The organism is Dorea sp. AF24-7LB (assembly GCF_003478575.1).
In the GTDB taxonomy this organism is placed as follows: domain Bacteria; phylum Bacillota; class Clostridia; order Lachnospirales; family Lachnospiraceae; genus Dorea_D; species Dorea_D hominis.
In genome coordinates, this window is sequence record NZ_QUFR01000005.1 from 114,958 (window position 1) to 172,628 (window position 57,671).

At 40.3% G+C, this 57,671-nt stretch carries 38 protein-coding genes, 2 pseudogenes and 1 riboswitch (2 of these 41 only partly in view); all 40 genes and pseudogenes read left to right on the forward strand.

Annotation, left to right across the window (positions count from 1 at the left end):
• Window positions 1-106: the 3' end of an NUDIX hydrolase gene (locus DWY31_RS07080; protein ID WP_118519890.1), read on the forward strand. Its footprint begins 395 nt before the window's first position; the window shows 106 of its 501 coding nt (coding positions 396-501); its start codon lies off the left edge, out of view; its stop codon occupies window positions 104-106.
• A 238-nt stretch (window positions 107-344) separates the two neighbouring features.
• A riboswitch (glycine riboswitch) is annotated at window positions 345-455 on the forward strand.
• Between the two features lie 80 nt (window positions 456-535).
• Entirely contained in the window at window positions 536-1,783 is a 1,248-nt protein-coding gene (glyA, locus tag DWY31_RS07085) for a serine hydroxymethyltransferase (protein ID WP_118519891.1), read from the forward strand.
• 341 nt (window positions 1,784-2,124) lie between these two features.
• A complete protein-coding gene (locus tag DWY31_RS14155; RefSeq protein ID WP_021860916.1) occupies window positions 2,125-2,430 on the forward strand; it encodes a hypothetical protein in 306 nt (101 codons plus the stop codon).
• A gap of 140 nt (window positions 2,431-2,570) precedes the next feature.
• Complete coding sequence (locus DWY31_RS14160; RefSeq protein WP_021860915.1) at window positions 2,571-2,765, forward strand: hypothetical protein; 195 nt, start codon at window positions 2,571-2,573, stop codon at window positions 2,763-2,765.
• 126 nt (window positions 2,766-2,891) lie between these two features.
• On the forward strand, window positions 2,892-4,442 hold the full coding sequence (locus tag DWY31_RS07095) for a glycosyltransferase family protein (protein ID WP_118519892.1): 1,551 nt from the start codon (window positions 2,892-2,894) through the stop codon (window positions 4,440-4,442).
• Complete coding sequence (locus DWY31_RS07100) at window positions 4,439-6,658, forward strand: glycosyltransferase family 2 protein (protein WP_158575494.1); 2,220 nt, start codon at window positions 4,439-4,441, stop codon at window positions 6,656-6,658. Before DWY31_RS07095 ends, DWY31_RS07100 begins: the two co-directional genes overlap by 4 nt.
• Before the next feature lie 19 nt (window positions 6,659-6,677).
• Window positions 6,678-7,823 carry a glycosyltransferase family 2 protein gene (locus DWY31_RS07105; protein WP_118519894.1) on the forward strand — a complete coding sequence of 382 codons (1,146 nt, stop codon included), beginning with the start codon at window positions 6,678-6,680 and terminating at the stop codon, window positions 7,821-7,823.
• Between the two features lies 1 nt (window position 7,824).
• Complete coding sequence (locus DWY31_RS07110) at window positions 7,825-8,802, forward strand: glycosyltransferase family 2 protein (RefSeq protein ID WP_118519895.1); 978 nt, start codon at window positions 7,825-7,827, stop codon at window positions 8,800-8,802.
• Window positions 8,783-9,994, forward strand: a complete 1,212-nt coding sequence (locus tag DWY31_RS07115; protein WP_118519896.1) for a glycosyltransferase — start codon at window positions 8,783-8,785, stop codon at window positions 9,992-9,994. The genes DWY31_RS07110 and DWY31_RS07115 overlap by 20 nt, the downstream gene beginning before the upstream one ends.
• A 156-nt stretch (window positions 9,995-10,150) precedes the next feature.
• Window positions 10,151-11,485 (forward strand): hypothetical protein, encoded by a 1,335-nt coding sequence (locus DWY31_RS07120; protein ID WP_118519897.1) that lies wholly within the window; start codon window positions 10,151-10,153, stop codon window positions 11,483-11,485.
• Between the two features lie 33 nt (window positions 11,486-11,518).
• Entirely contained in the window at window positions 11,519-12,514 is a 996-nt protein-coding gene (locus tag DWY31_RS07125; protein ID WP_118519898.1) for an Ig-like domain-containing protein, read from the forward strand.
• A 104-nt stretch (window positions 12,515-12,618) separates the two neighbouring features.
• A complete protein-coding gene (locus DWY31_RS07130) occupies window positions 12,619-13,332 on the forward strand; it encodes a TVP38/TMEM64 family protein (protein WP_118519899.1) in 714 nt (237 codons plus the stop codon).
• Window positions 13,316-14,659 (forward strand): TIGR04283 family arsenosugar biosynthesis glycosyltransferase, encoded by a 1,344-nt coding sequence (locus DWY31_RS07135; protein WP_243060476.1) that lies wholly within the window; start codon window positions 13,316-13,318, stop codon window positions 14,657-14,659. Before DWY31_RS07130 ends, DWY31_RS07135 begins: the two co-directional genes overlap by 17 nt.
• Window positions 14,660-14,684: 25 nt before the next feature.
• On the forward strand, window positions 14,685-15,710 hold the full coding sequence (locus DWY31_RS07140; protein WP_118519900.1) for a phosphotransferase family protein: 1,026 nt from the start codon (window positions 14,685-14,687) through the stop codon (window positions 15,708-15,710).
• A gap of 41 nt (window positions 15,711-15,751) precedes the next feature.
• Window positions 15,752-16,999 (forward strand): ABC transporter substrate-binding protein, encoded by a 1,248-nt coding sequence (locus DWY31_RS07145; RefSeq protein WP_118519901.1) that lies wholly within the window; start codon window positions 15,752-15,754, stop codon window positions 16,997-16,999.
• Between the two features lie 39 nt (window positions 17,000-17,038).
• Complete coding sequence (locus DWY31_RS07150; protein WP_118519902.1) at window positions 17,039-17,935, forward strand: ABC transporter permease; 897 nt, start codon at window positions 17,039-17,041, stop codon at window positions 17,933-17,935.
• Window positions 17,922-18,734 carry an ABC transporter permease gene (locus DWY31_RS07155; protein ID WP_118519903.1) on the forward strand — a complete coding sequence of 271 codons (813 nt, stop codon included), beginning with the start codon at window positions 17,922-17,924 and terminating at the stop codon, window positions 18,732-18,734. The genes DWY31_RS07150 and DWY31_RS07155 overlap by 14 nt, the downstream gene beginning before the upstream one ends.
• A gap of 55 nt (window positions 18,735-18,789) precedes the next feature.
• On the forward strand, window positions 18,790-19,821 hold the full coding sequence (locus DWY31_RS07160; protein ID WP_118519904.1) for an ABC transporter ATP-binding protein: 1,032 nt from the start codon (window positions 18,790-18,792) through the stop codon (window positions 19,819-19,821).
• Between the two features lie 6 nt (window positions 19,822-19,827).
• On the forward strand, window positions 19,828-20,709 hold the full coding sequence (locus DWY31_RS07165; protein WP_118519905.1) for a nucleoside hydrolase: 882 nt from the start codon (window positions 19,828-19,830) through the stop codon (window positions 20,707-20,709).
• Between the two features lie 35 nt (window positions 20,710-20,744).
• Complete coding sequence (locus tag DWY31_RS07170; RefSeq protein ID WP_118519906.1) at window positions 20,745-25,916, forward strand: leucine-rich repeat domain-containing protein; 5,172 nt, start codon at window positions 20,745-20,747, stop codon at window positions 25,914-25,916.
• 148 nt (window positions 25,917-26,064) lie between these two features.
• Complete coding sequence (locus DWY31_RS07175) at window positions 26,065-28,341, forward strand: rhodanese-like domain-containing protein (RefSeq protein WP_118519907.1); 2,277 nt, start codon at window positions 26,065-26,067, stop codon at window positions 28,339-28,341.
• A gap of 478 nt (window positions 28,342-28,819) precedes the next feature.
• Window positions 28,820-29,101, forward strand: a pseudogene (locus tag DWY31_RS14500) (group II intron reverse transcriptase/maturase); the annotation flags it as partial.
• Window positions 29,075-29,608: pseudogene (locus DWY31_RS14505) on the forward strand (transposase); the annotation flags it as partial. The pseudogenes DWY31_RS14500 and DWY31_RS14505, both read left to right, overlap by 27 nt.
• Window positions 29,609-29,911: 303 nt before the next feature.
• The gene (locus tag DWY31_RS07190) at window positions 29,912-33,646 is read left to right on the forward strand and encodes a fibronectin type III domain-containing protein (RefSeq protein WP_118519908.1); all 3,735 of its coding nucleotides are present in this window, start codon (window positions 29,912-29,914) and stop codon (window positions 33,644-33,646) included.
• Window positions 33,647-34,069: 423 nt separating this feature from the next.
• Complete coding sequence (locus DWY31_RS07195; RefSeq protein WP_118519909.1) at window positions 34,070-36,787, forward strand: leucine-rich repeat domain-containing protein; 2,718 nt, start codon at window positions 34,070-34,072, stop codon at window positions 36,785-36,787.
• Window positions 36,788-36,875: 88 nt separating this feature from the next.
• Complete coding sequence (locus DWY31_RS14265) at window positions 36,876-37,004, forward strand: hypothetical protein (RefSeq protein ID WP_264291374.1); 129 nt, start codon at window positions 36,876-36,878, stop codon at window positions 37,002-37,004.
• A 479-nt stretch (window positions 37,005-37,483) separates the two neighbouring features.
• A complete protein-coding gene (locus tag DWY31_RS07200) occupies window positions 37,484-39,427 on the forward strand; it encodes a fibronectin type III domain-containing protein (protein ID WP_118519910.1) in 1,944 nt (647 codons plus the stop codon).
• Between the two features lie 79 nt (window positions 39,428-39,506).
• A complete protein-coding gene (locus DWY31_RS07205) occupies window positions 39,507-42,083 on the forward strand; it encodes a leucine-rich repeat domain-containing protein (RefSeq protein WP_118519911.1) in 2,577 nt (858 codons plus the stop codon).
• Between the two features lie 141 nt (window positions 42,084-42,224).
• Complete coding sequence (locus tag DWY31_RS07210; protein WP_118519912.1) at window positions 42,225-42,566, forward strand: hypothetical protein; 342 nt, start codon at window positions 42,225-42,227, stop codon at window positions 42,564-42,566.
• On the forward strand, window positions 42,544-42,717 hold the full coding sequence (locus DWY31_RS07215; RefSeq protein ID WP_243060478.1) for a hypothetical protein: 174 nt from the start codon (window positions 42,544-42,546) through the stop codon (window positions 42,715-42,717). The genes DWY31_RS07210 and DWY31_RS07215 overlap by 23 nt, the downstream gene beginning before the upstream one ends.
• 201 nt (window positions 42,718-42,918) lie before the next feature.
• Window positions 42,919-44,730 (forward strand): Ig-like domain-containing protein, encoded by a 1,812-nt coding sequence (locus tag DWY31_RS07220; RefSeq protein ID WP_021860893.1) that lies wholly within the window; start codon window positions 42,919-42,921, stop codon window positions 44,728-44,730.
• A gap of 19 nt (window positions 44,731-44,749) precedes the next feature.
• Complete coding sequence (locus DWY31_RS07225; RefSeq protein ID WP_118519914.1) at window positions 44,750-46,687, forward strand: FIVAR domain-containing protein; 1,938 nt, start codon at window positions 44,750-44,752, stop codon at window positions 46,685-46,687.
• A gap of 183 nt (window positions 46,688-46,870) precedes the next feature.
• On the forward strand, window positions 46,871-49,567 hold the full coding sequence (locus tag DWY31_RS07230) for a fibronectin type III domain-containing protein (protein ID WP_158575495.1): 2,697 nt from the start codon (window positions 46,871-46,873) through the stop codon (window positions 49,565-49,567).
• Window positions 49,568-49,797: 230 nt separating this feature from the next.
• A complete protein-coding gene (locus DWY31_RS07235) occupies window positions 49,798-53,067 on the forward strand; it encodes a rhodanese-like domain-containing protein (RefSeq protein ID WP_118519916.1) in 3,270 nt (1,089 codons plus the stop codon).
• 373 nt (window positions 53,068-53,440) lie between these two features.
• Window positions 53,441-54,466: a type I glyceraldehyde-3-phosphate dehydrogenase gene (gene gap / locus DWY31_RS07240; RefSeq protein WP_118519917.1), complete on the forward strand. Its 1,026-nt coding sequence runs from the start codon at window positions 53,441-53,443 to the stop codon at window positions 54,464-54,466.
• A 101-nt stretch (window positions 54,467-54,567) separates the two neighbouring features.
• Window positions 54,568-54,765 (forward strand): hypothetical protein, encoded by a 198-nt coding sequence (locus DWY31_RS07245; RefSeq protein ID WP_118519918.1) that lies wholly within the window; start codon window positions 54,568-54,570, stop codon window positions 54,763-54,765.
• A 39-nt stretch (window positions 54,766-54,804) separates the two neighbouring features.
• Window positions 54,805-55,377 carry a 2-oxoacid:acceptor oxidoreductase family protein gene (locus DWY31_RS07250; protein ID WP_021859601.1) on the forward strand — a complete coding sequence of 191 codons (573 nt, stop codon included), beginning with the start codon at window positions 54,805-54,807 and terminating at the stop codon, window positions 55,375-55,377.
• Window positions 55,377-55,679 carry a 4Fe-4S binding protein gene (locus DWY31_RS07255; protein ID WP_021859600.1) on the forward strand — a complete coding sequence of 101 codons (303 nt, stop codon included), beginning with the start codon at window positions 55,377-55,379 and terminating at the stop codon, window positions 55,677-55,679. The genes DWY31_RS07250 and DWY31_RS07255 overlap by 1 nt, the downstream gene beginning before the upstream one ends.
• A 1-nt stretch (window position 55,680) precedes the next feature.
• Window positions 55,681-56,862, forward strand: a complete 1,182-nt coding sequence (gene porA / locus DWY31_RS07260) for a pyruvate ferredoxin oxidoreductase (RefSeq protein WP_118519919.1) — start codon at window positions 55,681-55,683, stop codon at window positions 56,860-56,862.
• A 17-nt stretch (window positions 56,863-56,879) separates the two neighbouring features.
• Window positions 56,880-57,671, forward strand: the 5' portion of a protein-coding gene (locus DWY31_RS07265) for a thiamine pyrophosphate-dependent enzyme (RefSeq protein WP_118519920.1). Its footprint extends 141 nt past the window's final position; only the first 792 of its 933 coding nucleotides appear in the window; the start codon lies at window positions 56,880-56,882; its stop codon lies beyond the right edge, outside the window.

The window sequence follows — 57,671 nt, forward strand, 5'->3', positions numbered from 1 at the left end:
AGAAGAAACAGCGGGATACCGTTTCGCGACAAAGAAAGAAATTGAAGATCTTGCCGGAGAAGGCATTTTCCTGCATTATGACAGTATCAAAGAAGTTTTCAGATAGATTATCTATAAAATTGATAACTCTATAGATAGATATAATAAATGCACAAAAAATTGATAAAAAAATAACTTATTTTGTAATTATTGACGAAAACAAAAGCATTGTGTATACTAAGAGCAGTTGATAAGTCGGCAGATGAATTCGTGAGATACCGTATGGATAAAGAACAGGGGCTAGGCTTTATCCGAAACGGAGCCGAAGGGGTAGGCAGAAACTCTCAGGTAAAAGGAATGGATTCGGACGACACTCTGGAGAACAATATTTTTAATTGTACCGAAGAAGTAAACTGGTAGTTATATGGGGGAAAACCGATCAGCAATCTTTCAGGTAAAAGGACAGAGGCAGACAAAAGATCTTTAGTAAATGAAGCAAAGGTTTTTTGCCTGTTTTTTATTGGGGGAAACAGGCGTATCGAAGGAGGACAATAAGATGAACAGAATTGAAGATGTAACAAATTATATCAAAGAGTACGATGACGAAGTTGGAAAAGCACTGGAGCTGGAACTTGGAAGACAGAGAAGAAATCTCGAACTGATTGCTTCAGAGAATATCGTAAGCCCTGCGGTTATGCTCGCAATGGGAACCGTTCCAACAAACAAATATGCAGAAGGATATCCGGGAAAACGTTACTATGGTGGATGCGAAGACGTAGATATTCTGGAGAATATTGCAATCGAACGTGCGAAAAAGTTATTTGGTGCAGAGCACGCAAATGTACAGCCACATTGCGGAGCAAATGCTAATACAGCAGTTTATCAGGCACTCATCAAACCGGGTGATACAGTTATGGGACTGAACCTGGCACATGGCGGACATCTGACACATGGTTCACCGGTAAACTTATCAGGACTCTTATATAATTTTGTACCTTACAATGTAAATGATGAAGGATTTTTGGATTATGACGAGATTCGTAAGATTGCACATGAATGCAAACCCAAATTAATCGTAGCAGGAGCATCTGCTTATCCAAGAGAGATCAAATTTGATGTTTTCGCTGATATCGCAAAAGAAGTTGGCGCATATCTGATGGTTGATATGGCTCACATTGCAGGACTGGTGGCAGCAGGACTTCACCAGAGCCCGGTTCCGTATGCAGATGTTGTAACAACAACAACACATAAGACACTGCGTGGACCAAGAGGTGGACTGATCCTTTGCAAAGAAGAGCATGCAAAAGCAATTAACAAAGCTATTTTCCCAGGAACACAGGGAGGACCGCTTGAGCACATCATCGCTGCAAAAGCTGTATGTTTCGGAGAGGCTCTGAAACCAGAATTCAAAGAGTATCAGCAGCAGGTTGTTAAGAATGCAAAAGCACTTGCAGATGCTATGGTAGCAGAAGGATTTAACCTTGTAAGTGGTGGAACAGATAACCATCTGATCTTAGTTGATCTTCAGAATATGAACATTACAGGAAAAGAATTACAGAATCGTCTGGATGAAGTATATATTACTGTTAATAAAAATGCAGTACCGAATGATCCTGCAAGCCCGTTTGTAACAAGCGGAGTTCGTATCGGAACACCTGCAGTTACAACTCGTGGACTGAAAGAAGAAGATATGAAGACAATTGCAAAACTGATCAAGATGACAGTTACAGATTTCGATACAAAAGCAGATGAGATCCGTGCAGAAGTTAACAAAATCTGTGAAAAATATCCGCTGTATAAATAAGAGCTGAAAAACTACATAAATGAATGGAATAGATCCCTTACTCAATTATAAACAGAAAAGTCCGGTGCGTTATGGAGAAGCACCGGATTTTTCTGTAGCTTTTTTCGCACCGCTGTGATAAAATACATCTACAACATATGTTGATTCATAAAAATCTAAGAGTACTTAATTTCAAAAAAATCAAAAACCATTATCAAAAGAATATCAAAACATATTCAAAAGGTTCGAGTCGAACAGGAGAATCCAAACTAAATTTACTTTCTAGCATATTAATAGAAAAGGACGGACTGTGTAGATGTAGACGATTTTTCACTAATCCGTTATACTTAAGGAGGAAACATATGATTAAAAACGAAAAAATAAATATGGAAAATGATGCAATGCTTCAGAAGAATCAGGGTGGGAAGAAAGGTCGTACATTGAAAGATCTTAACTTGATGGACGATTTCCTGTTTGATGTTGCAACAGAAGATTTGGAAACATGTAAGACAATTATTGAGTTTGCAACAGGAAAAAGATTAAAAAGCCTGCGCTGGAAAGAAGGACAGAAAGTAATACATAATCTGCCGGGAAAACGAGGAATCCGTATGGACTTTGTTGCAGAAAAATATTCCTTAACACGAACGGAACAAATGCCGAAGAAGTAGAGCCGGAGCTAGTGGATTTTCTGCATTATATTACAGAAAGCAATGATACAGGATTGCGTGAAAACAGTGACCATCGGCTGAAGGACTTGCATCATAAAATTCAACAAATAAAAGCCAGCGATGAGATGGAGGCGAGTTTTATGAAAGCAGAGGAACGCGAAAGACTGATTAGGGAGAAAGGAAGAGAAGAGGGAAGAGAAGAGGGAAGAGAGGAAGGACGAAGACAAGTAGAATTGATAAAATTACTATTAGAAAAGAAACAGTATGATGACGCAAAGCGAGTAACGGAAGATGAAGAGTATTGTGAACAGTTATGTGAAGAATACAACATATAGATAATGCCTATAATAAAAAAAATCAATTAGACGGTCCGGAAAATGTTCTCTATAATTAATAAGATATAGAAAATGGAGATACTGTGTCTAAAATAAGAATCCAGAGGAGAAAGCGGTAAATCAGATATGGAAGATAGAAGAAAACTGGCGAACGGAAAAGAAATATGGGTCATCAAAGCCGGATTCCCGAATAATGCATCGAAGAAGAACTGGTCTGACTATTTTTTTGCCTGTACATTAAAAAAATATCTGAACAGAGCAGGCGTATATACAGTTATAGAATCCAGAGATGAATGGGAAAACGAAGGTGCAGCGGATGTTGTAGTTGCATTGCGGGGACCGGAAGCATATTATCCGGACAGAAGGGATCCGGATACCATTTACATTATGTGGAATTTAAGCCATCCGGACAGAGTTACGGTGGAAGAGTATAATGCCTATGACCTGGTCTGCATTGGTTCCGCAAAAGAAGAGTATCTGGAAGAGATCTGTAGGAAAGTGCAGGTTCCGGTACGTCAGTTGTTAATCTGTGCAGATATGGAGATCTTTCACCCGGCAAGAGTGGAGAAAGAAAAAAAATATGACTGGGTGTTTGTAGGTAATTCCAGAGGAATTAAAAGAAAAAGTGTTGTTTGGGCGCTGGAGCATCATATCCCGCTTAAGATATGGGGAAAAGGATGGGATAAGTTACTGCCGGAGCACGCCGATGCAGTCATGGCAGAGAACATTCCTAATTATATGCTGCCGGAATTGTACTGGGAGACGAAGATTACATTGAACGATCATTATGAAGACATGACGGAACATGGCTTCATGAATACTAGGATACTGGAAGCAATGGCATGTGGAGTTCCTGTTCTTTCCGATTATATAGATATTATAGAAAAATTATTTGGAGATTCGGTACTGTTTTATACTAATGAAGAACAATTTGTAGAACAGGCAAAAAAAATACAGGTTGATTATCCTGCAATCCGGGAACGGGTAGAACAGATGTGGCAGGTGTTGCAAGAAGAATATTCCTTTGAAAGCCGTGTAGAGCAGCTGCTAACATTAAGAGAAGAATTGCAGGGAGAAAATCAAGGGATATTTGATATGTTTTATAAGAAGTTTGAGCAATTACAAAGCGAAGCGGATACATTGGATTATGAGACATGGCATGATAAATATACAACAATAAAGGAAGCGTATATGCAGCTCCCGTGGATGGCGCAGAGGTCTGAAGAGCTTTTGGAAGATAAGAAGCGGATTCAATTTGAATCTTGCTTTCCGGGACTGAAAGAAAGAATAAAGGTTGCTGAAAGACAAAGAAGAGAGAGAACCTGGAAAGAGCAGGAACAGCATCTTCTTGATGAAACGGCTAAAAAAATAAAAGAAAATGACAAATTAAAAGAACGGAATCAATTTCTGGAAGAATGGAAAGACAGATTGGTGCGTGAAAGAACGGAGCTTCAGGAAAAGTTACAGCGGACTTATGAGGAAAAATCGGAGATTAACAGGAAATTGCAACAGACTTATAGTGAGAAATTCGACCGTGGTGTGGAAATTAAAGAATTAAAACAGATCAACAGAGAGCTGAAGAAGAAGATTGACGGAATCAAAGGATGTAAAACATACCGCCTTGCAAGATGCATAGGCTTCCCGGTCAGAATGTGGAGAAAATTGATAAGAGGATGAAAAAAGTAGGAAAAACAGACGTATCGGTGATTATGCCGGTATATAACACAGAACCTTATTTAAGAGAAGCGCTGGATTCGCTTCTTAAACAGACGAATCCGAATATAGAAATCATATGTGTGGATGATGGATCGACGGATGCCTCGGCTTCCATTTTGAAAGAGTATACAGAAAAGGATCCTCGTGTGCAGATACTAAGGCAAGATCATCAAGGCGCCGGAGCAGCACGGAATCTGGGAATGGAGAGTGCGCAAGGCGAATATCTGCTGTTTCTGGATGCAGATGATTTTTTCACAGATACACTTGTGGAAGAGATTGCCAAAAAAGGTAATAAAACAAATGCGGACGTGATTCTTTTTGGAGCAAGGAAGTATGATGATCTGACAGGGAGATCAGAGCACGTACCGCGTTATCTCTGGAGAAAATTACTGCCGGTACAGGAAGTGTTTTCGAGAAAGACCATGGAAGGGGAACTGTTTACACTGACAACACCTGCTCCGTGGAACAAGTCTTTCCGGCGAGAATATATTCAGGAGCAGAAACTTAAGTTTCAGAATCTTCCAAACAGCAATGATGTCTATTTTACATTGACGGCACTTGGAGCAGCGGAGCGTGTGGCGGCTGTGAGAGAAGATCTGGTATATTACAGAGTCAATTATGGTGGAAGCCTGCAGAACAGAAAGGATCAGAACCCGCTTTGTTTTCTTGAAGCGTATGAATCGGTTTATAAAGAGCTGACAAGAAGAGGTATTTATGAAGAACTGGAGATAGGATTCTGCAATATGGTGGCATCCGGCTGTGTTTATAATCTCCGGACACTTCATTCGGAACAGGTGCGCCAGAAAGTGATCGATAAATTATGTTCGGACAGATTTCTGGATATGCATTTGTTGGAGCATGCGGATGAAGAATACGATATGCCTGAAAATATCAATTATCTGCGTGGACTTCCATATGCCAGAGAGGTGAGAAAAGAACGGGAACGCAGACAGAATTATGGAGATATACGTTGCATAAAGGAAGGAAAGTCAACCGCGCATCCGGTAGTTACTGTTGTGATTGCCGCTTATAATGTGGAAAAATATCTGGAAGAGAGTCTGGACAGCATTACAGGACAGACTTTAAAAGAGTTGGAGATTATCTGTATTGATGATGGTTCCACGGATTATACACTGGGAATTTTGAAGCATTATGCAGAAGAAGATGAGAGAATTTCTGTATATACACAGGAAAACTGCGGATTGTCTGTGACAAGAAACAGAGGAATGAAAGCAGCATCCGGAGATTATATTTATTTTATGGACAGTGATGACTGGCTGGAACGGGAGGCACTGGAACAGCTTGCCGGAAGATGTCAGGAACATGATTTGGAAGTTTTATACTACGATGGCTGTGCATTCTTTGAAGAGAAAGACATGGAGGATGTGCACAACGAATTTGACGGATATTACCAGAGAAAGGGCAACTATCCTGCCTGTTGTGATGGGAAAGAAATGTTTCAAAGGATGCAGAAGACAAAAGAGTACCGCACAAATGTAGGCATGCAGTTTTTTAAACGCCGGTATCTTGAGGAACATCATTTTGCTTTTCAGCCGGGTATTTTGCATGAGGATATTGATTTTACATTTATGACAATGCTGATGGCAGAGAGATGTGGATATTGGAAGAAGGAATTCTTCCACCGCAGAGTGCGATCGGGTTCTATTATGACGGCAAAGACCAGTTTTGAACATATTTACGGACTGATGAAGAGCTATGTGGCGATGGAACATTTTCTGGAAATCCATTCCATGCCGGAAGAGATGGCAGATGTCCTTTATGATACAATGCATACTGTATTATGGCGTGCGGCAAAACAATATTCCGAGATGCCGGAGGCACAGAAGTACGCATATGAAGGATTGTGGGGGCTGGATAAGATCCAGTTCCAGACGCTGGTGAGAGAGCATACACGGATCACGGAAAAACTGTTCCGGACATATAAGGAAAAATCCGAGATCAACCGTAAACTTCAGATCACATATGGAGAGAAATTTGACCGTGGAGTGGAGATTAAGAAGCTGAAAAAAGAACTTGCGGAAACCAGAAAAGAGCTTACAAAGACACAGAAAAAGCTGTCGGGCATCCAATATTCGGCTACTTACCGTGTAGCCAGAGTGATTGGATTTCCCATCCGTATGATACGCAAACTTTTCAAAAAAGCGAAGGAACAATAAGAAACGAGGAACTTGGAATATGAAGAAAGTATCGGTGATCATACCGGTTTATAATGTAGAAGAATATCTGGAAGAATGTATGGAGAGCGTGATCCATCAGACACTGAAAGAGATTGAGATTCTCTGCGTTAATGATGGCTCAACGGATCATTCGCTGCAGATTCTGGAGCAGTATGCGAAAAAAGATGACAGGATCCGCATTATTTCACAGAAAAATGGTGGCTATGGGAAAGCGATGAATCAGGGATTGGATGCGGCATCCGGTGAATATATCGGCATTGTCGAGCCGGATGATTATGTTCCGTTAAATATGTATGAAGATTTGTATAGAAAAGCAAAAGAACAGAATCTGGATTTTGTGAAAGCTGATTTTTACCGTTTTGTAACCGCAGAGAATGGAAATAAAGAATTATATTATAATCATCTGAGTTTGAATCCGGAAGATTACAATCATGTGTTTAATCCGAGTGAAACACCGGATGCAATCCGCTTTATTATGAATACATGGAGTGGTATTTACAGAAGAGATTTTCTTGAACAGTATAAAATAAGACATCATGAGACACCAGGAGCATCTTTTCAGGATAATGGCTTCTGGTTTCAGACGTTTATCTATGCGAAACGTGCAATGATTTTAGATACACCTTATTATATGAATCGCAGAGATAATCCGAATTCATCCGTGAATAACCGTGAAAAAGTATATTGTATTAATCAGGAATATGACTATATTAAAGATATTTTAATGCGGGATGAAGTGTTGTGGAATCGTTTCCGCCATGTATACTGGTTTAAAAAATATCACAATTACCTCGGTACACTTTGGCGGATCGCAGAAGAATACCGCTATGAGTATCTGATGCGGTTCAGTGAGGAATTAAAAAGAGGAATTGCATTAGGAGATGTTAATCCGGATACATTTACAAAGAAAACATGGAATAACATTGAACGGATAGTGCAAGATCCGGAGCATTATTATAAAATGTGCGTGTATCCAAGAACCATCAATCAGCAGGTGTTCGAACAGATTACGAAGCTGGAAGAAGAAAATCAGGAACTTCGCCAAGAGATTAAAAAGATCAGGAGTTCCAAAACATTTCGTGTTGGAAAACTTCTCCTTGGAGCACCGAGTCTTTTAAAGAAGAAACTTCGTGGAGGCAGATAAAATGTGCAAAGTATCGGTGATCATTCCGGTTTATAATGGAGAAACATATCTTGCGCAATGTCTGGACAGTATCATCGGACAGACGTTAAAAGAGATTGAGATCATATGTGTAAATGACGGATCGAAAGACCGGACACAGCAGATTCTTGAAAAATATGCGGAAAAAGACAGCCGTATCCAAATAATCAGTCAGGAGAACGGCGGCGCCGGAGCGGCGAGAAATGCAGGACTTCGCATTGCAAGAGGAGAATATTTATCCATTCTGGATGGAGACGATTTCTTTGAACCGGATATGCTGGAAAAAGCATATAAAAAAGCAAAAGAAAGTCGGGCAGAGCTTCTGGTGTTTGGATCAGATCAATACTACGAAACAACCGGCGAGTACAAAAGTGTGACATGGACGATCAGGCGGCATGCACTTCCTCCATACCGCCCGATGAATTACCGACAGTTTACCGATAATGTATTCAAAGTATTTGTCGGATGGACATGGGACAAGCTTTTTCTTCGAAGCTTTGTAGAGGAACAGAGGCTTTATTTCCAGGAACAGCGCACATCAAACGATCTGCTATTTACCTTCCTTGCTATTGTGACCGCAAAGAATATAGAGATTCTGGATGAAGTACTCATCCATCAGCGCAGAGACAATCAGAATTCGCTGTCTAACACAAGAGAACAGTCATGGACCTGCTTTTATGAAGCACTTCTGGAACTTCGAGAGGAGTTGAAAAAAAGAGGACTCTATCATGAACTGGAGCAGGACTATATCAATTATGCATTGCATTTTTCGCTCTGGAATCTGGAGACGTTGAATGGCCCAAAGAAGAAAGAACTGTATCAGATATTAAAGAAAACCTGGTTTCACGAACTGGGAATAGACGGAAAAAAAGCGTTTTATTTTTACCAGAAGGGAGAATACCGCAAGTATCAGAATATTCGAAAGAAAAGCTGGAGAGTTTATGAACAGGAGCAGAGATAAGAACGAAGATAAAAAAATGATACAAGTGAATAATGTCAGAGAAGAGTCGGGAGAGCATGTGCCGAAGGTATCCGTGATCATTCCGTTTCATAATGCGCAGAGTCACCTGGAAGAGATGATGGATTCTGTAGAAGTGCAGACATTACGGGAGATTGAGATTCTGTGCGTCAGTGACGGATCAGAAGATGACTCCATTAAGATTATTCGTGAGCGCATGGAGAATGATCCGAGAATTCATCTGATCGAGCAGGAAAAGCACAATGCCGGAGTTGCAAGAAACAAAGGTTTGGAATGTGCAGTGGGGAAATATGTTGTGTTCTGGGATGCAGATGACCGGTTTCATCCAAAAGCACTGGAGGAATTGTATCACAAATCCGAGCAGGTCCAGGCAGACATCTGTGTCTGTGAAGTGTGTGAATTTCGCGGGGACGGCAAATTATATGAAACAGGCGGATATCTGCAAAAAGATAAATTGCCGGAGAAAGATCCATTTAATAAATATGACATACCGGGGGATATCTTTGGCTTTGCATCGAACATGCTGTGGAATAAAATGCTTCTCAGAGCGTTCATTGTGGAAAATGAGATTACATTCCAGGATATCCGGCAGGGAAATGATACTGCATTTGTCATGCAGGCAATGTATCAGGCAGAGCGGATTACAACGGTCAGTAAAGAGCTCGCTTATTATAGAATGAACAATCCAGGAAGTTTAACGTCACAGGCATCAGAGACATGGAAATGCCCATTTGAATCGTATCGTTATACATGGGAACAGTTGAAAAAGCAAGATGATTTTGCGTTGGTAGAGAAAAGTTTTCGCAATAAGATGATAAGAGGATTGTTTCGGTCTTTGAATATACAGACTTCTTTTGCCGCTTATCAAGAATTGTATGATTTTCTGAAAGAGGAGGGAATGCGTGCGGTTGATCTGGAGGACGTGACAGAAGATATGGTAGAAGAACCATGGATGTATGCGGATCTCATGCGAATGAAGTCGATGTCGGCAGGAGACTTTCTTCTATGTAAAGCAACGGAACGGATGAATGACAGAGACCAGTTAAAATATACGCTTCGCAGGGTGCGCAGGAGACTGGCATTCCTACTGGCTCTTAATGAGAAAATAAAGCGATTAAAGAAGAAAATTAAAGGGAAATCTAAGAAAAGTATCGATGAAGAAGGAAACAGATAGAAAATCTATTGATTAAAACGACAAAAATATAAAATATGGCTTATTTATTGATATAAATGATAAATAAGCCATATTTATTGAATTTATCAATTAGAGAAAAGCCGGAAAATATGATACGCTACATAATAGACTATCAGGTCATTTAGGAGGAAAAACATGAAAAACAACAGATGGAAGAAGGCACTTTCTGTTGCTCTCGTCTGCTGTATGCTGGCTGGAACAGGACAGGGATTCACTGTTCATGCACAGGACGAAGCAGCGCAGGAAGAGGCAGTAGTAACAGCTGTTAAAGCTACGCCAGACACGCTTCCGGAGGACGGAGGGACGATTACGGTTAAAGCAACCGGAACAGGTCTCACATCCGAAAATTGGGGAGTAGAATTTGATGCGACTTTGAAAGAGGGAGGAATGTCTGTATCGAACAAGATACAGCCTACAGTCAAAGAAGTGAAAAAAGACACTGCAATCATCGAAGTTCCGGAGAACCCGATGAGGAATGATATTGACTTAAAGATCAAAGCAGGTGTCAAAAACGGGGAAACAATTGAGGAACAGGCTGAGACAACAGTCTTACTGGAAAAGAAGACAAGAGATATGGTGGAATTTCCAGTAGAGCAGATCGCACAGACAGGTTCCAATGTGATCACAGCAACCTTCAAGGAAGATATCCAGTTTGGATATGCGGATATGGAGAGAGTTAAGAGCAAAATCTATATTGCGAAAATGCACGGTACATTCGAGAAAATCCGTACGGTTTCAGATGAAGATGAAGTGATCATCGAAGGAAATCAGCTTATCGTTCGCTTCAAAGAAGATTTTACGAAAAACGAACTTGGAGTGGATTCCGGTCTTTATGTCGGAGCCGGTGCGTTAAAAAATGACGACAACAAATATAACAAAGAAGTATCATGGTCAATCACTACAAAACCAACGATCAGCCAGATTGATCTTAGTAAAGAGGTTCTTGACTATCAGGGTGGAACAGTAACTGCCACACTCAAAGGTGTACGTGTAGATGAGATTGATATTGAAAAGGATGTAGAAGCGTATTTAACCGGAGCAGGAGAAACAGATGCGGCAGTCGGAACAACGCTTGATGTTGTAAAGACAGAGAATGGTCTGCAGATGACAGTAACTGTACCGGAGAATACGACAGACAATACAATGGCCTATGCGATCAATGTAAAGTATAAGGGCATGTTAGTATACGAAGGAAACAATGGAAACCCGGCGAAGAAGGCGATCATTTCTGTATTGGCAAAAGGAACAGACCCGGCCAAGCAGACATTGGCAACAATGACGATCACCGGTAATAACAAAGACAACACGGGTGATTTCAATAAAGATATTACAGTAAAAGTATCCCCACAGGTCGGAGAATTAAAAACCGTTCTTCGTCTGTATGGAACAAATCTTGATTCCAAAATAGTAAAAGTTCGTGCCATCGATGAGAATGGAATTATCTTCCCGGTGTACGACATTCCGGAATGAGATGGCACCTTACGATTCGTTGCAATCGCAGGAATGAATAAGAACGGAGCAGTTGGTGATGGAAACAGTCAGCTGATCGAAGTCCTTCCGGCAAGATTCGCCGGCACAAGAACAGACGAACCTAAGAAATTTACAATTCAGGTAGCACTGGATGGAAAACATTTCCTGGAAAGTCCGTCCGTAGTATTAAGAGTAGATAATACTGGAATCAGAGAAGAGACAGAATACGCATTTACAGATAAAGAAGACATTCGAACAGTCACTGTAAATTACAAAGAAGAGGGCACAGGAAAAGCCCTTGCAAAACCGGATAAATATGAGGCTTATGCAATCTCAATGGTACAACAGTTTGACATTGCGCCGAAGAGTATCCCGGGATATGAAGTAGTGAAAAGCAAAGCGGGAGAACCGGTCATCAGCCCGGCAGTAAAATGGGATAAAGATCTGATCGGGGATGCCGGCCGCAATTACACATACACATATCGCAGATTAAAACCTGCAACTATAAAAGTGAAAAAAGTTAAAGTTACAGGTTCTTATAAAAAAGTCGCAGCAGGAAAGAAAGTGAAGCTTACCGCAGCGGTTTCACCATCCAATGCGACAAACAAAGCAGTCACATGGAAGAGCAGCAATACAAAAGTTGCAACTATAGATAAATATGGCAATGTGACATTAAAGAAAAATTCAGGTGGTAAGAAAGTTACCATTACAGCAACTGCAAAAGACGGAAGCAAAGTGAAAGCCGGTTATACGATCACTTCTATGAAAGGAATTGTGAAAAAGATCAGCATTTCCGGAGCCAAATCTGTAAAAGCAGGAAAGACTTTAAAATTAAAAGTAAAAGTAACTGCAAGCAAAGGTGCAAACAAAACAGTCAGATGGACAAGCAGTAATACAAAATATGCAACTGTTTCATCTTCCGGTAAAGTAACTGCCAAGAAAGCCGGAAAAGGCAAAAAAGTGAAGATTACAGTAACAGCAACTGACGGAAGTAATAAGAAGAAAACAGTAACAGTAAAGATCAAATAGTGAAAATGATCTGGTAGTCAAGGAAACACAATTACATTCAATAATAAGCAGGGGTTTTGTCCCAACACTAGTTATAAAGTTAAAAGGTATGGAAGAGTAGCGGTATGAACGAAGAGAAGAAAAAAGAAAACCATATAAAATTAATTATTTTTGTCGTAATCATCATAACAATTCTGGTGCTGAACCATATATTCGGATGGTCGAAATATATTGGTAATATCAACAACCTGAAGATGTTAGACGATATGGTAGACAATAACCTGCCGGTGGCACTGGCAATCTATGTAGGGCTTACAATTGTCGGTTGTGTAGTACTGGCATTGCCGGGAATCACATTTGCCATTGCAGCCGGACTTCTCTTCGGACCGGTGCTCGGAACTATTGTATGTTCCGTAGCAACAACAATCGGTGCGATGCTTGCATTTATTGCAGGAAGATTTTTCTTGAAAGACAGTATCAAACCGGCAGCTATGAAGAACAAATATTTGAAAAAATGGTTATTTGATGAATCTGGAAACAACGAGATCTTTATCTTAATGATCACAAGACTGGTGCCTCTGTTCCCATATAATTTACAGAACTTTGCATATGGTGTGACAGATATCAAATTTATGACCTACACCGTATGTTCCCTCCTTTTTATGTTGCCGGGAACGGCAATGTATACAGTAGGAACAGCCGGACTGGCAGATAAAGAGAATCGAATTTTATATATCGGAATTGCAGTCGTACTCGCAGTGGTTGTGCTTGCAATGGGTGCGTTCCTCAAAAAACGTTATGTACAGCCGGAAGAGAGTGAGAATGAACATGAAGAATAAACGGGCGGTGATCGTCTTTACAAGAGTGCCTGTTCCGGGAAAGACTAAGACGCGGCTGATGCCGTATTTTACACCGAAACAGTGTGAGCAGATACATATTTGTCTGCTTAAGGATATTGAGAGAGAATGTGAGCAGGCGGCAGCAGATATTTTTGTCTGTTACACGCCGGAAGATAAGGAGAAGAAGATCCGTAAGATTTTTGGAAAAGAAGCAAAATATTTTCCGCAGAGAGGCGAAGACCTTGGTGTGCGGATGTATGTTGCGATTGAAGATGTCCTGAAGATGGGATATGATTCCTGCATTTTATTTGGTACAGACATCCCGGAACTTCATAGCACAGATATGGAAAATGCATTCCGTATATTAGAGACGAAGGATATTGTATTCGGACCAACGGAAGACGGCGGTTACTATCTGGTTGGAATGAATGAGCCACACAAAGAAGTATTCGAAAAGCAGAGTTATGGACATGCCAGTGTGATGGAAAATACACTGGCAGGACTGAAAAAAGTCGGATTACAGGTCGGATGTATCCGGGAATTAAGTGACATTGACAGAAAAGAAGATGTCATAGCTTTCCGGCAGAAGATGCGGGAGAATTCGAAATTACAGAAAACGCAGACTGGAAAATACCTGATGCGTACAACGAAGATATCAATTATTATACCGATTTACAATGAAGAGACAACGATCCTTGCTATGAAACGGCAGATGGAAGGCCTGAAAGATAAATGTGAAGTTATATTTGTAGATGGTGGAAGTACAGACCGGACATTGGAATTGCTGGGAGATACATTTCCGGTATATCATTCGGACAAAGGAAAGGCAGCACAGATGAATGTCGGTGCAAAGAACAGCCACGGAGATATTTTATGTTTTTTGCACTGTGACAGCGAAATTCCGGTTACACTTGTACCGGAGATCCGGTATGTAATGAAAGACCATCAGGCAGGATGTTTTGGAATCGCATTTCATTCAAAAAATTTCTTTATGTGGACATGCCGCGTGATTTCCAATCACCGGATCAAAGACCGGAAAGTCATGTTCGGAGATCAGGGTATATTCGTGACAAGAGAGCTGTTCTTTGAAGCAGGAATGTTTGCAGAACTGCCGATACTGGAAGATTATCAGTTCTCATTGACTTTAAAAGAAAAAGGTATCCGCTTAGGAATGGCAAGACATCGTATTTACACATCGGACAGACGTTTCCCGGATGGAATCATTCCAAAATTAAAGCTCATGTGGCTGATGAACCGGTTACGCAAGATGTATCGGGATGGTGTTTCGATCGAGAAGATCGCAAGTCTCTATAAGGATGTGCGATAGATGTATTGTAATTTAGGAGATAAATATGGATAGCATTAAAGGATTAAAAGAATATATCCGCCTTCCCTTTTACCGGGAGGTATTGGGGCTTTCGGAGGAAGTGACAGAGAGATATGAGATGTTGGCGCAGGGTGAATATAACCGTAATTATGTATTTACACATCCGGTGACAGGTAAGAAACTGGTGCTCCGCGTGAACTGCGGAAGCCAGATGCAGTTAAGACATCAGATTGAATATGAATTTCACGCATTGAAACTTCTGGAATCTTCAGGAAGAACACCGAAGCCATTTTATGTTGATGGCAGTCTGGAGTATTTGGACCATGGTATTATGGTCATGGAATTTTTGCCTGGAACAACTTTGGATTATCACAAAGGGCTGGGTGGTGCAGCAGAATGTCTTGCAGATATTCACAGTGTGAAGATACCGAAAGAAGGTATGCACACACTGATCACACCGGAGAATCCGCTGGAAGCGATTTTGGATGAGTGTGAGGAAATGGTGAAGACATATATGGAATCATCGCTTGGTGAAGAAGGGAAGAAAGAAAAGATTCGTGAGATGCTGGATACGGGCTGGGAGATTGTAAGAAGCATTCCGAATGAGCCGGTTTACCAGTGCTGCGTCAATACAGAATTGAACAATACGAATTTTCTTGTAGATGAGAAGGGATATACTTATCTCGTAGACTGGGAAAAACCGTTATATGCCGATCCGGCGCAGGACCTCGGACATTTTCTGGCACCGACAACGACATTCTGGAAGACGGATGTGCTGTTAGAAAGAGAGGAGATGTTAGATTTCCTCGATACATATATTAGAGCGGTTGCCGGAAGATTCGATGTCACAGGACTGAAGAAACGTGCCATGCAGTTTACAGGAATCACTTGCCTGCGTGGAATTACATGGTGTGCCATGGCATGGGTACAGTACAGAGAGCCTGGGAAAATGTTATTTAACCAGTCTACGTTTGAGAAATTGAACGCATATCTGGACACAGATTTTCTGGAGAAGATGCATCAGTTTCTGAAAGATACATTTTGTATGTAAATAAAATTTACATAAATATATGATACAAAGGGAGAGACACAATGAAAAAGAAACTTTTGTCAGTGTTGCTTGCAACTACGATGACACTTTCACTTGCAGCATGCAGCAACAACAGCAGCAAAGATTCTTCGGACAAGAAAAATTCGAAAGTGGAAGAGATGTCATTTGATGACATGAAAAAGGAAGCCAAAGGCTCAACCGTAACATTTTATGGATGGGGCGGTGATGAAGTCCTGAATAAATGGCTGGATGATGTATTCGCACCGGACATGAAAGAAAAATACGACATTAAAATGGAACGTGTTCCGATGGACATCGACCAGATTTTAAGCCAGTTATCCGGAGAAATGGAAGGAAACAAAAAAGATGGCGACATCGACATGATATGGATCAATGGAGAGAACTTCAAATCAGCAAAAGAGAAAAACATGCTGTACGGACCATTTACAGACAAGCTTCCTAACTTCTCAAAATATATTGACACCAAGTCTGAAGATGTAAATTATGATTTTGCATATCCGATCAAAGGATACGAAGCACCATACGGAAAAGCACAGTTTGTATTTATGAAAGACAATGCTGTTGCAAAAGAAACTCCAAAGAATGCAGAAGAATTCTTAGAGTTCTGCAAGAAATACAAAGGAAAAGTAACCTATCCAAAACTTCCGGACTTCACAGGAAGCGTATTTGTACGAAATATCATTTATGAAACCTGTGGTGGATACGAGCAGTTCATGGATATGAAAGCAGACAAAGCAACTGTGAAAAAAGCAATTCAGCCAGCACTGGATTACCTGAAGAAATTAAATCCATATCTGTGGAACGGTGGAAAATCATTCCCGGATTCCTCTACAAAGTGTGAGAAGATGTACTCTGACGGCGAACTGGTTATGTATATGACATATGACGCTTATGATGCAGCTGTAGGAATTGACAACGGAACCTATCCGAAGACAACTCAGACATTCCAGTTTGACAAAGGAACAATCGGTAATACGAACTTTATGGCGATCGCAGCAAACTCTGCTAACAAAGCCGGAGCAATGGTAGCAATCAATGAGATGATGTCACCGGAGATCCAGGCAAGCCGTTACAAAGAGATGAAGACTCTTCCGGTTGTATCTTATGACAAACTGTCTGATGACCAGAAGAAAGAATTTGACAATGTTGACTTAGGAAAAGGTGTTATCGCACAGGATGAGCTCCTTTCCAAGAGACTTCCTGAGATGCCTGCACAGCTTGTTCCGGTTATCGAAGAGATCTGGCAGGAAGAAGTAGTCGGCAAATAATTTAGCAAAATAAGATTTAGTAAGTGTGGAAAAGAATACATGTGGAAAAAATTCATACCATATGCGTTGTTGGTTCCGCAGATTATACTTGGAATCATATTTATAGCAGGACTGGCAACCGGAATCACCCAAAGTCTTGGGGTGATTCCGGCTTTTGGTCTTACAGAACCAACATTTAAATATTATAAAGAGATCTTATCCAGACCGGATATTGTAAAATCAATCATTTACAGCTTGTATATTGCAGTCACATCAGCAACTCTGGCAGTTCTGATCGGAGTCGGAATGTGTGCGGTACTTGTTATGAATACAGATACAAAAGGAAAAGGGATGCGGATCATTCAGCTCCCGATCATTGTGCCTCATGTAGTCGTTGCACTGTTTGTAGTGAATATTCTTTCGCAGAATGGTCTGCTTGCCAGACTTTTATGTGCAATGGGATTTATTAAAGAACAGCAGGATTTTGTACAGCTTTTGTACAGTACGAATGGTGTAGGAGTCATTATTGCATATTTGTGGAAAGAGATTCCGTTTGTGATTTATTTTGTCATTGCACTGATGGCCAATATTAATGGAAGTCTTGGAGAAGCAGCGATCAATCTGGGTGCATCCAGATTGAAGGCATTTATGAAAGTTACACTGCCACTTTGCCGAAGAGCGATTGGCAGCAGTTTTCTGATCATTTTTACATTTGCACTGGGCGCTTATGAGCTTCCGCTTTTACTGGGACCGACCTCCCCGGAAGCATTACCGATCCTGGCACATACACAGTACATTCATCCGGATCTTGAAAATCGTCCGTATGCAATGGCGTTGAATGGAATTATTACTATTATTTCCATGATCTGTGCAGTTGCATATTTTCGGCTGATGCAGAAAAATACAGAGATTTTAAATCGTAGAAAGGCTAAGAAAGAGCACAATGAAAAAAAGTAACAGTTATTTAGGCAAAATCCTGCTTGGGATATTTGTATTTCTCATTCTATTTCCGATACTGACGATGATCGTCTGGGTATTTACAGAACGGTGGGCATGGCCGAATCTCCTGCCACAGGTTTTTTCTACTCGTGCATTAGATGAAGTATTTGGAAGAAAAGAAGAATTAATACAGTTGTTTGCATCCAGCATTTTTATTTCTGCTGTTGTAGGTGTGTTGTCAGTAATGATAGGCACAATGACAGCAAGAGCGCTTGTGCTGTATGATTTTGCAGGAAAAGGCTTCTTTTATTTCCTTTCGATGTTACCATTTTTAGTGCCTTCTACTGTATTTGCGATGGGAATCCAAGTATCCTTCATACGCTGGGGACTGAGCAATACCGTTATCGGAGTCGTCGTAGTACATACGATTTGTTCGCTTCCGTATGCAGTACATCTGATGATTGAAGGAACAGAGGCAGTTGGAAATAAACTCGAAGAGCAGGCAAGAGTACTTGGCGCCGGACCATGGAAAGCATTTTTCAAAGTGACATTTCCGATGTTAATGCCTGTGATGTTAGCTTCTATGAGTATGTCTTATATTGTTTCGTTCAGCCAGTATTTCATTACATTGCTGATCGGTGGAGGAAGTGTCAAGACATTCGCGATTGTTATGGTGCCGTATCTGCAAGGCGGCGACCGCAATATCGCAAGTATTTACAGCATGATCTTCCTGGGAATTACTTTGATCGTGTTTGCGATATTTGAAGGAATCAGTAAGTTGTGGACGAAAAATGGAAGCGGAGAATATTACACATAAGAGATCGGGAAATGTGGAAAATAGATAAAGAAGTACAGAAATTGGTGAATAAGAAATGGAATTAAAAATAGAAAATCTGGAAGTAACACTTCAGAAAAATAAGATATTAAATAGAGTGAGCCTGACTGTCAAAAGCGGCGAACTGATTTCCTTATTGGGAGCTTCCGGCTGTGGAAAAAGCACGATGTTAAAGGGCATCGCCGGATTGCTTGATATTGAAAAAGGACGAATCTGTCTGGATGGAAAAGAGATCCACAATATGGCACCGGAGAAACGAGGAACCGTGATTGTGTTCCAGGACTTAAGATTATTCCCACATATGACAGTGGAAAAGAACATAGCATTTCCAATGGAACTTAAGAAAGTCCCGAAGGCAAGACAGAAAGAGATCATAAAGAAACTGTTGGAAGACGTACAGCTTCCGGGATTCGAAAAACGTAAGATCAAAGAAATGTCCGGTGGACAGATGCAGAGAGTGGCGCTTGCAAGAGCCCTTGCATGTGAACCGTCGATCCTTCTTTTAGACGAACCTTTTTCCGGATTGGATGAGAAGCTTCGTCTGGAAATGGGCGCATTAGTTAAAAAATTGCAGAAAGAACGGAAGATCACGACAATTCTCGTCACACATGATAAGAAAGAAGCATTGCAGATGTCAGATCGGATCGCACTTATGGATGGTGGGCAGATTTTACAATATGCTTCACCGGCAGAGATTTTCCTGCATCCGGCAAATCGGCAAGTGGCTGCATATTTTGGAAAAGCTAATTATATTGAAGGAATTGTACAGAAAGAACAGTTTGAAAGCAATTACATTTCCTGTGAAGCAAAAGGATATGCAGATGGAAAGTATGAGCTTCTTGTCCGGCCTTTTGATGTAAAAGTTATAGCGGAGGGTTCTGCTGTGGAGATTAGGGAAATGACGTACTTAGGAGAGACTGTGGATCTTTATTTGCAGGATGAGAAGCAGACATTCTATGCACAGGATATCAGTGCAAGAATCCATGCTGCCGGATTTAAGGAAGGAGCAAGAGCGGGAATAGAATTTGCACCGGAGAGCATCTGCCTGTTTCCGGAAGAAAAGGAGTAAGAGAGAATGAAACATGTAATATTTGACTGTGATAATACACTGGGCGTAAAGGACTGTGATGTCGATGACGGACTGGCACTTCTCTACCTGCTCGGATGTGAAGAAGTAACTGTGCACGGAGTGACTTGCACTTATGGAAACAACAAGCTTCCGGTTGTGTACGCACAGACAGAAAAATTGTTAAAAGATATCGGCCGCACAGATCTGACTGTGAAAAAAGGTGGTGAATCCGCTGAAACAGAGCAAAGTCCGGCAGGAGATTATCTCGCAGAGATGGCAAGAAAATACAAAGGCGAACTTTCTATTCTTGCAACCGGGTCGCTTACGAATCTAAAGCATGCCTATTATGCGGATGAGCATTTCTTCGAAAATGTAAAAGAAATTGTATTGATGGGTGGAATTACAGAACCATTGATTTTTGAAAAGAAACAGATGGATGAATTGAATTTTTCCTGTGATCCAAAGGCAACATACCTGGTGCTGACAAAAGGAAATAATGTTTCTGTTATTACAGGAAATAATTGCCTGAAAGTGCTATTTACCAAAGAGGAATATCAGCAGAGATTAGGTGGGCAGAATAACCCGATGGGTGAGTATATCCTGAGAGAAACCGATTATTATTTCGGTTATAACGAAGGAGATTACGGAATCCATGGATTCTATAACTGGGATGTGATCGCAGCGGTGTATCTGGTTCATCCGGAGTTGTTCGATGATCAGAAGGGTACTTACTGCTTATCAGAAGAAGACTTAAAAACCGGATTCCTGCGATGGGCCGAGGATGGACAAACCAATTTAAATCTTCCGGAAATCGGGGGAGAAGCGCCATTTAAAAACAATATATATGAGACCTGGCTTCGTGTGCCGGTAAAAGGTGTATGTAAATAAAGTTTACATAAATAAGTAATAAGGAGGCTAAAAGCATGAAAATGAAAAAGTTTTTAGCGGTTGTATTATCGTTTGCGTTGTCGTTTTCCCTTGCAATGCCGACATTTGCACAGGATAATACAGCAAGCGCAGCCCAGGCTGTGCAGTCCGAAGTAACGGAAACTTCGAACGATGAGAACGTATCTGCAGACGAGAATACGTCCAAAGATGCGTCTGCCGAAACTGTAAAAGAAGATTCTAAAACAGAAGCTTCCAAAACAGATGAGAAGGCAGAGGATGCTTCTGAGAACGCAGAAGTGAAAAAAGAAGTAACCAAGACGACCAAGACGGATAAGAAACAGGCAGACTCTGACGCATCTGCAAGTGACATCGACACATCTGTATGGACAGCAGAAGATTTCACTTACACAGAGATGAGCCAGAGACTGAACGGCTGTGATTACAGTCGTGACTTTACCGTATCCGGTACAGCAATTTCAGGATTTTCTGAGACAGGTTCAGAGAAGATTAAAGTGAATAAGAATCTTGTCATTCCGTCTGAAGATCCGAATGGAACTACAATCGTAGGTATCGCTGACAGTGCATTTAAAAAGCAGGGGATTGAAAAATTGACACTGCCGGATGGTATGATGGTAGATTATAATGACACAGTTACACATGTAGTAACAAGAAGAGGTAATTTCCTGATTGGCGCAGGTGCTTTTGACGGAAATGAACTGACCTCTCTCGATTTGCCGGAAGGTGTGATCTATATCGGACCAAGTTCATTTGCAAGAAATAAACTGAAATCCGTGACCATTCCACATACATTCTGGTGGTTGGAGAACTCCGCATTTGCATACAATGAGATCACAAAGGTCAATTTCCCGAAAACCTGTGATTTCCAGGCACAGATTCATGCCTTTGCATTTGCACACAACAACATCAAATCCGTAAGACTTCCGGATTATATGGAAGTAGTAGAAAAGAAAGTCTTCTACTGGAATCCGGGAATGGAAGAGTGTTCCAAAGATGCACCGGAGAAAGAGCAGGAATTTGGCGGCGTTGTCTATATGTACACAGACAATGAGAAGTTGTTTGACATGGAACGTATCCACCATATGGATCGTACCGCAGAGTCACAGCACTCCTGGCATCAGAAACTGATCCTTGGTGAAGATCCGAATGCGGACAAGACATGGACAGCAGATGATTTTACATTTGACGGAACAACGATCACCGGTTTCTCTGAGAGTGGTATTGAAAAGAGAAAAGACAATACAGATCTGGTATTACCGAACAAGAATCCAGATGGCGAGTATGTGACAGCAATCGCTGATTATACAGGAAATGGCTATACTGGAATGTTTGCAACAGCAGACGAGAAGTTTACAAGTGTTACACTTCCGGCAAAACTGGAAAAGATTGGTGCAAAAGTTTTCGCAGACTGCGGTATTACGAAGATTGAATTTCCAAAGACACTGACAGAAATCGGTGTGGCAGCATTCCAGAAGAACCAGTTAGAGAGTATTATTTTACCGGACAGTGTTACAAAGATCGGCGGTGGCGCATTCGGAACGAATCCGAAGTTAAAGAAGATTATTCTTTCTAAGAACCTGACAGACATTCCGGGAGGAGCCTTCGGATGCAGTGACGCACAGAATTACATGACGGATCTGACGGAACTGACCATTCCGGAAGGAGTTAAGACGATTGGAAATAATGCATTCGCAGGAAATAACATCCATAAGATTGTCATTCCATCTACGGTAACTTCGATTGGAAATTATGCATTTTCTACTAAGGAATATTTGACAGATGACTGTACACTGACATTGCCGGAAGGTTTAAAGTCAATCGGAAGCAGAGCATTCCGAAATAAAACGATTAAATCGGTAGTATTACCATCGACCGTTGAGAAGTTGCAGGCAAATACATTTGAAAAAGTATATTCTTCCGGTGCTGCAGCAGTGAAGACAAAAGTATATGTAAGTTCGGAAACACAGTACAACGATACAAAGAACTTCCCACAGTCTGATTATCACAGCCTGATCCTGAAAGTACCGGGACAGGAAGATAAATGGAACGCAGAAGACTTTACATATGATACGATCAGTCAGGAATTATATCCGGCATCAAATACATCGGATGTAACAACAATCAGTGGTGTTGGTATCACGGGCTTATCTGCATCCGGAGAAGAAAAATTAAAAACAAATACAGACCTTGTGATTCCTGCAAAGGATACAGACAGAAATCCGATTATTGGTATCGGAACAAAAGCTTTCTATAAGAAAGGACTTACATCTGTAACATTCCCGAAGGGAGTGATGGCAAGTTACAGTGGAAGCGCAATTGCAGAAGGATTAACAGAAAGAGGAAATTTCATTATTCAGAATAACTCTTTCACAAACAATAAGCTGACATCTCTGGATTTACCGGAAGGCGTAATCTATGTTGGCGGAACAGCATTCCAGAGCAACCAGTTAAAGAGCGTAAAATTCTCTCATACAATCTGGCAGATTGGAAATGCAGCGTTTGCTAAAAATCAGATTACAACTGTTGACTTTCCGAAGACATGTGATTTCAATCTGAATCTGGATAATATGTGTTTTGCATATAACAACATCAAATCTGTAAGACTTCCGGATAGAACAGAGAAAGTTACAGTATATGCATTTGGAGCAAACACAGGTAAAGAAGATCTGGAGTCAGATGCACCGACAAATACAATCTTAAAGGCAAGTCGTATCGTATACATGTACAATGAGAATGTGGATCTTCGAAAGAAGGGAATGATCCAGCATGTAGAGGGTACTGGAAAGGGCACAAATACACAGGGAACCAAATCCTGGGTACAGAAAGTTATTTACGGTGAGATGCCGGCAGAAGAGCAGCCATGGAATACTTCCCAGTTTACATTTGACGGAACAACCATTACCGGATTAAATGATGCCGGAAAGGCGAAAATAGCAAATGGTGATACAGAAATAACACTTCCGGAGACAAATGAAAACGGTGAAGCAATTACAGCAATCGGTGCAGGTGCATTTGCCACAATCGGAATGACAAAAGTAACGATTCCGGATACGGTAACATCTATTGGTGCAACAGCATTCCAGACAACAGCGCTTACGGAAGTAACCATTCCGGATAGTGTAACAACACTTGGAAATGGAGCATTTACAGCAAGTGCTTCTCTGGAGAAAGTAACACTTTCCAAATCCATAAAAGAAATTCCGACTTCCGCATTTAATGCAACAAAGATTAAAGAACTGACAATTCCGGAAGGAGTAGAAACGATTGGAAGAATGGCATTCAGAAATGCACCGCTTACTTCTTTAAGCCTGCCTTCTACAGTGAAATTAATTGACAGAGATGCATTTAAAGGAAACCAGTTAGAGTCTGTAGACATTCCGGCATCCGTAACAACCATTGGACAGAGTGCATTCTCACAGAATGTAACCGGAGAAGGTCTTGCACCGAGAATGACAAGTGTAACATTGCACGAAGGTCTGACCGAGATCGGAAAGACAGCATTTGAAAAAACATTATTAACAAGTGTATATCTCCCGTCTAGCCTGCAGAAACTGGCAAATACAGCATTTGTCAAAGGTGAAAAGGGACAGGTAAAATTATATACTTCAAATAAAGCACATTTAGAAGAAGTAACAAATGTATTCTATCCGGAATATGCAGACAAGAACGATGGAACCGGACATAAAGTCATCTATGATGAAATCGTAGGAAGCGGCTGGACACACGCGGACTTCACTTATGATGGAAATAAGATTACAGGATGGAGCGAGCAGGGAAATAAAACACGTAAGAGCGATGCAGTTGTAAAAGACGGTGTACGCACACTCGTAATCCCGTCACTGAATCCTGAGACACAGGAAGCAATCACAGAAGTTGCAGACGGAGCATTTGAGATTCCGGATGGCGAATGGGTACAGGGAAAAGACAGCGTAGAATCACCGAATGGTATGGATACGGTTGTATTACCTGACACACTTACAACCATCGGTGCAAGCGCATTCCGTTATAATAAGATTAACAATGTAGAATTCCCGGCATCTGTAACAAAAATCGGAGAAAGTGCATTTAACTCCAACCAGTTGAAGAAACTTGTTATTCCGGATACGGTAACAGATTTAGGAGCAGGAGCATTTTCAACGAATGACATCACAGACCTTACATTATCCAAGAATGTAACTGTAATCCCACAGGGAGCATTCTCAATGAACATCCGCTTAGATCATGTAGACATCCCGGATACAGTAACAGAGATCGGTGAAATGGCATTTGCAGGAGCAAGACTTACAAGTCTTACAATTCCGGCATCCGTAACAAAGATTGGAAGAAAAGCTTTCCACTTACATCACATTGAAGAACTTACTATTCCGGGAACTGTAAAAGAGATCGGAGAATCTGCTTTTGAAGGAACGTTCAAAGCAATCACATTAAAGAAGCTGACGATCGAAAACGGTGTAGAAAAGATTGGTAAATACGCATTCAAGGAAGGATATCTTGAGAGCGTAGATATTCCGGCATCTGTGACAGAGCTTGCAAGTGATGCATTCTATGGCAATGCGGGAACAAACAACGACCATGTTGTAGTAGTTCGTGTATTTACCAAGAGTCAGGCAGAAAAATTTGAATCCAGCGATTGCCAGAAAATAGTTTACGTTGACAATACACCGATTAAGAAAAAAGTTACATCTAAAAACGTAACATTATCAACGACTGCTTATACATATACCGGAAAGGTTCGCAAACCTGCAGTGAAAGTTGTTGTAAACGGAAAGAAAGTTGCTGCTTCAAACTACACTGTAAAATACAGCAGCGGAAGAAAGAATGTCGGAACATACAAAGTTACTGTAACAATGAAGAACAACTATACAGGAAAAGTTACAAAGACATTCAAGATTCTGCCGAAGGGAACAAGCCTGAAGTCTGTGAAGAACTCCGGTAAGAAACAGATCAAAGTAACATGGAAGAAGCAGAAGAAGCAGACAACCGGTTACAAGATCCAGTACACAACGGACAAGAAGTTCAAGAAGTCTGTGAAGGCATCAACGATAACAAAGAACAAATACACAAGCAAGACCATCAAGAAATTGAAAAAGAATAAGAAATACTATGTAAGAATCTGCACATACAAGAAAGTAGGCAAGACTACATATTATTCTACATGGTCAAAAGTAAAAAGCGTAAAGGTAAAATAAAGAAATATTTTGCTTAAATAAGAGAGGCAGCCGTTTCCGGAAAAATTCTGAGGCGGCTGCTTCTTTTACAAATTGAAGAACCGGAGAGTTAATGTTATATTGTGGATAAACGTTGCGGAATAAATCATTACATTGGAGGAAATGCGTGATGAAAAAGAAAATCAAAAAACAAGCACTGGGATTGCTTGCCTTAGTTGTGGTTATGGCAGTTGCATTTACTGCAATCCCGAGTGAAGCGGCATCGAAAAAGCCAACAAAGATGTCACTCAAAGTTACAGCGAAGACGATTGATATCAAAGGACATGCAACGATATCTGTAAAATCCGTCAAACCGTCAAAAGCAAGCAAAGCGGTAACATTCAAATCCGGCAATAAAAAGATTGCAACCGTATCATCCAAGGGTGTTGTGACAGGAAAAAAGGCTGGAAAAGTTAAAATTACAGTAACAGCAAAGGCAAATAAAAAGCTGAAAAAGTCGGTAACAATGAAAGTAAAAGATTTAAAACCGACAAGCATTTCAATCAGTGCATCAAAGGCAGCCTTATATGTTGGTGGGACAAAGACATTGAAATCGACAGTTAAACCGTCAGGTGTGTACTGTCCGGTAAAATGGTCATCCGGCAATAAAGCAGTTGCAACAGTAAGCAGCACCGGAAAGATTACAGCAAAGAAGCCGGGAACAGCAACAATTACTGTTCGCGCAACACAGAAGAACAATAAGAAAAAATACCTGGCAAAGAGCTGCAAGGTAACGGTGAAAGTGAAAAATGTTCCTAAGAGACAGGTATATGTATCACCGGAGTGGTATAAGAGTGCAGCAGAAGGACAGCAGCCTGGATATGAACATGTATTTTTAGCAGAAGTTGCCTATGGCAAGACAGAAAATGACAAAGCTTATAACGAAGCACATATTCCGGGAGCGGTTCATATCAATTCCGATGCAGTAGAGTATGACGACTGGAATCTGGATGGAATCGACGATCAGCAGCTTTATGAAGAGACCGAAGTAAAACCAGAAGACAATTTCAATATCCGAAGTGCAAAGCAGCTTGGAGAATTTCTAAAAAACAACGGAATCACCAAAGATACCAAGGTAGTACTGTACGGAAGAAGTGCATCGGATTCCAGTGTTACACGAGTAGCATTCGCTATGTTATACGCCGGTGTAGAAGATGTCAAAGTGATAGATGGTGGCATGACAGCATGGAATAAACTAGGATTACCGACAGAGACAAAAGTAAATGAAGCAACAGCCGGTGGCACAAATTATACGTTTGGTACGACGATTCCGGCACATCCGGAATATATTCTGTCCACCGATGATGCAAAAGAAAAGTTACAGAATGATGCTAATTTCCGCCTTGTAAGTATCCGTTCGGAGAAAGAATTCCGCGGCGAAGAGACAGGATATTCCTATATTAAATATGCAGGTGAACCGTTAGGTGCAGTATGGGGACACAATACAGACGATGGAAGCTATATTGAAAATGGAAAAGTAGTCGAACTTAATAAAGTGAAATCCATTCTTGCAGAATCCGACTCATCCCTCGATAATGAATTATCCTTCTACTGTGGTACCGGTTGGCGTGCAACGATTCCATTCTTAATTTGTTATCAGAATGGAATAAAAAATATCAGCGTCTTCGATGGCGGCTGGTGGGCATGGCAGGTAAACTGGCAGAAAGAGCCGGAAAATTGGCCAATCCAGAAAGTTTCACCGAAAGATGCCAAGACTTATGGTCAGCTGAAATTTGCAAAAAAAGAAGTTACAACAGACAGTGAAGGACATAAGCTGATGGCGCTTGAGGCAACTGTTGCCGAAAATAAACTGACCTGCTGGCCGGCGAGAGTTCGTAAGAACATAATATATGGTTATGGTTCCGAGTTGAGTAATCGGATTGTTAATGTAGATCAGGATGGAAAAGTGAATACAATTGGCTTTGGTAATGCAACTATTACGGCAAAGACAACAGCATCAGAAGAAGTAAGTTATAAAGTTGCAGTGTCAAGGGGCGAAGATTATCTCATGCGGTGGGATGATATGTATCTGGATGCAGATACTGTTCTGAAAAGGGTAAAAGCCGGAACATTGAATGTTCTCGACATTCGATTTGAAAAAGAAGTAGTAGGCGGTGTTGAGGCAGGATATGCAGCCGGACATATCGAAGGATCTATGTGGGCGCCTGCATGGCCGACGAAGACAGCAGAAGCACAGGCGAATGTGCGGAAAGAAGAAGCGAAGATCAAAGATCTGGATGTTCCGACAGTTATTGTATGTATGGCTGGTGAGCAGGGAGCTCAGCGTGCGGCAGCAGTCCTGATGGATGCAGGGGTTGCGAAGAAACAACTGTATATTCTGACCGGTGGTGGCAAGAATCTGGTGTTGAATTACAAAGACCAACTTGTAACCGGAACAGAGAAATAAAAAGAAAGCGTGGCAAAAGACCACGCTTTTTTGCTATAGTGCGCCTAGCGGCGCACGTTTCTAACGGGTTAAAGTCCCGAATCCGCCCGGTAGTGGGAAGGATATAGCCGAAAGCAAGGGTGTCCATCGTGAGATGGAATCTGAAGGAAGCTGGATGTGAGGAACATACTAACTCACGGGCAAATCTCTGGTCTGACGAACAGGAATCTCATATGAGGTCATGCATGAGGGTAAAACTGCTATTCAAGTTGAAGCCCAATAACTACACGGAATCATGCATGATAAATGAGGCAGATGGATGGAGAGGAAGAAACGTGTGGTACCTAGGGAGGTCTGTGTGGTACGCCTTGAAAGAGGTAACCATTGCATAAAGCAATGCTGAACGCACAGAAGTCAGCAGAGGTCATAGTAGCCGAGAGGTGAAGGACCGAATCAATAGGAGTCTTGAGTATGACCGAGAAAGGAGGAATGACTGTCTATGACAGAAAACATTGAAAACAATGGCTGTTCGCAAAGAGATAATGCGGAACATGAAGGGTATGTGAAAGCGTCTAGGTCATTCAATCGGATATGGAAAGAAAGAGACAGTGCACAGCCGAGACTTTTGGAAGCGATACTGTATAAAGACAACTTTAACAGAGCGTATAAGAGAGTTAAGGCAAACAAGGGAGCGCTGGGAATTGATGGCATGACCATTGAAGAGGCTCTTCCATATTTAAAGGAACATCAACAAGAGATAAAAAACTGTGTTGATGCTGGAATAAATGTCTTTATAAAAAAAGCTAAAGCGAATAATGCTACAAAGGATAATGAATTTCGCAAAGAAAAGTTTATCTATAATGGTGAAACTGATGAATATACATGCCCGGCAGGAGATAGATTGCGATTTTTTGAAAATACTTCGAAGAATGGTATGAAGTATCGCAAATATAAGTGTACAGACTGCAATTCATGCAAATATAAAAAAGACTGCACTACTTCTTCATCTGGAAGAACGATACAGCGTTGGGTATATGAAGATGTTCTTGAAACTGTGTATAATGAAACACTAAATAATAACGAGGTTTATAAACAGAGAAGATGTATCGTGGAGCATCCATTTGGGACTATAAAAAGAAGTCTCGGATATAGTTTCTTTCTTCGACGCAGACAAGAGAATGTTGACGCAGAAGCTGCATCTATGTTTATCGCTTATAACTTTAAGCGATTATTAAGCATGTTTTCAACAGAAGAATTAGTAACGAAGTTTGAAGAAAGTGTGATGTAGCAAGGAGAGGAACATATGTAATTCATGTGAAAAACAAAGATAAAAATGATATTAAAAAAATCGAAGATAAAAATACCGTACATCAGACTGGATTTTCGAATCGTTAGACAGTCTGACGTACGGTGCTGTGAGAGGACGGCGGTTAGTCACCGCCTCCTACTCGATTAATATATAGATAAAATAAATAAATCGGATAATATATTTATAAAAACGATTGGATGCATATCATAAAAGAAAGTAAAATAAAAATGTAAAAGACTGTCTGAAATCAAAGGATTTCAAAAAAAGAAAAGGAGAAACGTTATGGAGAACAAGAAGAGAATTTTGGCTTGGATTCTGTCCCTTGCAATGGTCTTCGGACTGTTTGGCGGACAGGCAAGTGTAGCCAAAGCAGCGGATGCAGCTTTAAGTTTTGCATCTGCGGATGTAAGCACAAAAAAACTTCCAAGTGATGGTGGAACTGTAAAAGTAACACTTACATTTGACGATTTTAGTGCTGATGAAGGAACGATTTACTATCGATTGAGAAAAGATGGAGCAACCGTAAGCGGAAAAGAAAATGTTACTGTTGACGTAAGCAGAACAAATAATACATTTGATATTGATGTTCCGGCAAATACGGGTACGGAAGAAGAATCTTATCAGATTTGGATTTCTAATACATCGATTCCAGATTGGCAGTTAAGCTGGAATGGAGCAAAAACTTCTTTTAAAGTTACTGCACCAAGCTCAGAAAATCCAGACCAGCCTGAAACTACGAAAGTCCTGCCGGATAAAACACATTTCCGTGCTAGAGCGGTAGATAAAAGCGGAAAGCCTGTAGCAGGAGTAAAATTTGATGTAAAGAATTCAGGGAGCTCTTATGGAGCAACTACTGTAACAAGTGACGAAAACGGAATTATTGAATGTGAAGTAGGACAGTGGGATTACAGTACATCCAAGATTGTATCTCTTGCAGAAAATGACAGCTGGACATGCGATACAACATATTCCTATTCAACATCAGACAGTCTTGCAGAAATCGAGAAAATCAATAATGAAGATCTGAAAAACATTACAGAAGAGTTGCGGTTTGTATTAAAAGCAAATATTAATAAAAAAGCATTGAAAGCTGCGATCGACAGTGCTTCAATTGTGAAGAATCCAGATGATTACAGCGCAGGATATGACGAACTTCAGACAGCACTTACAGAAGCAAATAAAGTATATGATAATGAAGATGCAACACAGGAAGAAGTGGATGCGCAGACAGAAAAATTAACTGCAGCATTAGACGCTGTTGTTGTAAAGTCGGTTGATAAGACAAAATTAAAAGAGCTTATTGCCGATGCAGATGAAAAAAGTTACAATCGTTACAGCTATGTGACTTCTACATGGAATGAGGTAGATAAAGCTTTAACGGAAGCAAAAGCGATTAATAAGAACGACAAAGCAGGGCAGACTGCTGTGGATGAGGCAGCAGCAAAACTGGATACAGCAATCAAAGGATTAAAATGGAATCCTGCATTGGATTCAGTAGAACGTGTAAGTGATGAGAATGTATCCAGCAAAGGTGGAGAAGTTCAGATAAAACTGATCGGAAAAGCAATGGACGAACTGACAAACTTAGCTGTCCGTGTAAAAGATGCAGATGGCAATTCATTGAGAGATTCTGATATTAATGTAAAATATGGCGAAGGAACAGAGGAACGTATCGCAACAGTAACACTTCCTGAAAATACAACATCCACTGCCAAAACATATAAAGTTGGATTCAATAGCATGGGTAGCTGGGCTTATACCGGCTGGAAAGAAGTAAGCTTTACAGTTGCAGCAGCTTCTGGTGAGATACCTGATCCAACACCATCTTCTACAAAATGCGATGAGAAGAACTTCCGTGCAAAAGTAGTAGATGAAAAAGGGAATCCGGTAGAGGGTGTGAATGTTAATTTGACAGGAAGAGAAGACTCTTCTGTCTCTTACGATGTGAAATCTGACAAAAATGGTATGGTAACATACGCATTAACAGGTGGAGACTTCATGCTGAACTTTGATGTTGTCATTGATGATAAAAACTACACATCCGAGAATGAACATGAATTTGAAACAGATGGAACACCAACAAAAGCTCCGACCATTATTTCTGTAGATGGAAAAGATCTTGCAGAAGCAGATGAAGTTGTATTCGTTGTAAAGAAGAATGGATCTTCATCAGAAGAAGAGAAAGTTCTGAGTGATGCATCTACATTTCGCGCTAAGATTGTTGACGAAGAAGGCAATCCGGTAGAAGGTGTAAAACTTTCTGTTGCAAATGAGTTAAATTATATTTTTAACAAATCTACAGCAAGTAATGAAAAAGGTGTCGCAGAATATACAATTAATCCGGGAATGGATTATGATCTTACTTTTGATGTTACTGTAGCAGAGAATCAGGGATGGGCAAGTAGCCAGGCTCATAAATTTGCAACAGATGGATATGAGGGAAACACGAAGATTATTTCTGTAGACGGTGATGATATTGCAACCACAGGTGAAATTGTATTTACTGTTAAGAAAGCAGCAGTAGAAGACAAGGTAAGCTGTGATGCAACACATTTTCGTGCAAAAGTTGTTGATGTAGAAGGTGCTCCGGTAGCAAATGTTGCATTTGAAGTAAAAGTAACTCCTGGTAGTGAGACACATGAGATTACAAGTAATGAAAAAGGTGTCATTGAATATGCATTTGACATCGAGAATGACAGTGATGCAACAATCACAGTCAAATTAAAAGATAATGATACATGGGCAACATTAGATGAGCATAAGATTGTAACAGATGCAATGGCCAATATATATTCGGTTGATGGTAAAACAGGATATACAGAGAAGTATAGTTACATTCTTCGTAAGAAAGTGGATAAGACAGCGCTTGGTGAAGCATTAGAGAAAGCAAAAGCTCTTGTAGAATCTGATTACACAGATGATTCCTGGTCAGCATTCAAACTGGTTCTGGATACAGCACAGAAAACATATGACAACAGTTTTGTTAACAAAGAAGATGTTGATGATCAGATCCAGAAACTGGAAGCAGGAATTAAGGTTTTAGTTGTAAAACCGGCTAAGAAAGACGAGTTAAATGCAGAGAAAGACAAAGCTTCCAAACTGAATAAAGGTGATTATACAGAAGAATCATGGAAAACAGTAGAGGATGCACTTGCAGAGATTGATGCACTGGAAAAAGAAGAAAATGTTCCACAGTCTAAGATTGATGCAGCCCAGGAGAAACTTGCGACAGCAATGAAGGACCTGAGCGTGAGAGCTGCAGATAAAGAGAAATTAAATGCAGAAAAAGACAAGGCTTCCAAGCTGGATAAGAGTGATTATACAGAAGAATCATGGAAAGCAGTAGAGGATGCACTTGCAGAGATTGATGCACTGGAAAAAGAAGATAACGTTCTTCAGTCCAAAGTTGATGCAGCACAGGAAAAACTTGCAGCAGCAATAGAAGGTCTGAAAAAAGTGGATAAGCCGGAGCCGACACCAACACCGGAAGTGAAGAAAGTAGGTTCTGTAGCACTTAAGACAACTACTTATACATACAACGGTAAGGTAAAAACACCGGCAGTTGTTGCTAAGAATAACAAGAAAGAAGTTATTTCTAAAGATAACTACACTGTAAAATATGCATCAGGTCGTAAGAATGTCGGTAAATATTCTGTAACAGTAACATTTAAGAATGGTTATACAGGAAAATATACAAAGACATTCCAGATTCTTCCGAAAGGAACGAAGATCAAATCTGTAAAAGCAGCTAAGAAAGCATTTACAGCAAAATGGTCTAAACAGGCAACACAGACAACCGGATATCAGTTACAGTATTCTACAAGCAAGAGCTTCAAGAAGAGCGTTAAGACATCTACAATTTCTAAGAACAAGACTGTTTCTAAAACAGTGAAGAAATTAAAAGCTAAGAAAACATATTATGTTCGCGTTCGTACTTATAAAACTGTAAAGGTAAGCGGAAAATCCGTAAAATTATATTCCGGATGGTCAACAGTGAAGAAAGTGAAAACAAAATAATCATTCATTTTATAACCGTATAAAGTGATCTATGAAAAACTGTCGTATGGGAAGAACGCTTCCTGTGCGGCAGGTTTTTTGTGTTATTATAGTATTTTAAAATTTAACAGACACTATTCGGTAAATTAAGGTTTAGCTATGGACGGAGAAAATTCTTGCATATGATATCGCTTCATATATGAAAATTATCTATAAGTATTATACAAGAAATAAATTTACAAACAGATACAGCGCCTTTATAATGAAAATCAGATAGCGATTAAGGAATATTCAGGCAATGGGAGAACACCTGACAGAACAAACAAAAGAGAGGAAAAGACAATGAACTGGAAGAAATTAATGCAAAAGGTAACGATATTATTCATGGCTGTCTTGTTATGCGTGGGGAGCATATCGATGGCAGCTACAGCGGCAGATGCGTGAGTGAATGTAGAGGAAGAGGATGTCTTCCAACCGGCACCGGAGGATGTGATTCAGGACAAGATGTTGAACTGGGTAATCCGTGGTGTGACATTGAGTCAAAGTTATAAAAAAGAAGATTATATTCCGATTACACCGGGACGCTTTGAGGGACTGAGACAGTTTACTTATTCGGCAGGTGCGCATCCGGAGGCATATCCGATCGATGTATATGTATACAAACTGGATGGCTTACAGTATGGCACCGATTTGTGGAAGATTGATCTGTCCTATAATATGGTTTCGGATTTAAGTCCGATCAGTAAACTGACAAATTTAAGAGATCTGACATTTTATATGAATAAATTAACGGACATCAGCGCACTGAAAGATCTGACAGGTCTGGAGCGACTGAATTGTGGACAGAATCAGATTCATGATCTGACACCGCTCAAGAAGATGTCTAAGCTTAACCATCTGGATCTGGATTACAATGGAATTACCAGCCTGAGTGGGCTTGAGGGATGTACAGGATTAACAGAATTGACACTTCGAAGCAATCGGATTAAGGATATTTCAGCGTTGAAGGGTCTTACGAATATGGAAAAGATGCTGTGGCTGAGCGATAATCAAATTACAGATATATCCGCTTTGGCAGGTATGACAAAGTTAAAAGAATTAGATTTATTTAACAATCAGATTTCTGATATTACACCGCTTCAGGATCTGCGAAATCTTCAGGAATTAAACCTCGGTAATAATAAAGAAATTTCTGATATCACCCCATTGACGGAGTTGACAAAGCTTACAAAGAGCAAGTTGAATTTAAGCGGGACAAAGATCGAAACGAAGAAAAATTTACTTTTTGAAGTATTAGATGTCAATCGCCTGATTGAAAAGTTCGATGCCAATACTGTAGAACTGAGTGATAAATCAAATGTTGTGGCAGCCAGAAAAGCATATGATAAGGTTTCTGATAAAGCTAAAGCATATATTAACGAGAAGAGAATCAGTGTTGCGGAGAAGAATATTTCACTTTTGGAGCAGGGAAAGGTTATTCAGAAAGACAGTGATCTGAATAAGTATGAAAAATACTACGACGCCGATAAATCTACATTGAATATTTATGTAGCTGATGCTAACAGAAAACCTTTGAAGAATGTAAGATTTCAAGTGAAAAAGAAAGGATCCGCAGATGTTCTTTCTGAAATCAGTACAGATGGAAACGGAATTGCAGAATATAAAATTCCGGAAGCGGTAAAGGCAATTACATATACAATTTCATTGGATGAAGCATCAAAATTTACCGGTTATATAGGCGATATTACGGTTGAAGCAGATGCAGATGGAAAAATCATTGAGATTAATGGAAAAGCAGTGGATAAAGCATCTGTCAGTCGTACATTGCAGTTGAAGAACGGAGAGACACTTCGTATAAATAAGCAGAATCTGGAAAAAGTGATTGCGCAGGCAGGGAATATCAAAGAAAATGGATACACAGAGGCGTCTTATAAAGCGTTGACGAAGGCACTTACACAGGCAAAAATTGTAAATAGTGATGATGCTGCAACACAGGCAGAGATTAATGAAGCAGAAGATAATCTGACAAAAGCCATTGATGGCCTTGTGAAAGGTGCAGATTATAAAACGGTAAATATTACTTTAGTAAATGATAAAGGAAAGCTTTTGTCCGGAGTGAAATTTAACATAACGAATTCCTGGACATCCAGTGCAACGGAAATGGTATCTGATGAGAATGGTGTTGCCAGCTATACAACACAGGGCAGAGATTATAACTATTATACGATGACACTGGCAGAAGGCCAGAATTATGAAGGTGTTACAATTCGCCTGGAGGAGCAGAACAGCAAGATTACAAGCATAACATTGCCGGATGGAAGAAAGCAGGTACAGACAGAAGAAGATTTGCAAGTAAAACTGGTTCTTACAGAGAAAGAAAAGGCACCGGTAGATTTTACAGAATTACAAAAACAGCTTCTGATTGCAAATCGTCTTAACAAAAAGGATTACACTGTAGAGTCGTGGAATGCATTTTATCCGGTATTTGAGGAAGCCAATAATGTAAGAAAGAATCTGAATGCCATCCAGGAGGAAGTTGACACAGCAAAAAATAACCTGGAGGCAGCAATCGCAGCGTTAGTAAAAGCACCAACGCCAAGCCCGGAACCGACACCAAGTCCGGAACCGACACCGAGTCCGGATGTGAAGAAAGCAGTCGGAACCGTAAGCCTTGCAAAGACATCTTACACCTATGACGGCAAAACAAAGAAACCGGCAGTGACAGCAAAAGAGAAGAATGGCAAGAAGATTGCAGAATCTTACTATAGCGTATCTTATGCGTCTGGCTGCAAAAAAGTCGGCACATATAAGGTAAAGATTACATTTAAGAAGCCATATAGCGGAAGCTATATTAAGACATTTAAGATCAATCCGAGAGGAACATCCGTCAAATCTTTGAAAGCTTCTAAAAAGAAACTGTCTGTGAAATGGAGTAAACAGTCAAAAGAGACAAGCGGTTATCAGATCCAATATACAACAGATGCGAAATTTAAAAAGAGCATCAAGACAAAGACGGTTTCTAAAAATAGTACAACAAGTGCAACTCTCGGAAGTTTAAAATCAAAGAAAAAATACTACGTACGTATTCGTACCTATAAAAAAGTAGGTAGTACAAAATATTATTCCGGATGGTCAACAGTTAAGAAAGCGACTGTAAAGTAACAGGTAAATGATTGCCTGACAAAAGAATATGGAAAAGTGAAAGGGCGTTTCGTTTTGCGAAATGCCCTTTTATTGTGTATGCGACGGGATGAGTACAGAATTATATGAAAATCAGATACGGGAAGCTGGTACGATCATCGTAGAACATTATTCTTCACTTTTAAAAGAAGGATGGCTGCGGTTGTTAGAAACAAATGTTTCAATAGATTCAGTGTAAAAATTAATTGGATTTCCGGAAGACACGATTCGCGGACGCTACGGAAATATTCTTCGTGCAAAAGGATACTTGCTGTCAGGAAAAGAGAAAACGGTGGCATGCTTGTATGATGACATTTCACAGCCGCTAATCAGCGAATAAAATTTAGCATTATAGGACAAAAACTGTTTTATTGCTATATGGAGAAATCGATAGTTACATGTTTTTAATGTGCTGGAGAGAAAGCAAAAAAGGCTGGGGATTTTTAATATGGTAAATATAAAAAACATCAAGAAACAGGCGTGGATTTTGGAGATAATAGATATGGAAAACATTAAGAAACAGGTGTGGATTTTGGAGGTAATAGATATAGAAAAAAACAATAAATAACAACATATATAAGTACAATCAATTGGAAGGGGAATGCAGGATATATTATAATAAATAGATAGAAAAAGGACAGTAAAATCAGATATTTTCAAGAAACAAGGGAGGAAAAGATGAAAAGGAAAAAGCTACTGACAAAGTTGTTATGTGCAGCAGTTGTCGGTAATATGGCGGTCGGAATTATACCGGGGACACCGTTGACAACAGAGGCAGCAGAAACACAGATGACAACGCAATCGGGAAGCGTGAAGTCGGGCGATATAAAACGTACTACGGAAGCATTGGAAAAGAAGAAGTACAATGATGTACCGGCATATCAGTATAAAGATTTGTACACAACAGCGCGAGTGACGATTAAAGCCCTTGCAGTAGACGAGGTTGTCAATGCTACTATGAATCCGATTTACACAGTACCAATAAAAAAATCCATTAAATTTGTTATTTACAATACGACAAAGCAGGAAGTAGATCAGACCGTTGTATCAGAAAACGGAAAGCTGCCGGATTTGAGTTTGATCAACAATAACAACTATATGATTTACGCAGAAGATACAGAATACCGTATGCCGTGTCTGTATGTCTGGGTAAAGGACGGAAAATTATATAATATCAAGAAAATCAGCTGGACAGAGGTGAACGGAAACAGAAAATATGATTTTGATTATCCGGAAGTAGATACCATTCAGATGTATAAGCGTGATAAAGAAGAACCAAACCCGGAAAATGACAGAAGAGTTTCCGTTAATTTACCGGTGTATTATAAAAATAATACAGGAATGCTTCGGAATGTAAAAATCAAATTGATAAGTCCGGCGGAGACACTTGAATGTAATACTGGTGAAAGCGGACGAATATTTACTCAATTATTAGAAGATCAGAATTATATGATAGAAGTGGAAAATGATAATTGGGATATCGATTCTTTCCCGCTGGTTGCCAAGGATAAGTCGGAGTATGGAGGGGCGAGATACGCATATAATCATTCCAGCTGTGCCAAAGTGGATGAACTCCGACTGGTGAACAAAGGCGAGACACATCAGGAAGATACGGTATTGATGAGTAAATCCGGTAATACGGTTGTGGCAGGACTGAATTTCAAAGATATGCTTCTCTATGATAAAACATTAAGCAAAGACTCGGTGCCGGGTCTTTCGGGTGAAGATTATGATGTAGTGGATATCAGTGTTGTGAATCCACACCGCTGGGAAAGAGCAAAACTGGCAGCAGGAGAATATCAGGTTACAGAAAAAGTACCATCTGGGAAAACGGTGAAGAATCTTTATTATCTGGACGGAGAGAAGAAACTTGTGGAACTTCCATTTACAAAAGAAGGAGACCAGATTTATTTCACAATGCATAGTCTGGGAATGTATCCGGTAGTTATGGAATACGAGAAGGGAGCGGTAGTAGAGCCGACACCAAGCCCGGAACCGACACCAAGTCCGGAACCGACACCGAGTCCGGAACCGACACCAAGTCCGGAGCCGACACCAAGTCCAGAGCCGACACCAAGTCCGGAACCAACGGTAGAGAAGAAAGTCGGTTCTGTAGCGCTCACAAAAACGAGCTATACATACAATGGAAAGACACAGAAACCAGAAGTTATTGCAAAAGACAGCAATGGTAAGAAAATTGCAAAAACATCTTATACTGTAAAATATGCTTCAGATTGCAAGAAAGTCGGAAAGTACACTGTAAAAATAGCATTTAAAGGCGATTACAAAGGAACTTATACAAAGACATTTAAAATTCTGCCGAAGGGAACAAGCCTTAAATCTATAAAAGCCGGTAAGAAGAGCTTCACAGCAACATGGAAAAAGCAAACGGAAGAGACAAGCGGATATCAGGTACAGTATGCAAAAGATAAGAAATTTACAAAATCCGTAAAAACAACAACTGTATCTAAAAGTACAACTGTGAAGAAAGTAGTTAAGAAACTGTCGGCTAAGAAGACATATTATGTAAGAGTGCGTACATATAAAAAAGTAAAGATTGGTAAAAATGTGGAAAAAATGTATTCCGGATGGTCTGTAATGAAAAAAATAAAAGTTAAATAGACAAAAGGGACAGGTCATTTCTAATTGGGACGGGGATTTTCTAGAAAATCCCCGTCCCCAATCAAAAAGGAGGAAGGTTATGCACAAGATGTGGATAAAAAAGAAACTGTCAGTGATTATTTCAGGGATAATGATAGCGACAATGATATGGACAGGAAATGTCCGGGCGGCAGGCTCAAACTGTGGCGGCTTGGAAGAAGTAGATGTATTCTATCCGGAGAAAGATGATGTGATCCAGGATCCGGCACTTCACTGGGCGATCCGTGCTGCGATGAATGCAACCGGACAAAAACTGAAATTAACGAAAGAAGATGTAGGCTCTTCCTATGTAAAATATATTTCTTACGAGCAGAGCTCTCATCCGGAAAACTTTGTGGACTGGAAGATGCCATGGTATGTGGAGAGTCTGGAAGGATTGCAATATGCGAAATCAGCAAAACAGATTGATATTGGTTATACAGCATACAAGGAAGGAATGAAGATCAAGGATCTGTCACCGATTTCCGGTCTGACGCAGCTGGAACAGCTTTTCTTAAAAGGAGATGGACTTACAGACATTTCTGCAATTAAGAATCTGACGAATTTGTACAGCTTATGGCTAAATGAAAATCAGATCAAAGATATTTCAGCGGTAGCGGACATGAAAAAACTGACGCAGTTGAGCCTGATCCGGAACCAGGTGTCAGATGTCACGCCAATTAAGGAACTTTCCAACTTGCGGACGCTGGATCTGTCATACAATCCGATTAAGGAACTTCCGGATATGAGTGGCTTAAAGAGTCTTACATCCCTTGATTTGTCAGATATTAAAGAATTAACGGATATTTCGCCACTTGAGAAAGTAAAATCTCTTCAGCGTTTAAGCCTTACCGGAGATTCTGGCATTACAGATATTAAACCGCTTGCTGAATTGACATCGTTAGATAAAGAACAGACTTATCTTCCGGACAATACGAAAAAGGATGATTTGTTTGCGGCTATCGCAGTTAACAAATATATTGACGAGTTCAGCATCAGCAATATGACATCCGGTGATCTGAAACTTGTACAAAAAGCCTTGGATGCTTATGACAAATTAACGGATGAGCAGAAGTCTTATATAAAAGCAGGTAAAATTGATGCAATTAAGAGCAATAAAGAGAAGGTAGAAAAAGGCGAAACACCGGATGCTTATCCGGAGTTTGAAAATACGGCAGAACAGACACCAATCTGGGACCGCCTTGAAATCAAGGTAATAAATAAAAACGGAATCCCGCTGGAAGGTGTAAAATTCGTAAAAGAGAAAATAAGAGAATTTCCGGATGAACCGGATGAGGTGGCGAAGGATGAGCTTGTAAGTGACGAAAATGGAATGTTAATTATTAAGCATAAAGATTTTGATGCTATCTATGATAAGATTACAATCAAACCGGCAGACGGACAGAAAACAACACCGGAAGAAATCAGTTATACGGTTACTTATGGTGCTGAAGGCGGACCAACTCGTGTTACCCAAACGGTAAATGGTGTAAAGGCAACCGGAAAAGAGAAACTTCAATTTATTTTGAGTGAAGAGGGCGAAGAAGAAGCAAGACAGACATTAGAAACAGCATTTACAAAAGCAAATGAAAAAGTAAATGCAAAAGAGGGATATCGTTATACAGAAGAAACATGGACTCCGTATGAAAGCCTTCTTAAAAAAGCAGAAAATATGTTAAATACCAGTTCCGGAACTGTTGCCCAGATGCAGCAGACAGCGAAAGAATTAGAAGAGGCTTTGCAGGGACTGAAAAAAACAGACAAGCTGACAACGTTGAAATTGACAATCCGTGATAAAAAAGGAAAACACATTGGTCGTGCATTCAAGTTCCAGATTCGCGATATCAACAATCCAAGTCATGCATGGAACGAATACACAGACGCTGACACCGGTGTTGCTTATATTGAAGTTTCTCCGGGATGGAGCACAGATACCACCTGGGAAGTACGTGCATGTGTGCAGGAGACGCTGGAAATGGAGCCAATCCGTGTGACAACCGCACAGCAGGATCGAAGCTGGTATTTTAAGACAATTGATGGAAAACCGGCGTCTGTTGATTTTGAAAAACAAGTGTCTGTATGGCCAAAAACAGATGGCAAACCGGATGTGGATAAAGAAACAGTATCCGCAACGCAGGTAAAGCTTTCAAAGACAACATTTACTTATAATGGAAAGAAACAGCAGCCAAAACTGACCGTGAAAAATAAAGCCGGAAAGGCAATTGCATCTTCCGATTATAAAACGCAATTTTCAAGTGGATGCAAAAATGTCGGACAGTATACTGTGAAAATAACATTTTCAGGCAATTATAAGGGTACAGTTACAAAGACATTCAAGATTCTGCCGAAAGGAACAAGTCTGAAATCAGTGAAGAACTCCGGTAAGAAACAGATCAAAGTAACATGGAAGAAGCAGAATAAGCAGACAACCGGTTACAAGATCCAGTACACAACGGACAAGAAGTTCAAGAAGTCTGTGAAGGCATCAACGATAACAAAGAACAAATACACAAGCAAGACCATCAAGAAATTGAAAAAGAATAAGAAATACTATGTAAGAATCTGCACATACAAGAAAGTAGGCAAGACTACATATTATTCTACATGGTCAAAAGTAAAAAGCGTAAAGGTAAAATAAAGAAATATTTTGCTTAAATAAGAGAGGCAGCCGTTTCCGGAAAAATTCTGAGGCGGCTGCTTCTTTTACAAATTGAAGAACCGGAGAGTTAATGTTATATTGTGGATAAACGTTGCGGAATAAATCATTACATTGGAGGAAATGCGTGATGAAAAAGAAAATCAAAAAACAAGCACTGGGATTGCAGAATATACGACACAGGGCAGACCTAATAATTACTATACAATAGATATGCTTGAATCGAAAAAGTATGAAAAAGTAAGAATTCGTCTTGTGGAAGAACAGTCAAAAGTAACGGAAATAAAAGTATATTATGTGAAAGGCGAATATGGCGCAAGGAACACAGGTGAAGTCATTAAAGGCAGCCAAGAAGAGTTTCAAAGCAACGTAGGCAAGACAGAAAACACAAGTATCTGGATATCAGTTGCAGTATGCAAGAAACAAGAGTTTCAAGAGCAGCGTGAAGACTTCGACAATCTCTAACAATAAGACTGTTTCAAAGACAGTAACGAAGTTAACTGCGAAGAAGACATACTACGTTCGCGTTCGTACATACAAGAATGTGAAAGTAAACGGAAAGACAATGAAATTATATTCCGGATGGTCTACAGTTAAGAAGACAACAGTAAAATAATTAAATCCATTTTATGAGCAGGAAACCCTTACAATAAGGGACCTGCTCATTTGTTATATAGCAATAATATACAATAGATGATATCTATAAAAAGGCTCGTTTATCAATGTAATCGATTGGAAGGAGTGCGGAGAATATATTACAATAAAAGTAAAGAAAAGTAATGATTTAACGAAGAATTACAAGAAAAATGGAGGGAATATGAAAGGAAAAAAGATACTTACAGGCTTACTTTGTGCGGCTGTTGCGGGGAACCTGGTCGCAGGCGTTGCACCGGGGAGGATGTGCGATGTAAGCGCTGCGAGCGCACAGACAAGTATAGAACAGAAGAAAGTTGTGCAGACAACAAAAGATCTGGAACAAAAAAGATACAATGGAGTACCGGGATATCAATACAAGGATATTTACGCGACCGAACGGGTTACGATTAAAGGAATCAATGTCAATGAAGTTGTGATCGCTTCCGCAAATCCAATTGTCACGCGACCTATGACGAAACCAGTCAAATTTGTAATCTATAACACGACTAAACAGGAGACGGAAGGCGAAGTAACAGTAGAAAATGGAAAACTTCCGGACTTAAGTCTCGTCAATAACAATAATTATATGATCTATGCGCAGGATGAAGAATACCGTACACCGATTCTTTATATCTGGGTAAAAGAAGGAAAGATTTATAATATCAAAAAAATAAGTCAAGGATCAGACAATCAGACGGTATACGATTATCCGGAAGTAGATGAGCTTAGAATGTATAAAAGAGACCCGAATAAAGTATACGATAAGCTGGAAAACGACATGCGTGTCGGAGTCAGCTTGCCGGTTTATTATAAAGAAGGAACAGGTCTCTTGAAAAATGTAAATATAAAGCTGGTAAGTCCACTCGAGACATTAGAATGCACTACCGGAGAAAATGGCAGATTGCAGACGGAACTTCTGGAAGATCAAAACTACATGGTTATAGTTGAAAGTGAGCAATGGGATATAGATTCGTTCCCACTTGTTGCGAAAGATAAATCCGAGTACGGCGCTGGAAGATATGCATACAACCATTCCAGCTGTGCAAAAGTAGATGAGCTTCGACTGGTAGATAAGAACGAGACACATCATTCGGATACAATACTTGTAAGCAAATCAGGTGATACGAGTGTGACAGGAATCAATTTCAAGGATATGCTTTTATATGAGAAATCTTTAAGCAAAGATCTTGTGAGTGAACTTCCGAATAAAGACTATGAAGTCCTGGACATCAGTGTCGTAAATCCACATCGCTGGGAGAGAGCAAAGCTTGCAGCCGGAGACTTTACTGTTACAAGAAAAGTTCCGCAAGGTAAGGCGGTGAAGAAGGTTTACTACATTGATGAGAACAAGCAGTTGCAGGAAATTCCTTTTACAAATGAAGACGGAAAAGCATGTTTCACGATGCATAGTCTTGGAATCCATCATGTAGTGATCGAGTATGAAAAGAAATCTGTTCCGTTGGTAACAAAAGTCAGCAAAGTGAAAGTGACAGGAGGATCAAAGGAAATCGCTGCAGGAAAGAAAATTCAGTTAAAGGCGAAAATTTCTCCGGTGAAAGCGACAAATAAAAAAGTGAAATGGACAACTTCCAATAAAAAATATGCAACAGTAACTTCCACTGGAAAAGTAACAGTAAATAAAGCAGGAGCCGGAAAGAAAGTCACAATAAAAGCAACAGCAGTTGACGGAAGCAAGAAAGCAGATAGCTATACAATCCGCATACGCAAACATGCTGTAAAGAAAATCACATTGAAAGCTTCCGGTACATTGAAGAACGGAAAAGCAACAACAGTCAAAGCAACGGTGCAGACAACTGGAAAAGATGCGAATAAAAAGCTTGCATGGAGCAGTTCAAACAGCAAGTATGTAACAGTTACTGCAAAGGGTAAAGTAACAGCGAAAAAAGCGGGAAAAGGAAAGACAGTAAAAATAACCGCAAAGGCAACGGATGGAAGTGGTATTAAGAAGACCATTAAAATCAAGATAAAATAAAATCCAGAGGAGGAAGATTATGAAACAATTAAAAGCAAAACTTCTTGCAGGTGTGCTCTCAGTAGCGATGGTACTTGGAACATTTGCAGGAGCAGCACCTTTGACGGCAAAGGCGGCAAGTCATGCGACAGAACTTACAGTTCGCGCAGTGGATGAATCAGGGAAAGCTTTAAGTGGCGTGGAGCTTGTCTTTGAAAAAGACGGAGAAACTTATGATTTTGTCACAACAGATGATAGTGGTGAAGCATACTTGGATGAAAATGATTTTACTGATCTTGTTATGGCAAACATGGATGCTGCGGACGGTGACGGAACAGGATTCGGAATCTATGAAGTAAAACCCGCATCAGGAAGCGGATATACACTTGCAAATGATTCCATAAAAATGGATGTACAAAATTCTGGTGAAAGCTGGGGATATCCTTGCATTGTATCTGTAAATGGAAAAGCATATGCAGGGGAGACTATTGATCTGGCACTAAAGGTGATAGAAAGTGAAAAACCAGTAGAACCAGTAGAGCATCCAAAGACATTGAACGTAAAAGTAGTAGATGAAAAGGGGCTTCCGGTAGAGGGCGTACACTTAGAGATCTTCTCTCCACATTGCTGCCGGAATTCATTTGCACAACCGACAGATGCAGCCGGGACAGCAAGCTATACACTTTCGCAGCGAGAAGGAATCGGTATGCCATTTGCGATAGCACTTGCAGAAGGCGAAGATTATGAAATCGTTACACCGATTGAAAATATTTATTTTGAAAGAGACGCAGACCAGAATGAGAATTACATCGCTAAAGTAAATGGACAGGAATACGATGGCGAAGAAGTAAAGCTTGTTGTAAAAAAGAACGAACTAAGTATTTCAGAGGTATCTGGCGCAGGTGCAGAAGTGAGTCGCGAGGGTGGGACAGCTACAATTACTGTGAAAGGAACAAGTCTTCCTGCAAAGTTTTATTATGTAGTACACTGTTATTCACCAAAAGGAGTCTTATTAGGACAGGTAGAAGAAAAAGAAGCGGAAGCAAAAGGTACAGAAACTCTTCGTACATTTGAGGCAGAATTTCCGTCTGTTTTACACCTTCCGAAAGCCGCATACTGGGAAATCGGAGTAGAGACTATTCCAAATTCAGAAGATGGATATTATATGGCAAAAGGCGAGAATGGTGTCAAGATTGCAGGAACAGTAGTGACAGAGGAATCGAAAAACGCAATGGTAGAAATCTTCACAGAAGCCGGAAAGAAAAATGAATCTGATTATACAGCAGAGTCATGGGAAGTTTATAAGAATGCAGTAGAAGCTGCAAAGAAAATTGCAGAAGATAATAGTGCAACAAATGCAGAGATCCAGAATGCGATTCAGGCAGTGAAAGATGCAGAAGCAGCATTGGTAAAAACTGAACCGGAGAAACCATCAAATCCAGAAAAACCGGAAGTAAAAGTAGCTTCCGTAAAACTTGCTAAGACAAGCTATGTATACGATGGAAAGGTAAAGAAACCAGCCGTTGTTGCAAAGAACAATAAAGGTGAGAAAATTACAAGCAAAGATTACACAGTAAAATATGCAGCAGGATGCAAAAATGTCGGAACATACACAGTAAAAGTTACTTTCAAGGGAGACTACAAAGGAACATTTACAAAGACATTTAACATTAATCCAAAGGGAACAAGCCTTTCAAAAGTAAAAGCTGCAAGAAAGAGCTTCAGCGCAACATGGAAGAAACAGAGCAAGCAGACAAGCGGATACCAGTTACAGTATTCTACAAATAAAAAGTTCGCAAAATCTGTAAAGACATCTACGATTTCTAAAAATACAACTGTTAAGAAAACAGTGAAGAAATTAAGCGCTAAGAAAACTTACTATGTAAGAGTTCGCACATACAAAAATGTCAAGGTTGGAAAGAAGACAGTGAAGCTGTATTCTGGATGGTCAAAAGTTAAGGCAGTGAAGACGAAATAGTAGAGAACGAAGAGAAGGTGTTCACTTGCTATAAAAGGCATGAGAAAGTCTTCTTCCTGTATAGACACTATGAATAAATGGACTGATTTATTGACAATACCGATTGGAGAGAATGCGAAAAACAACGTATAATAGTAATCGTAATGTAATTAGCAAATGGAAAAAGAAAAGGAGAAAAAAGTAATGGGGAAAATGAAAAGAATTTTTGCCTGGCTCCTGTCTTTAGCAATGGTCTTCGGATTATTGGGTGGACAGGTGAGTGTAGCAAAAGCTGCAGGATATGGAATCTACAGCTATGCTCTTGATTCAAAAGAGCTCCCGAGTGAAGGAGGAGAACTTGTCGCAACAATTAAGTTTGACGACTTTTCAACAACAGACAGTCCGATTTATTACCAGTTAAAGAAAGATATTGGTGATTATAATTGGGAAATAGTAAAAGGATATGAGAATGTTGAAGGACAGGTTGTCGGGAACAAACTGAAAGTAAATATTCCGGCAAACAAAGAGACAACAGAAGTGAAATATAAACTGATCGTAAATCTGACAAGTGGACAGTTCGAGAATTCTTGGGGTGGAATGGAACAAGGTGCCAAGAGAGCATCTTTCACTGTTGCAGCAGCCAACGCAGGATCAGAGGAAGAGAAAGTTTTATCTGATGAAACTACATTCCGTGCAAAAGTAGTAGATGAAAATGGAGCTCCGGTAGAAGGTGTAAAATTAGTCGGAAAAGATGAGTCTTTTGGAAATGAGCCGGAATTTACATCAAATGCAAATGGTGTGGCAGAGTATGAAATAGAAGATAATGACATAACATGTATTTACACGATCAGAGTTTCGGAAGACAGCGGATGGACAAGTGAGAACAAATGCACATTTGAAGTTGGTCATGATCAATCATGGAGTCCTATTATTTCCAAGATTAATGGAAGCACAATTGATCAGGCTGGCGAAATTAAGTTTGTAGTTAAGAAGGCAGCGACTGATGATGCACAAAAAGTGGCATTAAAGGCTGTAATCGATGAAGTAGAAAAATTAAACAAAGACAATTATACATCAAAAAGCTGGGCAGCTCTTCAGCAGGCGCTTGCGAATGCAAAAATGGTGTATGAAGATAAGTATGCTACAGAAGCTAATATCAAAGATGCGAAGGCAAACTTAGAGACAGCGAAAAATGGCCTGGTAGAAATGTCTCCGGAAAGAAAAGCGCTGGAAGCCAAAATTGCAGAAGCAAAGAAATTTGATTATAGCCTTTACACAGCTGAAAGCAAAGCAAAAGTTATGTCTGCAGTAGATGCAGCAGAAAAATTAACTGACAATGCTTCTGTAGAAGAAATCAAAGCTGCACAGAAGAACATTGAAGCTGCAATGGAAGCATTAAAAAAAGTTCCATCATGGAATTCAGCAAATATTGGTGTATCAAGGGATAAGCTGACAAGCAAAGGTGGAACGGTAGAACTTCGACTTGTATTAGACAATTACGGAGCAGACGAGGGAACAATTTACTATCGTGTGCGTAAGAAAACGATTACTCCAGAGGGTTATCCGATGTGGGATGAAGTACAGACAAATGTACCAACTCAGATTTCTAAGGAAAATCCAATCATCAAAGTAACACTTCCTGAAAATACAACAGAGAAGGAAGAAGAATATCAGATCACACCAACAAGCAAAAAAGGTACTTATACAAACCGGAAAGGTGTGAGTGTAACTGTTATTCCGGCATCACAGGATGAAGAATATACAAACAATTCCGCTTTCTCAGCAGAAGATGTATACCGTGTGAAAGCAGTAGATGCTGAAGGTGTACCGGTAGAAGGCGTAGAATTTAAATTAACAGCAGATAATGACAAAACTCGTGTCAGAAATATTGTGACAAATAATAAAGGTGTAGCTGAGTATAAGATCAATCCGGCAGAAGACTGTGGATCAACTTATAATGTAACAGTTGCAGATGACACAGATTGGGTAAGCAGTGTAATTTTGGTTAATGCACATAACTTTACAGTAAGTGAAGGAGAGAATGCAGTAATTACAAGTATTGATGGATTCTCAGTTGAGAGCGCAGGCGATGTTCGTATTGCTGTTAAGAAAAATCCAAAATACGATATTACAGATGCAGCAAAAATGCAGATGGAAAAAGTTCTTGCTGATGCAGAGCAGAAAAATGAAGTTGACTTCACAAAAGAAAGCTGGAATGCTTACAAAGAAGCAGTAGATGCTGCAAAGGCTATTTCTGAGAAGGTAGCAGGAGCAGAAAAAGTAACAGCTGCAGATTACCAGAATGCGATCCAGGCTGTGAAAGACGCAGAAGCAGCATTAGTTAAGGCAGAAGCTCCAAAACCGGAACCAGAAGTGAAAAAAGTAGCTTCCGTAAAACTTGCTAAGACAAGCTATGTATACGATGGAAAGGTAAAGAAACCAGCCGTTGTTGCAAAGAACAATAAAGGTGAGAAAATTACAAGCAAAGATTACACAGTAAAATATGCAGCAGGATGCAAAAATGTCGGAACATACACAGTAAAAGTTACTTTCAAGGGAGACTACAAAGGAACATTTACAAAGACATTTAACATTAATCCAAAGGGAACAAGCCTTTCAAAAGTAAAAGCTGCAAGAAAGAGCTTCAGCGCAACATGGAAGAAACAGAGCAAGCAGACAAGCGGATACCAGTTACAGTATTCTACAAATAAAAAGTTCGCAAAAGCTGTAAAGACATCTACGATTTCTAAAAACACAACTGTTAAGAAAACAGTGAAAAAATTAAGTGCTAAGAAAACTTACTATGTAAGAGTCCGTACTTATAAGACAGTCAAAGTTGGCAAGAAGAGTGTGAAGATTTACTCAGGCTGGTCAGCTGCTAAAAAAGTGAAAACAAAATAGTCGAAGAGAATAACGAATAAAAAATTTCCCGGCATGTACATAATCGGATGTGTGTGTCGGGAATTTTGTTGCTATAGTATCCGATGACGATTATTGATAATAAATATCAATAAAAATTTATAAGTGCTTTTATATATCAAAAATACCAATTGGAGTGAAAGTTTCTATTGCAGTAAAATATTATCAGGGATTATATACCCTGATACAAATTTACAAAAGGAGGGTAAATCATGAAAAATTTTATGAAAAAGGCTGCGGCAGCAATGATTGCTATGTTAGCAGTTGTAGCAGTTTTCGGTACAAGCGTACCGGCACAGGCAGCGTCCAAAGCACCGAAGAGCCTTTCCGTGAAGGTAACAACAAAAACAGTTGATATCAAAGGAAAGTCTACAATTTCGGTCAAATCAGTAAAGCCTGCAAATGCAAGCAAGGCAGTTACTTACAAATCAAGCAACAAGAAGATTGCAACCGTATCTTCCAAAGGTGTTGTAACAGGTAAGAAAGCCGGAAAGGTAAACATTACTGTAACATCCAAGAAGAACAAAAAAGTGAAAAAAGTTGTTAAGATTACTGTTAAGAACTTAAAACCAAGCAGTGTTAAGGTAAGTGCTGTCAAAGCAACTGTAGTAGTCGGAAAAACAAACACACTGAAAGCAGCTGTAAAACCGGCTGGCGTATACTGCCCTGTAAAATGGACAAGCAGCAACAAAGCAGTAGCAACTGTAAGCAGCAATGGGAAAGTAACAGCTAAGAAGGCTGGTACAGCAACAATTACTGTAAAAGCAACTCAGAAAAACAGCAAAGGCAAATATCTGTCAACTGCATGCAAGGTGACAGTTGTTGATTTCGCAACCGCTACAACAACTCAGGTAAAAGAGTATGCAAAGAGCGCAAGCGACAACAAAGTATTAGTTGATGCAAGACTTACAGATGCTTATCAGGGATGGGCATTAGATGGTGTCAGCAAAGGCGGACATATCAAAAATTCTGTAAACGTATCTTCACAGTGGATGACAGCCGGATTTTCGTCACAATCTGCCGAAAATTCTACAAGAGAAGATTATATCGAGCAGGAGTTAAAAGCGATTGGTGTTACGACTGCTAAAAGCTATGTAATCTATGATACAAACGGAAAAGATGCAGCAACTGTTGCAGCTTATCTGCAGAAAAAAGGATACAAGGACCTTTCCATTTACAATGCAAAATCTGCAATCAACAAAGGAACATTTACAATGGAATCATACAAGAATTATGATCTGTATGTTCCGGCAGAAGTTGTAAAGAATGTCAGCGACCATGTTACAAAGAATACAGCACTTTCTTCAGAAGCTAAGAAAGTAACAGGTGGAAGCAATATTGTAATACTGGATGTAGCCTGGGGAGATGAGACAAATAACCCGGATACAGGATCTGGATATGAAGATGCACATGTACCGGGATCTGTTCATGTAAATACAGATGAATATGAGACTCCAAAGGTATATGTACCGGAAAAAGACGAAGCCTACCGTTCAGAGTGGAGACTGAATGATGATGCAACACTTCTGAAACTTGCAGCAGACAAAGGTGTTACAAAAGATAGCAGTGTAATCATCGTTGGTTCAGAGCCGATGGCAACAACACGTATGGGTGTTATCCTTAAATATCTTGGATGCGAGGATGTTCACGTAATGAGCGAAGGTATGGTTGGATGGAATGCCAAAGGATATGAGATGGAAAAAGGCATCAACAAACCAAAAGCAGTAGCAAGCTTTGGAACCGACAAACCTTTACATCCGGAATATATTGATACAATTTCAGAAGCAAAAGAACTTCTGAAAGATGATAACGTACAGTTAGTAGATACACGTACTCAGGAAGAATGGGACGGTAAGAGTTCAGGATATAGTTACCATGATCTGAAAGGTAGAATCGAGGGATCCGTATTTGGCCCATCAGGACGTGGATATTCAAGCTCTATGATCTATTATCGTAATGCTGATAAATCTATGAGAAGCAAAGAAGGACTGGAAACACTTTGGAAATCTCAGGGTATAGATGTAAGCAAACATCTGTCATTCTTCTGCGGAAGTGGATGGAGAGCTGCTGAGACTATGTGGGATGCTCTTGTTTTAGGATATGATAATGTATCTCTTTACAGCGATGGTTGGATCGGCTGGAGTAACGAAGGAAATCCATACATTGATGCAAACGGAAATAAAGTATTCTACAATAAGAATACAAATTCTGTAGAAACAACAGCTGCATCCGTATCCAAACAGCAGGTATATGTATCGCCGGAATGGTTAAAGAGCGCAATGTCCGGACTTCAGAAAGGATATGAAAATGTATTCGTATCAGAAGTTGCATGGGGAGACACAGCAGGAGATAAAAACTATAATGCAGGTCATATTCCGGGAGCATATCATATCAACTCAGATGCAGTAGAATATGACGACTGTGATCCATGGCCATATGGAGATGGAAAAGACGATTTCGGACTTTATGACGAAAAAGATGTAAAACCGGAAGATAACTTTAATATCCGCAGCGGTAAACAGTTAAGCGAGTTCCTGAAGAGAAACGGAATTACAAAAGATACAAAAGTAGTTTTATACGGCAGAAGTGCATCTGATTCCAGCGTAACAAGAGTTGCGTTTGCAATGCTTTATGCAGGAGTTGAAGACGTAAAAGTTGTTGATGGCGGTATGCAGGCATGGAAAGCTGCCGGATACGATGTGGAGACAAAAGTAAACGAGCAGAAAGCCGGAGGAGATAATTACAGCTTCGGTACAACTGTTCCGGCGCATCCAGAGTACATCCTGTCAGCAGAGGATGCAAAAGACAAACTACAGAATGACGCAAACTTCCGTCTGGTAAGTATCCGTTCTACAAAAGAATTTGAAGGCGAAGAAACAGGTTATGGATATATCGACTATGCAGGAGAGCCTTTAGGTGCTGTATGGGGACATAACACAGATGATGGAAGCTATGTTGAAAACGGTAAAGTTGTAGGAATCGACAAAGTAAAATCTATCCTTGCAGAGTCTGACTCTTCTTTAGACAATGAATTATCATTCTATTGCGGAACCGGATGGAGAGCTACAATCCCATTCCTGATCTGCTATCAGAATGGTGTGAAGAACATCAGCGTGTATGATGGCGGATGGTGGTTATGGCAGCTGAATTGGCAGAAAGACAAAGCTGCATGGCCAATCCAGGACGTATCTGCAGATGTTGTAAAGAACTATGCACAGCTTAGCTTTGCAGCAGAAGAAGTAAACAAAGATGCTTCCGGTAAAATGCTTGTTGCAGGAGCTTCTGCAGCAGAAAATAAACTGGCTTGCTGGCCGGCACGTGTAAGCAGTAAAGTTGTTTACGGCTCTTCCGACAAGAAGGTTGCAACAGTAGATGCAACTGGAAAAGTTACAGCAGTCGCAGCAGGAGAAGCTACTATTACTGCAAGAACAAAAGCTGGAAATAAGGCAACATACAAAGTTGTTGTAAGCCCGGCTCAATAAAATGAATCTAAGTGCTTACAGGTATGAAATGGTTTAAGCATAATGATTTATAAATAAAGAATATAATACGAATAAAATGGTGCTTTGCGCAGATACGCAGGGCACCATTTTCTATATAATAGGAAACTTCATTTCTATTCTTTTTAATCCTGATTAGGAGGTTGTCGGAAGGAGATATATTCAGTCAGAAATATCTGTGAAAAAAGGAAATCCTGTTAAATATTTACGTATCCTGTTAAATGATTAATTACTGTCAATTCGGTAGTATTCCGGGAAAAAGTATGTTACACTCGCGATAGATTGTGGCGGACTGTTATTGCAAATGGGGAAAGATACAAAAGTATTAATATGTCATACACAGGAGGTATTTATTATGGCAATAACAATTGGCATCAACGGATTTGGACGCATTGGTAGAGTCGCATTCCGTATTGCCATCAATCAGCCGGAGCAGTTTAAACTTTGTGGGATCAACGTAAGAAACGCTGATCTGGATTATATTCTTTATATGATCCGTTACGATTCAATATTCGGACGTTTTCAGGGAACGCTCGAAAAGTATGAGGATGGAATCATCGTCAATGGTGAGAAGATTCGTGTATACTCGGAAAATGATGCTGCAGACATTCGTTGGGGGGAATGTGGAGCAGAATATATTATAGATGCGACAGGTGCTTACTGTACTACAGAGAAAGCAATGGCACATATCAAAGGTGGCGCAAAGAAAGTAATCATTTCCGCACCTGCTAAAGACCAGGATACACCGACATTTGTAATGGGAATCAACCACGAACTTTATCAGCCGTTTATGCATGTTGTTTCGAATGCATCGTGTACAACAAACTGTCTTGCACCATTGTGTAAAGTCTTAGAAGACAATTACGGAATTGAGTATGGATTAATGTCTACGATACATTCTGCTACGGCTAAGCAGAAAGTAGTTGACTGCCGTTCGCTTAAAGACTGGCGTACAGGACGTGCCGTATTTGGCAACCTGATTCCATCCACAACAGGAGCTGCAAAAGCGATTTCACTCGTTATTCCAACATTAAAAGATCGCATGAATGGGATTTCTTACCGTGTACCGACTTCAGATGTATCCATTGTGGATCTGAATGTTGCTTTAAAAACAAAAACCAGTTACGAAGATATTTGTAAGAAAATGAAAGAAGCTTCAGAGACATATCTGAAAGGAATTTTAGATTATATCGATGACGAAGTAGTATCTTCTGACTTTATCGGAGACAGCCATGCATCATCCTTTGATGCACGTGAAGGAATCCAGATCAATGGACATTTCTTCAAGCTTATCAGCTTCTATGATAATGAGTGGGGGTACACAAATCAGATTTTCCGCCTGATCAAACATATGTATCAGGTAGATAACGGTATCAAATAGTGATACCAGGGTTGTAGAATGGAAAAGTAAAAATATAAGAAAAAGTAAATATCCGTAATAACAGTCGAAAGTCACGAAAAAGCATCCCAGGAGAATTGTCGATGAGCAGATCTTCTGGGGTGCTTTTCATGGTGAGATGTTTCTGGGGACTTGTGAGATACAAGTTGATTCTTGGTGTCTTACGCCGGAAAAGTATCTACATCTGCAAGAAAAAGCAAGATGCAGATGCAATTCTCAAGAATTATAAAAAACGTAAAAACAGAGTGCGCTCTAGACATGCGCATATTTATACAGTATAATCAGAGTAATACTAATTTTTAAAGAAAGGAATACGAAAGATGAGTAATCATACAGAAATCAGATGGCACGGTCGTGGTGGTCAGGGTGCAAAAACAGCCGCATTGTTGCTGGCAGATGTAGCATTCCAGACAGGCAAATACGTACAGGGTTTTCCGGAGTATGGCCCGGAACGTATGGGAGCACCGATTACAGCATATAACCGAATCAGCGATACAAAGATCCGTGTACATTCTAATATTTATGATCCACAGTATGTAGTTGTAGTAGATGAATCCTTACTGGAATCCGTGGATGTGACTAGTGGTTTGAAAAAAGATGGAGCAATTCTTGTAAATACACAGCGCACAAAAGAGGAGATCATTCCGCATCTTCATGGATACGAAGGAGAAGTTTATATTATTGACGCACACAAAGTCTCAATGGAGGCAATGGGAAAATATTTCCCGAACACACCACTTCTTGCTGCAATTGTAAAAGTAGCAGGGATTATGGATGAGGAGACTTTCTTAAGAGAAATGAAAGCATCCTTCAAGCACAAATTCGCCAGCAAGCCGGAAGTTATTGACGGCAATATGAAAGCACTTGAGATGGCATTTAAGGAGGTGCACTAATGGCTACAGATATCAGTAAATTAGGTGTAAAAGCAACATGGGAAGAGCTGACAGAAGGTATGATCGTTGCCGGTGCAGGAACCTCCAAAGAGTTCAACACAGGGGAATGGTCAGAAGTAAAACCAGAATTTATCGCAGATAAATGTAAACAGTGTCTGCTTTGTGTACCGGTCTGTCCGGACAGCTGCATCCCGGTAAAAGACATGAAGAGACTGGATTTTGATTATGGACACTGCAAAGGATGTGGCATTTGCGTAAAAGCATGTCCATTTGACGCAATTAAGATGGAAGGGGTGAAATAAGATGGGAAAAAGAGAACGTTTATCAGGAAATGAAGCGGTTGCAATCGCATTGAGACAGATTAATCCAGATGTGTTCCCGGCATTCCCGATTACTCCGTCCACAGAGATTCCACAGTATTTCGCTTCTTTTGCAGCAAACGGACAGGTAGATACAGAGTTTATTCCGGTAGAGAGTGAGCACAGTTCCATGAGCGCTGCAATCGGAGCTTCGGCAGCAGGAGCAAGAAGTTTGACAGCGACTTCTTCCTGCGGACTTGCCTATATGTGGGAAGAATTATATATTGCGGCATCTAATAGACTGCCGTTAGCACTGGCTCTTGTAAACCGTGCACTTTCCGGCCCGATCAACATCAACTGTGACCATTCCGACAGTATGGGAGCAAGAGATGCAGGCTGGATCCAGATTTATGCAGAAAATAATCAGGAAGCATATGACAACATGGTGCAGGCATATCGCATTTCCGAACATGCAGATGTCAGACTGCCGATCATGATCTGTCAGGATGGATTTATTACCAGTCATGCAGTAGAAAATATCGAATTACTGGATGACGCAGAGGTAAAGAATTTCGTTGGAGAATATGAACCGGAAAATTATCTTCTGAATCCGGAATGCCCGATGGCAGTTGGTCCATATGCGATCACAGATTATTATATGGAAGCAAAACGCTCGCAGGCAGAAGGCATGAAACATGTACCGGCAGTTGTAGAGGAGGTTGCAAAGGAATTTGCGAAAGTATCCGGACGTGAATATGGTCTGTTTGAATCTTACTGCATGGAAGATGCTGAGCGTGCAGTTGTAATGATCGGTTCTGCAGCAGGAACAACAAAAGATGCGATTGACCGCTTAAGAGAACAGGGAGAGAAAGTCGGACTTGTGAAGATCCGTCTGTTCCGCCCATTTCCAGCTGATGAGATCGCGGAGACACTCAAAAATGTGAAAGCAGTTGCAATTATGGACCGTGCAGAAAGCTATACGAACCATGGCGGACCGTTAGGTGCAGATGTGATGAGTGCATTATACCGCGCAAAAGCAGATGCGCTGGCAGTGAATTACATCTACGGTCTTGGCGGACGTGACGTGCGCGTAGAAGACATGGAAGGCGTATTTGAAGCCCTGAAGCAGATGATCGCAGATGGCGATGCAGGAGAAACCTACCGCTATCTTGGAATTAGAGAATAAGGAGGGCCGTAGAGAAGATGAGTTATAATTTTAAAGAGACAATGAATAAATCAGAGCGTCTGGCGCCAGGACACAGAATGTGTGCCGGATGTGGTGGAACAATCGCAGTTCGTAATGTACTGCGCGGTCTTCATGAAGGTGATAAAGCAGTCATCGGAAATGCAACAGGATGTCTGGAAGTATCCACATTTACATACCCATACACAGCATGGGAAGACAGCTACATTCATAATGCATTTGAAAATGCAGGCGCAACCATGAGTGGTGTGGAAGGTGCCTACAAAGCATTAAAACGAAAAGGAAAATTAGACGAAACATACAAATTTATCACATTTGGTGGTGACGGCGGTACTTATGATATTGGTCTGCAGTCACTGTCCGGAGCAATGGAGAGAAATCAGGATCTGGTATATGTCTGTTATGACAACGGTGCTTATATGAATACCGGCATCCAACGTTCTTCTGCAACACCGATGTATGCAGATACAACAACTACACCGGTAGGAAGCGAGAGTAACGGAAAACCACAGAACAGAAAAGATCTTGCATCTGTAATTGCTGCGCATGATATTCCGTATGTGGCACAGACAACGTTTGTACAGAACTTTAAAGATCTGCATATCAAATCCGAAAAAGCGATTTATACACCAGGCGCTGCTTTCTTGAATATTATGGCACCATGTCCGCGTGGATGGAGATACAATACGCCGGATATTATGGAGATTTGCGAACTTGGTGTAGAGACATGCTACTGGCCGTTATTTGAGGTCGTAGAAGGGAAATGGATTCTGAACTATGAGCCGAAGAAG

What these genes read in the sequence shown, in the direction of transcription:
- DWY31_RS07095 (WP_118519892.1), top strand. Translation starts at nt 2,892, where the DNA reads ATGGAAGATAGAAGAAAACTGGCGAACGGAAAAGAAATATGGGTCATC.
- DWY31_RS07155 (WP_118519903.1), top strand. Translation starts at nt 17,922, where the DNA reads ATGAAAAAAAGTAACAGTTATTTAGGCAAAATCCTGCTTGGGATATTT.
- DWY31_RS07135 (WP_243060476.1), top strand. Translation starts at nt 13,316, where the DNA reads ATGAACATGAAGAATAAACGGGCGGTGATCGTCTTTACAAGAGTGCCT.
- DWY31_RS07200 (WP_118519910.1), top strand. Translation starts at nt 37,484, where the DNA reads ATGAAAAGGAAAAAGCTACTGACAAAGTTGTTATGTGCAGCAGTTGTC.
- DWY31_RS07115 (WP_118519896.1), top strand. Translation starts at nt 8,783, where the DNA reads ATGAACAGGAGCAGAGATAAGAACGAAGATAAAAAAATGATACAAGTG.
- DWY31_RS07145 (WP_118519901.1), top strand. Translation starts at nt 15,752, where the DNA reads ATGAAAAAGAAACTTTTGTCAGTGTTGCTTGCAACTACGATGACACTT.
- DWY31_RS07125 (WP_118519898.1), top strand. Translation starts at nt 11,519, where the DNA reads ATGAATAAGAACGGAGCAGTTGGTGATGGAAACAGTCAGCTGATCGAA.
- DWY31_RS07245 (WP_118519918.1), top strand. Translation starts at nt 54,568, where the DNA reads ATGAGCAGATCTTCTGGGGTGCTTTTCATGGTGAGATGTTTCTGGGGA.
- DWY31_RS07190 (WP_118519908.1), top strand. Translation starts at nt 29,912, where the DNA reads ATGGAGAACAAGAAGAGAATTTTGGCTTGGATTCTGTCCCTTGCAATG.
- DWY31_RS07255 (WP_021859600.1), top strand. Translation starts at nt 55,377, where the DNA reads ATGGCTACAGATATCAGTAAATTAGGTGTAAAAGCAACATGGGAAGAG.
- DWY31_RS07175 (WP_118519907.1), top strand. Translation starts at nt 26,065, where the DNA reads ATGAAAAAGAAAATCAAAAAACAAGCACTGGGATTGCTTGCCTTAGTT.
- DWY31_RS07150 (WP_118519902.1), top strand. Translation starts at nt 17,039, where the DNA reads ATGTGGAAAAAATTCATACCATATGCGTTGTTGGTTCCGCAGATTATA.
- glyA (WP_118519891.1), top strand. Translation starts at nt 536, where the DNA reads ATGAACAGAATTGAAGATGTAACAAATTATATCAAAGAGTACGATGAC.
- DWY31_RS07210 (WP_118519912.1), top strand. Translation starts at nt 42,225, where the DNA reads ATGCGTGATGAAAAAGAAAATCAAAAAACAAGCACTGGGATTGCAGAA.
- DWY31_RS07230 (WP_158575495.1), top strand. Translation starts at nt 46,871, where the DNA reads ATGGGGAAAATGAAAAGAATTTTTGCCTGGCTCCTGTCTTTAGCAATG.
- DWY31_RS07140 (WP_118519900.1), top strand. Translation starts at nt 14,685, where the DNA reads ATGGATAGCATTAAAGGATTAAAAGAATATATCCGCCTTCCCTTTTAC.
- gap (WP_118519917.1), top strand. Translation starts at nt 53,441, where the DNA reads ATGGCAATAACAATTGGCATCAACGGATTTGGACGCATTGGTAGAGTC.
- DWY31_RS07235 (WP_118519916.1), top strand. Translation starts at nt 49,798, where the DNA reads ATGAAAAATTTTATGAAAAAGGCTGCGGCAGCAATGATTGCTATGTTA.
- DWY31_RS14265 (WP_264291374.1), top strand. Translation starts at nt 36,876, where the DNA reads ATGAGTACAGAATTATATGAAAATCAGATACGGGAAGCTGGTACGATC.
- porA (WP_118519919.1), top strand. Translation starts at nt 55,681, where the DNA reads ATGGGAAAAAGAGAACGTTTATCAGGAAATGAAGCGGTTGCAATCGCA.
- DWY31_RS07225 (WP_118519914.1), top strand. Translation starts at nt 44,750, where the DNA reads ATGAAACAATTAAAAGCAAAACTTCTTGCAGGTGTGCTCTCAGTAGCG.
- DWY31_RS14155 (WP_021860916.1), top strand. Translation starts at nt 2,125, where the DNA reads ATGATTAAAAACGAAAAAATAAATATGGAAAATGATGCAATGCTTCAG.
- DWY31_RS07110 (WP_118519895.1), top strand. Translation starts at nt 7,825, where the DNA reads ATGTGCAAAGTATCGGTGATCATTCCGGTTTATAATGGAGAAACATAT.
- DWY31_RS07165 (WP_118519905.1), top strand. Translation starts at nt 19,828, where the DNA reads ATGAAACATGTAATATTTGACTGTGATAATACACTGGGCGTAAAGGAC.
- DWY31_RS07100 (WP_158575494.1), top strand. Translation starts at nt 4,439, where the DNA reads ATGAAAAAAGTAGGAAAAACAGACGTATCGGTGATTATGCCGGTATAT.
- DWY31_RS07105 (WP_118519894.1), top strand. Translation starts at nt 6,678, where the DNA reads ATGAAGAAAGTATCGGTGATCATACCGGTTTATAATGTAGAAGAATAT.
- DWY31_RS07130 (WP_118519899.1), top strand. Translation starts at nt 12,619, where the DNA reads ATGAACGAAGAGAAGAAAAAAGAAAACCATATAAAATTAATTATTTTT.
- DWY31_RS07250 (WP_021859601.1), top strand. Translation starts at nt 54,805, where the DNA reads ATGAGTAATCATACAGAAATCAGATGGCACGGTCGTGGTGGTCAGGGT.
- DWY31_RS07205 (WP_118519911.1), top strand. Translation starts at nt 39,507, where the DNA reads ATGCACAAGATGTGGATAAAAAAGAAACTGTCAGTGATTATTTCAGGG.
- DWY31_RS14160 (WP_021860915.1), top strand. Translation starts at nt 2,571, where the DNA reads ATGAAAGCAGAGGAACGCGAAAGACTGATTAGGGAGAAAGGAAGAGAA.
- DWY31_RS07220 (WP_021860893.1), top strand. Translation starts at nt 42,919, where the DNA reads ATGAAAGGAAAAAAGATACTTACAGGCTTACTTTGTGCGGCTGTTGCG.
- DWY31_RS07120 (WP_118519897.1), top strand. Translation starts at nt 10,151, where the DNA reads ATGAAAAACAACAGATGGAAGAAGGCACTTTCTGTTGCTCTCGTCTGC.
- DWY31_RS07160 (WP_118519904.1), top strand. Translation starts at nt 18,790, where the DNA reads ATGGAATTAAAAATAGAAAATCTGGAAGTAACACTTCAGAAAAATAAG.
- DWY31_RS07170 (WP_118519906.1), top strand. Translation starts at nt 20,745, where the DNA reads ATGAAAATGAAAAAGTTTTTAGCGGTTGTATTATCGTTTGCGTTGTCG.